Raw genomic sequence first — 53,273 nt, forward strand, 5'->3', positions numbered from 1 at the left:
CGCGCTGGCCGCGCGGGGTGTCGGTGAATTGGTGTTCGTTGGCGTTCATGGTGTGTCTCGGTATGTTTGATGACTGGTCGGATCTGGATGCGCTTGCGTCTCAAGCGGCGACGTTCGTCGGCAAGATGCCCCGCACCGCCTCGGGCCAGCCCGCGCCGGCGTCGCCCTGCACCACCCATTGCTTCATCGCCTCGATGTCGGGCGCCAGATAACGGTCGGATTCCACAAAGGCCACGCGGCTGCGGATGCGTGCCAGTTCCTGCTCCACCAGCGGCGACGACTTCAGCGGCCGATGGAATTCGATGCCCTGCGCGGCGGCCATGGCCTCGATGCCGACGATCACGGCCGTGTTGGCGGCCATGTCGCCCAGGCGGCGTGCGCCGTAGGTGGCCATCGACACATGGTCTTCCTGGTTGGCCGACGTAGGCAGGCTGTCCACACTGGACGGATGCGCCAGCGACTTGTTCTCGGACGCCAGCGCCGCCGCCGTGACCTGGGCAATCATGAAGCCCGAGTTCAGGCCGCCGTCGCGCACCAGGAACGGCGGCAGGCCGGACAGTCCAGTGTCCAGCAGCAGCGCCAGGCGGCGTTCGGAAATGGCGCCGATCTCGGCGATGGCCAGCGCGATGATGTCGGCCGCGAAGGCCACCGGCTCGGCGTGGAAGTTGCCGCCGGACACCACGTCGCCCTGTTCGGAAAACACCAGCGGGTTGTCGGACGCGGCGTTGGCCTCGATGCGCAGGACGCGCGCGGCGTGGGCCAGGTTGTCCAGGCACGCGCCCATCACCTGCGGCTGGCAGCGGATCGAATACGGGTCCTGCACACGCCCGCAGGCCTTGTGCGAATCGACGATCTCGCTGCCGTCGAGCATCGCGCGCACGGCGCCGGCCACGGCAATCTGGCCCGCCTGCCCGCGCGCGTCATGAATGCGGGCATCGAACGGCTTGACCGATCCCTTGATGGCTTCCAGCGACAGCGCCCCTGCCACCAGCCCTGCCGCGAAGGCATCCTCGGCGGCAAACAGCCCGGCCAGCGCCAGCGCCGTGGACACCTGCGTGCCGTTCAGCAGCGCCAGCCCTTCCTTCGGCCCCAGCGTGAAGACGTCCAGCCCGGCATGGGCCAGCCCTTGCGCGGCCGGCACGCGGCGCCCGTCGATCATCACATCGCCCACGCCAATCAACGTGCAGGACATGTGCGCCAGCGGCGCCAGATCGCCCGAGGCACCGACCGATCCCTTGGCGGGGATGCACGGCGACACGCCGTGGTTGGTCAGCGCCAGCAGCGCCTCGATCAGTTCCGGACGCACGCCCGAATGACCGCGCGCCAGGCTGACGGCCTTGATCGCCAGGATCAGCCGCACCGTATCGGCCGGCAGGTCGGCGCCGGTACCCACGCTGTGCGACAGCACCAGGTTGCGCTGCAGTTCGGCCAGCTTGTCGTGGGCGATGCGCGATTGCGCCAGCTTGCCGAAGCCGGTGTTGATGCCGTAGACCACGGCGTCGGCGTCGATGATGTCCTGCACCGTGGCCTGCGCGGCGCGCACGCCGGCCCAGGCCGATTCGGCCATCGCCAGCCTCACTTCGCCACGATAGATGCGGCGCAGGTCGTCCAGCGACACGTGGCCAGGGTTCAGGGTCAGGAGGGAGCGGGAATCGTTGGTCATCTGCGTACGTCTTTGTTGTATGAGCCTGTCTATACAGGTTAGTCGAAAAATAAACCCGATGGCCAGCTTTTGACTGACCGCGGGAATCTGTTCTAGCCGAAGGCGGGATTGCCGTCGGCGCGAAACCGGCTGCCCAGCCGATACCGGTTGCCCGGGTGCAGGCAGCGAACGAATGTGACTGGCACGCCATGCGTCCAGGTGCGGCGTGTCAGCAGCAGGCACGGTTGCGTGGGCGGCATCTCCAGATGCGCGGCCTGCTCGGCCGTGGCGGCAATGGCATCGACCACATGCTCCACCTGGTCATACGGCACGTTGCGCAGCAGGTATTCGCCGGGCTGCGTATCGGCAAAATTCTGGGTGATGAAATCGGGCGCCACGCGCGGATTCACGTAGCGGTCCTCCAGCTGCACCGGCAGGCCGTCTTCGCGATGGATGCAGATCGAGTGGTACACCGATTCGCCGGTGCGCAGTTCCAGCGCGGCGGCCACCTCGATCGACGCCGACACGCGCTCCACCAGGATCACGTCGCAGGCGTAGTCATGGCCGCGCATGCGGATCTCGTCCTGCAGGTTGACCACCGACAGCAGCGTGGATTGCGGCTTGTGTTCGGCCACGAACGTGCCCACGCCGGCAACGCGCACCACCCTGCCCTGTTCCGACAACTCGCGCAACGCCCGGTTGACCGTCATGCGCGACACCGAGAAGCGGTTCACCAGTTCCTGCTCGGACGGCACGCGGTCGCCGGGCTGCCACGCGCCGCTCTGGATCTGGCGCGCGATGTACTCCTTCACCTGCTGATATAGCGCGGCCGGAGCGTTGGACGGGGGAGGTGCCGGGTTGGCGGACGGATTCATGACCTGTTGCGGAATGCCGGATTGCCGGTTCAGTGCTCGGCCGATGCCATGGCTTCGGCGCGAATCTCCTCGGTGAGCCGCGCCTTGAGCACGGAAAACTCGGGCGATGTCTTGATCGTGTAATGGCGCGGATGGGCAAAGTCCACCGCGATCTCGCTCTTGATCCGACCGGGCCGCGCGGAAAACACCGCCACGCGGTTGGCCATGAAAATGGCCTCGTCGATATCGTGCGTGACGAATAATACCGTCTTGCGATGCGACTCCCAGATGCCGAGCAGCAGCTCCTGCATCAGCACGCGCGTCTGGTTGTCCAGCGCGCCGAACGGCTCGTCCAGCAACAGGATCTTCGGATCGTTGGCCAGCGCCCGCGCAATCGCCGTGCGCTGCTGCATGCCGCCCGACAGCTGCTTCGGATAATGCTGCTCGAAGCCGCGCAGTCCCACGCGGGCGATAAAGAAATCGCTACGTTCCTTCTGCTCGGCCGGGCTCATGCCGCGCTCGCGCAGCCCGAAGCGCACGTTCTGCTCGATCGTCAGCCACGGAAACAGCGTGTACGACTGGAACACCATGCCGCGGTCGGCGCCCGGGCCGGCCACCGGCTGGCCGTCCAGCAGCACGCGGCCGCCGCTGGGTGTGTCGAGCCCGGCCACGATGCGCAGCAGCGTGGATTTGCCGCAGCCCGACGGGCCCAGGATCGTCACGAAATCGTTGTCGCGCACTTCGAAGTCGACAGGCAGCAACGCCTGCGTGCTGCCGCCGCGCGGATTCTCGAAAGTACGGGATACCTGCTGGATCGACAGCGCGCTCATTTGATCGAACTCCACGGAAACAGGCGCTGGTTGGCCAGCTTGAAGACCAGGTCGGACACCAGCCCGATGCAGCCGATGACGATGATGCCGAAGATGATCTGCCCGGTGTTCAGCAGCGCCTGGCTGTCGGTAATCATGTGGCCGATGCCCGAGGACGAGCCGATCAGCTCGGCCACGATCACGTACGTCCACGCCCAGCCCAGTACCAGCCGCAGCGTCTCGGCAATCTCGGGCGCCGCGCCCGGGATCAGCACGCGGCGCACGATGCCGCGCGGCGTGGCGCCCAGCGTGTAGGCGGCCTCCACCAGGTCCTTGCGCGCGCCGCCCACCGTGACCGCCACCATCAGCACGATCTGGAAAAACGAGCCGATGAAGATCACCAGCAGCTTCTGCGTCTCGCCGATGCCGGCCCACAGGATCAGCAGCGGAATGAACGCCGACGCCGGCAGGTAGCGGCAGAACGACACGAACGGCTCGAAGAACGCCTCGGCCGCCTTGTAGGACCCCATGAAAATGCCCAGCGGCACGGCCAGCACGGCGGCCAGCACGAAGCCGCCAACCACGCGCCAGACGGTCATGCCGATATCGCCGATGAAGCCGTACTGCGTGAACAGCAGCCAGCCCTCGTGCGCCATCGTCACCGGATCAGCCAGGAACGTGCGCGGCACGAAGCCGCCCAGCGTCACCACGGCCCAGACGCCAAAAAATGCAACGAAGAACGACAGGCCAAGGATCCAGCGGGCCCGCGCCGACACTGGCACCAGCGGCGACAGCCACGGATGGCGCGCACGCGGCACACGGTCCGCCGGCTGGGCGGCGATGGGCGCGGGCGGGCGCGCGGCGGCGGGAGCTTGCACGGACGACGACATCGCGGACTCCGGCTTACTTGAGGTATCGGGCGTCATAGAGCGCCGTCACGTCGGGCACCTGGCGGATCACGCCGATGTCCTTGAGCACGTCGGCCGCTTCCTTGCTGAAGCTGGCCAGTTCGCCCGAGAAGAACTTCTGGTTGGCCGCCTTGTCCTGCCAGCGCAGGTAGGCCGACGACTTGGCAAACTGCTCGCCGGTCTGCTTGACCGCCGCGCCCATGATGTCGTTGGATTTCTCCGGCTCCTTGCGGATCATCTCCAGCGCCTCGAAATAGCTGTCGACCAGCGCCTGGGCGGCCTTGGGATTGTCCTTGAGCCATTTCGGCGCACAGCCCAGCGTGTCGGTCACCATCGGGTAGTCGAGCGTGGTGGCCAGGATCTTTCCGCGGTCCGGATTGGCGCGCACGGTGGACAGATAGGGCTCGTACGTCATGGCGCCGTCGTTCTGGCCCGCCACGAACGCCTGCGCGGCCGCCTGCGGCGACAGCGTGGTCAGCTTCACGTCCTTGAGCGTCATCCCGTTCTTCTTCAGCATCCACGCCAGCCCGAAGTACGGCGCGGTGCCCGGCGCATCGACGCCGATGGTCTTGCCCTTGAGGTCCGCAAACGTCTTCACATCGCTGCGCACGGCCAGGCCGTCGGCGCCGTACGACTTGTCGAGCTGGACGATCTGGGTGATGGGCACGCCGTTGGCGTTCCAGGCCACGTGGGTCTCCACGGTGGTGGCCGCGCACTGGATGGCCCCGGAGGCCAGCGCCAGATGGCGGTCCTTCTGCGGAATCATCTTGATGTCCACATCCACGCCGTGCTTCTTGAAGATGCCCGCCTTGTCGGCCAGCGTCAGCGGCGCGAAACCGGTCCAGCCGCTCATGCCGATGGTGACCGGCGTGTTCTGGGCATAAGCGGGCGCGGCCAGGGCTGCGGCGGCAAGGGTGGACGCAACTGCGGCAAAACGGAACGGCAAGGGCAGCTTCATGCTGTCGGCTCCATCAGTCGTGGGGTGAACGCAATCTATCAATGCTGTATATACAAGTCAAACCCGGGGTTTACCTGAGTCGTCAACCAAGTGCGCCAGGCTGAATCCGCCAGCAGACGCGCCATGGCGGTGCATGCGCATGTTGCGGCGCACCGAACACAATCACCAGGGATGGGATCCAAGCCCGCCATGCACCGTTCTTGTATAGACAGGAAGAAACGCGGAAACGCTACGCAATCGCCATGCCCGCCGGCGGAGGGCCGGCGGCGGCCCCCTGCGGGCCGGCTCTAGCGATCAAAGAAGGAAGTGACGGTGGGATAACGCAGCCGCAGGCGCAGTTCGCGCTTGAGCCGGCGGTTGTCGAGCCGGCGCGATTCGCTCATGAAGCTCAGGAGCGTGGGGTCGATGGTGTCCCGCGCCTGCTGGCGGGTGATGCGCGGCGGGCGGGGCAGGCCCTTGCGGTCTGCCACGAGGTCGAAATAGTCGGCCATGCGCAGTTCGGTGTCGTCGCTGGCATGCACCACGCGCTGCGGACGGCCGCGCCACAGCGCGGCGATCATCGCCCGCGCCAGGTCGTCGGCGTGGATATGGCTGGTGTAGACGTCGTCCTGGGACGCCAGCGCGGGCGTGCCCTTGTGCAGGCGCGCCACGGGCAGCCGGTCTTCGGCATAGATGCCGGGAATGCGCACGATGCCGGTCCGCCAGCCGGCGTCGCGGCCAAACGCGCGCACCGCCGCTTCAGCCGCCACGCGCCGCCGGGCCCGTGCAGTCTGCGGACGCACCGCATGAAATTCCTGCACGCGCGCGCCGCCGCGGTCGCCGTAGACGCCGGTGGTGCTGGCGTAGATGAAGGCCTCCGGGGCACGGTGGCGCGCGGACGCCTCAAACGCGCGGTGCCAGCCCCGCTCGGGTAGAATGGCGGCCTCGCTGACGCCCGGCCGCAGGGCGCGCGTGCGACGCCAGCTGGTGCGCCGCAGCGCACCCAGCAACGCCTGCGTGCGTGGATCGCCATCGCCGTGACCGGGCGGCGGCGCCAGGTCGATGACCCGTCCGGCCAGCCGCGACAGCCTTGCCAGCGTGGCCGGCTGGTCCAGATTGGCCACCAGCGGTATCGCGCCGGCCTCGCGCAGTTCTGCCTGGCGCGATGGTTGCGACGTTACGGCGAACACGCGCATGCGCGTGGCCAGCACTCGCAGGATGCGGGTGCCAACATCGCCGCAGCCAACGATCAGCAGGCGCGGACGGCCCAGCCGCCGATGCCGAACGCCCCGTGGGGAAGACAACGCCGCTTGCGGCGACAGAATTTGGTTCATAGACCCGATTATGGCTTATCAAGTTACCGTCATGCCGAGTGGCCACAAGTTCGAAGTGGCCGCCGACGAAACCATCCTGGGCGCCGCGCTGCGCCATAGCATCGGCCTGCCCTACGGCTGCAAGAACGGCGCCTGCGGGTCGTGCAAGGGCCGCGTGGTCGAAGGCACGATCAACCAGGGCGACCACGCCGCATCGGCGCTGACCGCCCAGGAAAAGACCGAGGGCCGCGCGCTGTTCTGCTGCGCCAATGCCACGTCGGACATCACGATCGAATGCCGCGAGGTGCATGGCGCCGGCGACATCCCCATCAAGAAGATCCCGTGCCGCGTGGCCGCCATGGAGCGCCTGGCCGACGACGTGATCTCGGTCAGGCTGCAGCTGCCCGCCACCGAGCGCATGCAGTTCCTGGCCGGCCAGTACGTGGAATTCCTGCTGCGCGACGGCAAGCGCCGCAGCTATTCGATCGCCACGCCGCCGCACGAGGAAGGCCCGATCGAACTGCATATCCGCCACATGCCCGGCGGCGCGTTCACCGACTACGTGTTCGGCGCCAGGGAAGGCATGCCGGCCATGAAGGAACGCGACATCCTGCGCTTCGAGGGCCCGCTGGGCAGCTTCTTCCTGCGCGAGGATTCGGACAAGCCCATCATCCTGCTGGCCTCGGGCACGGGCTTCGCGCCGATCAAGGCCATCGTCGAGCACGCCGCCTACACCGGCATCACGCGCCCGATGACGCTGTACTGGGGCGGCCGCCGTCCGTCCGACCTGTACATGCACGCGCTGTGCGAGCAGTGGGCGCGCGACCTGCCGAACTTCAAGTACGTGCCGGTGGTCTCCGACGCGCAGGCCGGCGACAACTGGGCAGGCCGTACCGGCTTTGTCCACCAGGCCGTGATGGCCGACCATCCGGACCTGTCGGGCCACGAGGTCTACGCCTGCGGCGCGCCGGTCATGGTCAACGCCGCGCGCACCGATTTCTCGGCCCAGTGCCGTCTGCACGAGGACGCGTTCTTCGCGGACTCGTTCACGTCCGAGGCCGATCTGCACGCGGCCGGCACCGCCTGACCGGCCCCGCCGCCGTTCCGTCGACACAACAATGCCACCCGGGTCTGCCAAATTTCGCTTTGACACCCGGGCGCATGCGTCTTATATTGGCCGCCATGAACTCCGCCATGATCCGACGCCGCGCACGTACGTTGCTCCCCTCCGGGGTGCCGCGCGGCTGACCGTAGACAGCGTTTGTTCAGGTCAACAAGCCACGGGCAGCCCCCGTGGCTTTTTGCTTTTCTCCGTCCCTCTTTTCATGCCGATCCCAGGAGTCCGCCATGGCATTTGCTGAGTTTCCCGTCCAATCGCTGATGTACATCACCAACCGCCCCGAACTGGTCTTCACCGAAGGCAAGGGTTCGTGGCTGACGGACCATAACGGCAAGCGCTATCTGGATTTCGTGCAGGGCTGGGCGGTCAACGCGCTGGGCCACTCGAACGAGGGCATGATCCAGGCGCTGGAACAGCAAGCCCGCAAGCTGCTGAACCCAAGCCCGGCCTTCTACAACGAGCCGATGCTGAAGCTCGCGCAGCAGCTGACCGACAACAGCTGCTTCGACAAGGTGTTCTTCGCCAACAGCGGCGCCGAAGCCAACGAAGGCGCGATCAAGCTGGCGCGCAAATGGGGCCGCAAGCACAAGAACGGCGCGTTCGAGATCATCACGATGGACCACAGCTTCCATGGCCGCACGCTGGCGACCATGAGCGCGTCGGGCAAGGCCGGCTGGGACACCATCTTCGCGCCGCAGGTGCCGGGCTTCCCGAAGGCCAACCTGAACGACCTGGCTTCGGTGGAAAAGCTGATCACCGACAAGACCGTCGGCATCATGCTGGAACCGGTGCAGGGCGAAGGCGGCGTGATTCCGGCCAGCCGCGAGTTCATGCAGGGCCTGCGCGCGCTGGCCGACAAGCACAAGCTGCTGCTGATCGTCGATGAAGTGCAGACCGGCTGCGGCCGTTGCGGCACGCTGTTCGCGTACGAACTGTCGGGCGTGGAGCCGGACATCATGACGCTGGGCAAGGGCATTGGAGGCGGCGTACCGCTGTCGGCGCTGCTGTGCAAGGCCGACGTGGCCAGCTTCGAGGCCGGCGACCAGGGCGGCACGTACAACGGCAACCCGCTGATGACGGCGGTGGGCAGCTCGGTGATCTCGCAGCTGACCGCGCCGGGCTTCCTGGACGACGTGAAGGCCAAGGGCGAATACCTGCGCGAGCAGCTGCTGGCCCTGTCGGCCGAGTTCGGCCTGGGCGGCGAACGCGGCGAAGGCCTGCTGCGCGCGCTGGTGCTGGGCAAGGACATCGGCCCGCAGATCGTCGAAGAAGCGCGCGAGATGAATCCGACCGGCCTGCTGCTCAACGCGCCGCGCCCGAACCTGCTGCGCTTCATGCCGGCCCTGAACGTGACGCGTGAAGAGATCGACCAGATGATCGGCATGCTGCGCGATCTGCTGAAGAAGCTGGCGTAAGCAAAAAAGCCTCGCGAAAGCGAGGCTTTTTCGTTTGAAGCAGCAGGTGTTTGCTTTCCTCTCCCACGACGTGGGAGAGGAGCTGGGGAGAGGGTAATGCGGTTCTGCTTGCAGTCTGTTGCAATTTGAACCGCCGGGCCCTCTCCCCCGCCCCCCTCTCCCGCGCGCGGGAGAGGGGAAACAACCTTACTCGCCCAGATACGCGGCGCGCACCTTCGGATCGTCCAGCATCTGCTTGGCGTCGCCGCTCATCGTGATCAGGCCCGACTCCATCACATAGCCGCGGTGCGCGGCCTGCAGCGCCAAGCGCGCGTTCTGCTCCACCAGCAGCACGGTCACGCCCTGCCCCGACACGGTACGCACCACCTCGAAGATCTTCTCGACCATGATCGGCGACAGACCCATCGACGGTTCGTCCAGCAGCAGCAGCTTGGGCTGGCTCATCAGCGCACGCGCCATGGCCAGCATCTGCTGCTCGCCGCCGGACATCGTGCCGGCCAGCTGGTTGGCACGCTCCTTCAGGCGCGGGAACGTCTCGAACATGCGATCGATGTCGGCCTTGATGCCGGCCTCGTCGTTGCGCGTGTACGCGCCCATCTGCAGGTTCTCGGTGATCGTCATGCGCGCGAACACGCCGCGGCCTTCCGGCACCATCGCCAGGCCCTGCTTGAGCAGCGTGTAGCTGGGCACGCCCTTGATGGACTTGCCCATGTACTCCACGTCGCCGCCGGCCCAGCCCTGCAGGCCGGTGATGGCCTTCATGGTCGTGGTCTTGCCGGCGCCGTTGGCGCCGATCAGCGTCACGAGTTCGCCGTCCTGGATCTCCAGATCGACACCCTTGACGGCCTGGATGCCGCCATAGGCCACCTTCAGGCCCGCAATCTTCAGAATCGTTTGTGGCATTGCTTCTCTCCCGCCTTAGTGCGCCGACGCGCCGAGGTAGGCCTCGATCACGGCAGGATTGCTCTGGACTTCATGCGGCAGGCCCTGCGCGATGACCTTGCCGTAGTCCAGCACGGTCAGGCGGTTGCACAGGCCCATCACCAGTTTCACGTCGTGCTCGATCAGCAGGATGGTCTTGCCATCGTTCTTGATCTTTTCCAGCAGGCCGCGCAGTTCCACCTTCTCGGTGGCGTTCATGCCGGCCGCGGGCTCGTCCAGCGCCAGCAGCTTGGGCTCGGTGGCCAGCGCCCGGGCGATCTCCAGACGGCGCTGGTGGCCGTACGACAGGTTTTTCGACGTGAAATTGGCGTATTTGCCAATGCCCACGTAGTCCAGCAGGTCGTGCGCCATGTCCTCGATGCCCTCTTCCTCCCGGCGCACCGAAGGCGGACGGAACACCGCGCCGAACAGGCCGGCCTTGGTCCGCACATGGCGGCCCACCATCACGTTTTCCAGCGCGGTCATGTCGCCGAACAGGCGGATGTTCTGGAACGTCCGCGCGATGCCGGTCTTGGCCACCTCGTGCACGGCGGTCGGCTGGTACGGCTTGCCGCCCAGCACGAACTCGCCCGAATCGGGCGTGTACAGGCCCGTGATCACGTTGAAGAACGTGGTCTTGCCGGCGCCGTTCGGGCCGATCAGGCCGTAGATTTCACCGGGCTTGATCTGCAGGCCCACATCGGACAGCGCCTGCAGGCCGCCGAAACGCTTGTTGACCCCCTGTACGGACAGGAGGAATTCGGAATTGCTCATGTTGTCCTCCTGCTCAGAAACGGCCCACGTTGCCCGCGCGGCGCACCACCGGGCGGTCTTCCTTGCGCGGCGACGGCCAGATGCCCGCCGGGCGATACAGCATCACCGCCACCAGGGCCAGGCCGAACAGCAGCTGACGCAGCACCTCGGCGTCGACGATCACGTGCCCGAACAGGCCGGTCTGGATCGGTTCCGCCACCACGCGCAGCAGTTCCTGGAAGCCCACCAGCAGGATGCCGCCCAGGATCACGCCCGGGATATGGCCCATGCCGCCCAGCACGACGATGGCCAGGATGTAGATCGATTCCCACAGCGTGAACGATTCCGGCGAGACAAAGCCCTGGAACGCGCCGAACACCGCACCCGAGGCGCCGCCGAACGACGCACCCATGGCAAAGGCCAGCAGCTTCATGTTGCGGGTGTTGATCCCCATCGCCTTGGCCGCGATCTCGTCTTCACGGATGGCCACCCAGGCCCGGCCGATCCGCGAGTTCTGCAGGCGCAGGCAGATGAACACGATCACGATGACCAGGAACACCAGCAGGTAGTAGTACATGAAGACCGGCGTGAACTTGAACCCGAAGATCTCGTGCGATTTCGAGAAGTCGAAGCCGAAGATATGCACCGGGTCCACCGCCGTGATGCCCTTGGGGCCGTTGGTGATGTTCACCGGACGGTCCAGGTTGTTCATGAAGATCCGGATGATCTCGCCGAAGCCCAGGGTCACGATGGCCAGGTAGTCGCCACGCAGCTTCAGCGTCGGCGCCCCCAGCAGCACCCCGAACGTGGCCGCGATCAGCACCGCGCATGGCAGCACCAGCCACATCGTCAGGTGCAGGCCGTTCGGGAACAGCTGGTGGATCCACTCGAACTGGTTGGCCAGGTGCGGCGAACCGAGCAGCGCCATGCTGTAGGCCCCCACCGCGTAGAACGCGATGTAGCCCAGGTCAAGCAGGCCGGCAAAGCCCACCACGATGTTCAGGCCCAGCGCCAGCATGATGTAGAGCAGCGCGAAGTCGAGCACGCGCACCCAGTAGTTGCCGCCAAAGGTCTGGACGAAGAACGGTGCGCACAGTGCCACCACCAGGAAGGCCAGCAAGGCCGCCAGGGTCTTGGCCGGGACACGCGACGGTGCCGCCACGGCCGTGGATGGAATCGGAGTATTCATGGATTCTCTCCCCTCAAGCCCGGTCGGCCACGCGTTCGCCCATGATGCCGGACGGACGGAACACGAGTACGGTAATCAGCACGATGAAGGCAAACACGTCCTGGTAGTTCGAGCCGAACACGCCATTGGTCAGGTCGCCGATGTAGCCGGCGCCCAGCGCCTCGATCAGCCCCAGCAGCATCCCGCCCACCATGGCGCCCGCCAGGTTGCCGATGCCGCCCAGCACGGCGGCGGTGAACGCCTTCAGGCCAGGGATGAAGCCCATGTAGAAGTGGGCGTTGCCGTAGTTGGTGGCCATCATCACGCCTGCCAGCGCCGCCAGCGTGGCGCCGATCATGAACGTGGCCGAAATCACGAAGTTGGGGTTCACGCCCATCAGGCCCGCCACCTTCTGGTTCTCGGCGGTGGCGCGCATGGCGCGGCCGAGCTTGGTGCGGTTGACCAGGGCCAGCAGGCCTGCCATGACCATCACGGCCAGGCCGATGATGACCATTTCCTTGCCGGTGATGGTGGCGCCGGTGGAGCCGATGTCGATCGGGTCCGAAGGCAGCAGCTGCGGGAACGTCAGCGGGTTACGCGACCAGATCAGCATCCCCATGGTCTGGAGGATGATCGAGACACCGATCGCGGTAATCAGCGGGGCCAGGCGCGGCGCATTGCGCAACGGCCGGTAGGCCACGCGTTCAATCGTATAGGCAAGCACTGCACAGACGGGCATGGCGATCAGCGTGGCGATCACCAGCGTCAGCCATTCGGGCAGGCCGGGGGCGAATTTCTGCAGCCCCATGATTGCCGACAAAGCGGTCAGCGCGCCAATCATCAGGACGTCGCCGTGAGCGAAGTTGATGATGCCCAGAATGCCGTAGACCATGGTGTAGCCCAGTGCGATCAGCGCATAGATGCTGCCGAGCACCAGACCGTTCACGATCTGCTGGATAAAGATATCCATGAAAACTCCTGCTTCAGCCCCGCTCCGGCCGGCATGGTGTGGATGCCGCGGAAGGGACGGTAATGTTGGATAGGTCGGGTAGGTTGGTAATCAGTTTTGCTGGTGTGCTGCCCGCCCTGTTCCACCCATGGTAAGGATGCTCATAACACGTTGGCGAGACTAAAAAGAACGGCACCGCAAGGTACTCACGGTGCCGTTCGTCTGGGACGGTAAGCCCCGGATTACATCTTCACGACGTCGAGGACGGACTTCTTCTTGTCCTTGTACTCGTACAGCGTGATGGTGCCTTCCTTCATGTCGCCCTTCTCGTCGAAGGCGATGTTGCCGATCACGCCCTTGTAGTTCGTCTTGGGCATTTCGGCCAGGATGGCAGCCGGTTCGGTCGAGTTGGCACGCTTCATCGCATCCACGATCACCATGACGGCGTCATAGGTGAACGGTGCGTAGATCTGCACTGGCGAGTTGAAACGGGTTTGGTAACGCTTCTCGAAATCGGCGCCCGTTTCCATCTTCGACAGGGCCAGGCCGGCTTCCGAGCAGATGATGTTGGTCACTGCGTCGCCAGCCAGTTCGGCCACCTTGTCGGTACACACGCCGTCGCCGCCAACGATCTTGGACGTGATGCCCAGTTCCTTGGCCTGCTTGGCGAACGGGCCGCCGGTGGCGTCCATGCCGCCGTACATGATCACGTCCGGCTTCTTGCCCTTGATCTTGGTCAGAATCGCCTTGAAGTCGGTGGCCTTGTCGTTGGTGGCTTCACGTGCCACCACGTTCACGCCGGCGGCCTTGGCGGTCTTCTCGAACTCGTCGGCCAGACCCTTGCCGTAGGCGGTGGCGTCGTCGACGATCGCCACGCTCTTGGCGTGCAGGCTCTTGGCGGCGTAGTTGGCCAGTGCCGGGCCCTGCTGGGCGTCGGTGGCCACCACGCGGTACGTGGTCTTGAAGCCCTGCTTCGTGTAGTCGGGGTTGGTCGACGACGGCGAGATCTGCGTGATGCCGGCGTCGCTGTAGATCTTCGAGGCCGGAATCGACACGCCCGAATTCAGGTGACCCACCACGGCCACGACCTTGGCATCCACCAGCTTCTGGGCCACGGCAGTACCGGTCTTCGGATCGGCGGCGTCGTCTTCGCCCACCAGCTCCAGCTTGATCTTCTTGCCGCCGATCTCCAGACCGGTCTTGTTCACTTCCTCGACGGCCAGGCGCGCGCCGTTTTCGTTGTCCTTGCCAAGGTGGGCAATGCCGCCCGTCAGCGGAGCGGCGTGGCCGATCTTGACGACGGTTTCACCGCCACCGGCAGCGGCAGGCGCCGCGGCGGCCGCCGGAGCAGATGCTGCCGCATCGGCCGGCTTTTCTTCCTTCTTGCCACATGCAGCGACCAGCGCCACAGCGGCCGCGATCGGCAGAATCTTGGCAAACGTGAATTGCATGAGTGATCTCCTAGGATTCACAAAAACAGGGAAATAACTACGCCTCCCGGACGTATTCCCTGGACCGCCTTTGTTTAGTTTCAATTTGAAACGCGCGCATTGTATCCCCTTTCTTTGCGGATGCAATACGCGACGCAACAACCTGAACCATTTACCCGCCAAATGAGCTAGGGAATTTCCCCAATGCACAGATTGGGGCAATCTCCGCCCACTCGGCAGACCCGTCTCCTTCCCTTTCAAGAATCATGCCTGCAGCGCCTGAGGCGCCGCACAGCGCACGAATTAAGCCGTCCCGGCGCCACCCATAATGCCTTGCTATTAATTAGGCATTTCATTCCATTTACCGGACGCCTGCTCTAATGTGCAGAATGTAGCGCCGCACCATAATAGGGAAAACCCCATTCCCCGGGATTACCCTGATATTGTCTGCGTGTTCGTACAGGTACCGCCGGGATAATCACGTCAAATAAGGCATTGCGCCGCGCAAGGCGTATTGCAATGTATTGAGAAAGATACTGCTGGACGCACCGGGGCGGTGCAACGCGTGGCAACGGGATTCGGAAAGGGGCGCCATAACGGGGGCCGCGATCGAAGCGGGATGCCCTTGAAACGCAAACGCCGCTGGCGGCTGGCCAGCGGCGTTCGGAAAAGTCAGGAAGCGGGCGGGGTCGTCAGGACTGAACCGACACGCTCGCCAGACCGCGCGGCAGCGGGAACGACATGTTCTCTTCCACGCCCTCCAGGGCCCGCACGCTCTTGACGCCGAACGTGCGCAGGCGCTCGACGATGGCCTGGGCCAGCGCCTCGGGCGCCGATGCGCCGGCGGTCAGGCCGATCCGGCGCTTGCCAGCCACCCACTCGGGCTTGAGCTGCTCGGGGTCGTCCACCATGTAGGCCGGCACGCCAAGGCGGTCGGCCAGTTCGCGCAGGCGGTTCGAGTTCGAGCTGTTCGGGCTGCCCACCACGATCACCACTTCCACCTGCGGCACCATGAACTTCACGGCGTCCTGGCGGTTCTGCGTGGCATAGCAGATGTCCTGCTTCTTCGGCTCGCGGATCTCCGGGAAGCGCGACTTGAGCGCGGCCACGATTTCGGCCGTCTCGTCCACCGACAGCGTGGTCTGCGTGACGTAGGCCAGTTGCGCCGGGTTGGCAACCGCAAGGCGGTTCACATCTTCCACCGACTCCACCAGCAGCATGCCCTGCTCGGACTGGCCCATCGTGCCTTCCACCTCGGGATGCCCCTTGTGGCCGATCATGATGATCTCGCAGCCTTCGGCGCGCATCTTGCCCACTTCGACGTGGACCTTGGTCACCAGAGGGCAGGTGGCATCGAACACCGTGAGGCCACGGCGCGTGGCATCGGCGCGCACTTCCTTCGACACGCCGTGCGCGCTGAAGATGACGGTCGAACCGGCTGGCACTTCGTCCAGTTCGTCGATGAAGATCGCGCCCTTCTTGCGCAGGTCGGCCACCACGTAGGCGTTGTGCACGATCTCGTGACGCACGTAGATCGGTGCGCCAAAGCGCGACAGTGCGCGTTCGACGATTTCGATGGCGCGGTCCACGCCGGCGCAGAAGCCGCGCGGCTGCGCCATCAGGATTTCGGCGTCGGCAGAGGTAGTGAGTTCGGTCATGCTGCGTTCCATCGCCACGGCGGACATCAGAGAATTCCGATCAGCTGGACGTCGAACAGGATCGTCTGTCCGGCCAGCGGGTGGTTGAAATCGAAGAGCGCCGCGGTGTCGCCGTATTCCTTCAGCACGCCGGCGTACTTGCCGCCGCCGGGCGCGTTGAATTCGACGAGATCGCCGGGCGTGTATTCCTCTTCGAACGAGCTGTTCTCGCGCAGCGTGGCCAGCGAGACCCACTGCAGCAGTTCAGGATTGCGCGGGCCGAACGCGTGTTCGGCATCGAGGCGGTACGTCATGCGGTCGCCCTCGGGCATGCCCAGCAGCGCCTGCTCCAGCGTCGGGGCAAGCTGGCCCTGGCCCAGCAGCAGCGTGGCGGGCTTTTCCTCGAACGTGCTCACCACTTCGGTGCCGTTTTCGAGGGCGATACTGTAATGAAGCGTCAGGAAGGAATCGGCCTGGACGGTCTTGCGCGCGGACGCGCCACCAGCGGCGGCCTGCGCCGAAGAAGTTTGCAAAGTCATGGGAGTCAACCGGTCAACAGCCGCCATTGTATGCGACTGGACCGTCCGCCGCCGGATACGGCCGCGCCCCCGTGTCGGAAATCGACGAAGCTGCCCCGCCGTCGCCGCGCTGGACAGGGCGCCCCGGCCCCATTACAGTGTGGCCCCGCACCACTGTCGTCCGTGGTGCGTCCAGAGCAGGACCGGCTTCCGGGCGTCACGCCACGTGACGCAGGCGGCACGGCGCAACAGCCCCCTTCCGAATCTGCCGGAAGGCATTGATTCGCCGCTCGAATCCGGTCTATAATGTTCGTTTCGCTGAAGTACCAATCCGCTGCAGTCCGGGCCCGTGCGCCTTTTGTTGATCTGTTGCGAACATTGTCCACGAATAAGATTTAGGAGTGCTTCATGGCACGCGTCTGTCAAGTGACCGGGAAAGCGCCGATGGTCGGCAACAACGTTTCCCACGCAAACAACAAGACCAAGCGCCGTTTTCTGCCCAATCTGCAGAACCGCCGCTTCTTCGTTGAATCGGAAAACCGCTGGGTGAGCCTGCGCGTCTCGAACGCCGGTCTGCGCCTGATCGACAAGAAAGGCATCGACGCCGTGCTCGCAGACCTGCGCGCACGCGGCGAAGTCTAATAAGGAGTAAATCATGGCCAGCAAAGGCGGACGCGACAAGATCAAGCTGGAATCGACCGCAGGTACCGGTCATTTCTATACGACCACCAAGAACAAGCGCACCATGCCGGAAAAGATGGAGATCTCGAAGTTCGATCCCATCGCCCGCAAGCACGTGCCTTACAAGGAAACCAAGATCAAGTAATTGATCCCTGGTCTTCAGCCGAAAGCCCCGCCCTCGCGGGGCTTTTTGCTTTGGGGCGTCCGATTCGATTGCCACGGGCTGGCGCGCTGCGGGCGTTGTGGCGTCAACGTACCCACACCCCGCCAACCCTTGTCGGACAAGGGAAAGATGTCAGTTTCGCGGCAAGCCGGTGTAGACTTGCCAGCTTTCCCCATCACGCTTTCGCCCCCGAAGCGATCCCCCTGCACCATGAACTTCGATGTCGCGATTGTCGGCAGCGGTCTGGCCGGCCTTACCGTCGCGCTGCAGCTGGCCGACACCCACCGGGTTGTCATCCTCAGCAAGCGCGCCATGACAACGGGGGCCAGCGACTGGGCGCAGGGCGGCATTGCCGCAGTGCTCGATTCCGGTGACAGCCACGACGAGCATACGCAGGACACGCTCGTTGCCGGTGCCGGTCTCTGCGACGAGGAAGCCACGCGCTTCATCGTGGAGCATGGGCGCGAGGCAATCCAGTGGCTGATCGATCGCGGCGTGCCGTTCACGCGCGACGATCAGGCCGAACTGGGCTTCCACCTCACGCGCGAAGGCGGCCATAGCCGCCGCCGGATCATCCATGCGGCCGACGCCACGGGCCACGCGGTGGTCACCACGCTGGCCGAGCAGGCGCGCAAGCATCCGAACATCACGATCCTGGAAGACCAGTTCGCGGTCGACCTGATCACGTCGGCCAAGCTGGGGCTGCCGGGCAACCGCTGCTACGGCCTCTACGTCCTGGATGTGGCCACGGACGAGGTGCGCACCATCACGGCCACGCACACGGTGCTGGCGGCCGGCGGCGCGGGCAAGGTCTATCTCTATACGACCAATCCCGACACGGCCACCGGCGACGGCATCGCCATGGCCTGGCGCGCGGGCTGCCGCGTGGCGAACATGGAATTCATCCAGTTCCACCCGACCTGCCTCTATCACCCTTACGCCAAGTCGTTTCTGATCTCCGAAGCGGTGCGCGGCGAAGGCGGCCTGCTGAAGCTGCCCGACGGGACCCGTTTCATGCCCGAGCACGACGAGCGGGCCGAACTGGCGCCGCGCGACGTGGTGGCCCGCGCCATCGACTTCGAAATGAAAAAGCGCGGCATCGACTGCGTCTATCTCGACATCACGCACCAGCCCGAGTCGTTCCTGAAGGAGCACTTTCCCACCATCCACGCACGCTGCCTGGAACTGGGCATCGACATCGCGCGCGAGCCGATTCCCGTCGTGCCGGCCGCGCACTACACCTGCGGCGGCGTGGTCACGGACACGGCGGGCCGCACCGATATCGGCAACCTGTATGCGGTCGGCGAGACCGGCTGCACGGGCCTGCATGGTGCCAACCGCCTGGCATCCAATTCGCTGCTCGAATGCATGGTGATCGGCCAGGCCGCCGCCTCGGACATCGCGTCACAGGGCAAGTCCGGCGCACCCGATATCACGCTGCCGGCCTGGGATGAAAGCCGGGTCTCGGATGCGGACGAGGAAGTGGTGGTGTCGCACAACTGGGATGAGCTGCGCCGCATGATGTGGAATTACGTGGGCATCGTGCGCACCGACAAGCGTCTGGAGCGCGCCCAGCACCGCATCGGCCTGCTGCGCGAGGAGATTGCCGAGTACTACGCGAACTTCCGCGTCACCCGCGACCTGCTGGAGCTGCGCAACCTCGTGGAAGTGGCATCGCTGATCGTCGATGGCGCGTACTCGCGCCACGAGAGCCGCGGGCTGCACTACAGCCGCGACTATCCGGAAACACTGCCGAAGGCGCTGCCCACGGTGCTGCAGCCGGAAACGGGCCGGGCGGCCCGCCACCGTCAGCATCGGAGCTGATCAAGCGCTGATGCCCCGCCCTTAGCCGACGATGCGCAGCGAGTAGTCGGTCGCGCGCACATCCTTGGTGAGCGCGCCCACCGAGATGCGGTCGACGCCGGTCTCGGCAAAACGGCGGATCGTCTCGTAGTTCACGCCACCGGAGACTTCCAGCAGCGCACGGTCGTGATTCAGCGCCACGGCCTCGCGCATCATCTCCAGCGTGAAGTTGTCGATCAGCACCGACTTCGCGCCCGCTGCCAGGGCTTCTTCAAGTTCGGCAATCGATTCCACTTCGATCTGGATCGACGCTTCGGTACGCAGCGCCAGCGCAGCCTCCATCGCCGCCGTGATGCTGCCCGCCGCGGCAATGTGGTTTTCCTTGATCAGGATGCCGTCGTACAGCGCCAGGCGCTGATTCTCTCCGCCACCCACCTTCACCGCGTACTTCTGCGCCAGCCGCAGGCCCGGCAGCGTCTTGCGCGTATCGAGCACGCGCGCGCGCGTATCGGCGATCAGATCGGCGTAGCGCCGCGTGGCCGTCGCCACGCCCGACAGCAACTGCAGGAAGTTCAGCGACGGACGCTCGGCGGTCAGCAGCGCACGGGCCGGGCCCGCGATCTCGCAGACCACGTCGTCGGGCGCCATGCGCGCACCCTCTTCCTTGCGCCACGTCACCTGCAGGCGCTCGTCCACGGCCTTCATGCACGCCTCGAACCATGGGCGCCCGCACAGCACGGCGGCTTCGCGCACGATCACCCGCGCATGCACCGGCTTGTCGGCCGGCACCAGCAGGCCGGTCAGGTCGCCGGTGCCCACGTCCTCGGCAATGGCGGTGCGAACATTGGCTTCCAGCGCCGCCTTGAGCGCCGGGCCGTAACTGTCGAATACCGGATTCACGCTCATGCCGGGCCCACCCCCTGGAACAGCGCGGCCGCCTTGGCCAGGTCTGCGGCAGGACGCACATTGGTCTTCTGGTGCGCGGCGAAATCGAGCATGCGGTCGATGCAGGTGACGGCACGCCGGCCGATATCGGCGTCGACGTGAATTTCATTGCGACCGGTCTCTAGCACTTCGGCCAGATTGGTCAGTGCGTTCATGGCCATCCACGGGCAGTGCGCGCAGCTCTTGCAGGTGGCGCTGTTGCCGGCCGTGGGCGCCTCGATGAACATCTTGCCCGGTGCGGCCATGCGCATCTTGTGCAGGATGCCGTTGTCGGTCGCCACGATGAACTCGTTGGCATCGAGTTGCTTGGCAGCGGCAATCAGCTGGCTGGTGGAACCCACCACATCGGCCTGCTCCACCACGTTCGCGGGCGACTCCGGATGCACCAGGATCTTCGCATTCGGATGCTCACGGCGCAAAAGGTCGAGTTCGATGCCCTTGAACTCGTCATGCACCAGGCAGGAGCCCTGCCACAACAGCATGTCGGCCCCCGTCTGCTTCTGGATATAACTGCCCAGGTGCTTGTCCGGCGCCCACAGAATCTTCTCGCCGCGCGCGTGCAGATGCTCGACGATCTTCAGGCCGATGCTGGACGTCACCATCCAGTCGGCGCGCGCCTTCACGGCGGCACTGGTGTTTGCGTAGACCACCACGGTCCGGTCCGGATGCGCGTCGCAGAACGCGGTAAATTCTTCGGCCGGGCAGCCGAGGTCGAGCGAACAGGTCGCGTCGAGGTCCGGCATCAGGATAGTCTTTTCGGGGCTCAGGATCTTGGCCGTCTCGCCCATGAAGCGCACGCCGGCCACGACCAGCGTCTGTGCCGCGTGATCGCGGCCGAAACGCGCCATTTCCAGCGAATCGGACACACAGCCGCCGGTTTCCTCGGCCAGGTCCTGCAGGTCCGCATCGACGTAGTAATGCGCCACCAGCACCGCGTTGCGGTCCTTGAGCAGCTTGCGGATACGGTCCTTGAGGGCGCCGCGCTCATCCGGCGTCAGTGCCGGAGGCACCTTGGCCCAGGCATGGGCCACGCAGCTGCCGCCGGCAGCGTTGTCGGCATCCGCCAGGTTCGGCTTTACGAACTCGACGGTCTTGATCGATTGTGGGGTCATCTGTGCAGTACTCCTCGGGGCACCCGTCGGCCGCCGCGCTCGAGCGCGCGATCTATGCCGCGAACATGGGGGAGTGTAGCCAAAAGAAAAGCCCCGCCTGAGGCGGGGCTTTTAGCCATGACGGGCGCGTCGGCGATTGTATCAGGCGTACCGGCGCAGGCGCAGCGAAAACTCCTGCAGTGCCTGGATGCCGCTGGCTTCGGCGCGATGGCACCAGGCCTGCAGCTGGGCCAGCAGTTGCTCGCGCGTCATGTTCGAGCGGCCCCAGATCACGGCCAGCTCGCGGCGCATTTCCACGTAGGTGTGCAGCATCTTGTTCTGCTCGGTAATGTTGGCCAGTTGCTGGCGCTGCGGCGCCCCCAGCTTCACTTCCTCGCGGTGGAACCACTTGCGGGCCGGCTTGTAGCGCTTGTACTCGGGCGAATTGCCTTCCTTGTGCTTGCGCAGTTCGGCCTTGTACGCGGTCTTCAGCGCCTTGGCGTAGCGGGCCATCACGTCGTAGCGGTTGGCGATGATCGCTTCCAGCGTGTTGTGGTCCACCGGACGCGCCTCAACCAGTCGAGCCTTGGGCGGGGTCTTCTTGACCTTGGCCAGGCCCACCGACTGCATCGCGCGGATGTACCACCAGCCCACGTCAATCTCGTACCACTTGATCGAGAACTTGGCCGACGTCGGGTACGTGTGGTGGTTGTTGTGCAGCTCTTCGCCACCGATGATGAAGCCCCACGGCGACACGTTCGTCGATGCGTCCTCGCAATCGTAGTTGCGATAACCCCACCAGTGGCCGAGGCCGTTGATGATGCCGGCGGCGTGGATCGGGATCCACAGCATCTGCACGGCCCACACGCTCATGCCGACCACGCCGAACAGCGCCAGGTCGATGATCAGCATCAGGCCCACGCCCTGCCAGCCGAAGCGCGAATACACATTGCGCTCGACCCAGTCATCGGGCGTGCCGTGACCGAACTTCGCGATGGTTTCCTTGTTCTTGGCCTCGGCGCGATACAGCTCGGCGCCTTCCAGCAGCACCTTGCGGATGCCGCGGGTCTGCGGGCTGTGCGGATCGTCCTCGGTCTCGCACTTGGCGTGGTGCTTGCGGTGGATGGCAGTCCATTCCTTGGTCACCATGCCCGTGGTCAGCCAGAGCCAGAAGCGGAAGAAATGCTGGGCAATGGGATGCAGGTCCAGCGACCGGTGCGCCATGCAGCGGTGCAGGAAGATCGTGACACCGGCAATCGTGATGTGCGTCACCACGAGCGTGTAGATCACGATCTCCCACCAGGACCAGTTGGCGAGGCCGTTGGCGGCCCAGTCAAGAATTGTGTCGAACAAACTATGTTCTCCGTCGTAAAACGAGTGTTTGCAGCGCGGCACCACCGTGCGGCGCACCTGTCGCGCAGAAAAAAGACTGCAAATTTATCGATTGCGATAGCTTTCTGGCGCGGGCTGTATCCCTGAGGGGAGCCTGGCCGAGGCACGAACCGCTGCAATCTGGCGGTTGTCTGGTGTGGGGCTGCGGGCATCCGTATACCCCGCGACAACCCGGCATTCTACCGGATCGGCGCGAGAGGGACATCCGCTTTTTCCCCGACTTCGATACCCGCAAGCGCCCTTGGTTCCGCAGGTGATCCGCGAATAACTTACTCGGCGTTGGCTGCGGTGGCGGGCAAGACACCTGGAGAGGGATTCAGCACGCGCAATTCGCGCTGCGGGAACGGTATGGACACGCCATGTTGCTGGAAAGTTCGCCAGATCGCGCGGTTCATCGCCGATTGCACGCCCAGTTTGCCGTTCTGCGGATCGGCGATGTAGACGGCGGCTTCGTACTCGATGCCGCTGTCGGCAAACGCTACCAGGAAGGCGGCGGGTGCCGGCGTAGCCAGCACACGTGGAATATCGCGCACACATTCCTGCAGCAGCCCGATCACCGTTTCCGGGTCCGAGCTGTAGTCGGCCTGCACCCGGACCGCCACCCGCACATTGGTGCCCGAGAACGAATGGTTCTGCACCGACTGCGCCACCAGCTGCTCGTTGGGCAGCAGCGTCTCGCCGTCGCCGTTGCGCAGCACCGTATAGCGCGTGCGGATCTGCGACACGATCCCGGTGTACTTGTCCACGGTGATCTGGTCGCCGAGTGCGATCGAGCGGTCCAGCAGGATGATGAAGCCCGAGATGTAGTTGCTGGCGATCTTTTGCAGCCCCAGGCCCAGGCCGACGCCCAGCGCGCCGCCGAACACGGACAGCACGGTCAGGTCGATGCCCACCAGCGACAGGCTCACCAGCAGCGACACCAGCAGCAGCAGCGCCTTGGTGATCCGTGTCAGCACCACCTTGAGATTGGCGTCCAGCGACTGGGCGCGCATGAGGCGGTCTTCCAGCCACGAGCCGAACCACATCGCCACCAGCACCGTGAGCAGGATCCAGACCACGCCCATCAAGGCGTCGGCAATACTGATCGGGTGCTTGCCGCCCACCGAGAACCGCACGGCCTCCATCCACCGCACCACATCTGGCAGCAGACCCACCACATACAGCGCCATGCCGATCCACACCAGCGTGGTCAGCACCTTCTCCACCAGGACCAGCATGCCGTGGAGCTGTCCGTTGGCGGACATGACGCGGCGCAGGATGTAGAAGGTGAAATACAGGCCCGTGATGCCGAACAACGGCACCAGCGCCAGTCGCAGCACGCTGATCGAGGCGAACGGCGCCAGCGCGTAGCGGGCCACCAGCACCAGCAGCCACGCGAACAGCGGGAACATGGCCCGCTCCAGGCTGACGGCCGCCAGGCGCAGCGCGAAGCTTGAGGTCTCGTGCCGGGCTTCGAGCCGCTTGACCACGTGGCGCGCCAGCGGCCACGCCACCAGCAGGCAGGCGGCCAGAATGCCGATCTGCCAGAAGAACCCCTGCCCGCCTGCATCGTGGATCAGGTCGTCGAGCATCTTGCCCATGACCGAATGCGAGCGGGTCAGCGCCGCGAGCGTATCCGGGTTCATCGTGCCGCCTTATGCATGGTGTCGCGCATCTCCCGCTTCAGCCTGTCAGCGCGTGCGTTCCAGCACGGCCGCGAAGAAGCCGTCGGTCTGGTGGATGTGCGGATAGAGCGCCAACATGCCGCCTTCTGCCGGCAAATCAGGCACCGTGATCTTCTGCTCGGCGAATACCTCCGCGGCCGGCACCAGGCGGAAGTTCTCGTTTTTGGCGAGAAAATCCCGGACGATCGCTTCGTTTTCGGCCTCGAGCACGCTGCAAGTGGCGTACACGACACGGCCACCGCCCTTTACCAGCTTGGCGGCTGCTTCCAGAATCGCCGATTGCTTGGCCGTCAGCTCAAGCACCGATTCCGGCGTCTGACGCCACTTCAGGTCCGGATTGCGGCGCAGGGTACCCAGGCCGCTGCACGGTGCATCGACCAGCACGCGGTCGATCTTGCCAGCCAGACGCTTGACCTTGGCATCGCGCTCGGAGTCGATCAGCACCGGATGGACGTTGGACAAACCGCTACGCGCCAGGCGCGGCTTCAGGTTGGCCAGGCGCTTTTCCGACACATCGAATGCATAGAGGCGGCCCGTCGACCGCATGGCCACGCCCAGCGCCAGCGTCTTGCCGCCCGCACCAGCGCAAAAGTCGACGACCATTTCGCCCCGCTTCGGTGCCAGCAGGTGGCACAGCAGCTGGCTGCCTTCATCCTGCACTTCGACGCCGCCGTTGATGAACAGCGGCAACTGGTTCAAGGCGGGCTTGCCCTTCAGGCGGATGCCGGCCGGGGCCATCGGCGCCGGTTCGGCAGCGATGCCAGCGGCCTCCAGTTCGGCCAGCGCCTCCTCGCGCGACAGCTTGGCGGTGTTGACGCGCAGGTCCAGCGGCGCGGGGCGCAGCCAGGCATCGCCCATCGCGGCCGTGAACGCTTCGCCATGATGCGCCACGAGGTCGTCGTACAGCCATTCGGGCAGGTTGGCACGCACGCGGGGCGCCAGGCTCGATCGCTCGATCGTGGTCAGGCGGTCCAGCCACTCGGCTTCGTCCGGATACAGGAACGGGGTCAGCGTATCGCGGCCCAGCGTGGCGGCCAGGCCCAGCAGGCCAAGGCGGCGCGTGGCCGCGCCGGTACCACTCTCGGCAAACTGGCCAAATTCGACGCGTCGGCGCAACACTGCGAAAACTGCTTCAGCGATGATTCCGCGGTCACGATGACCAAGTTTGCTATTTTCACGGAAGTAATGGCTCACCACGGCATCCGCCGGTCGCGCGAACAGCAGCACCTTGCCGATCAGGCGGTCGATGTGCTGCAGATGAAATGCCTGCAGCGCGCCCGGCGTGCGCGGGGCGTGATTGGCCTGGCCGCCTTGCGATTTGCGGATCGGGCTGGCCTTGCCTTTGCTGCCGCGCGAACGCTGACGGTTGTCGCGGGAGGTCGTGTTTTCTTGTTGGCGACTCATGGCTGTTTTCCTGCCACTGCGGGCGAGATGGCCATGAACCATTGGGGTTCGGCCGGTTGAACTTGAACTACGCCGTCCTGCACATGCAGGCGGTTTTCGACAAACCAGCGCACGGCGCGTGGATAAATGACATGTTCGCTATCGAGCAATCGATCCGCCAGCGAATCGGGCGTATCGCCAGGCAGAACATCGAGCGCGGCCTGCACCACGATCGGGCCGTGATCGAGCTCGGGCGTGACGAAATGCACGGTCGCGCCATGCAGCTTGACGCCCGCCTCCAGCGCCTGCCGGTGCGTATGCATGCCCGGAAAGCTGGGCAGCAGCGAGGGATGGATATTCAGCATCCGGCCCGCGTAATGCTCGACGAAGTCGTCGGTCAGGATGCGCATGAAGCCGGCCAGCACCACGAGGTCGGGCTGGTACGCGTCGATGGCGTCACGCATCGCCGCGTCGAAACTGGAACGATCGGGAAACTGCTTGTGGTCCACCACGCCTGTGGCGATACCGTGCGCGGCGGCAAACTCCAGGCCCGAGGCATCGGGCCGGTTCGACAGCACTGCGGCCACGCGCGCCGGCCACCGCTCGGCTGCGCAGGCCCGGACAATGGCTTCCATATTGGAGCCGCGCCCGGAAATCAATATGACAATATTTTTCATCGCCGCGATTCTACCAAGCTGTGGTGCAAACGCTTGCAATCCGTGCTCAATAGGTACTTAATTACCGCGAAACGCGCCTCCCACAACGCTTTTGGGCACGCCTGCAAGAAGAAATACCCAAGTGCCACCGATTGTGACGCGCACCCCGCTCTGTTAGAGTGGGTCCTACGTCCACGCGCCACTTCCTCGGAAAACGGTGACAACAAGGACGAAACGGGAAATTAGACGGGAATACGCATGTCGAACGCTGCACCGACTTTGTTGGTGGTCGATGATCATCCTATGGCTCTTTCCGGCACCACCGCCTTCCTGGCGGAGGTGATGCCCGACGTCGCTGTCCACGCTGCCGGGAGCGCCAAGGAGGCTCTCCACTCGCTGAACCAGGGACTTCGTCCCGATATCGTGCTGCTCGATATCTGGCTGAATGACGGCACGGGCTTCGATGCCATGCAGGCGTTCAAGACCGTGATTCCGGGCGCACGCTTCATATTCATGTCCGCCGAGGCCACGCCCGAGATCGTGGGCCGTGCGCGTGCACTGTCCGCATGCGGCTTCGTCGGCAAGCATCTCGATGCCAATGCCTTTACGGCCGCCGTTCGCAAGGTACTGGCCGGCGATACGAGCTTTCCGTCGGACGAAGCCCTGTCCGGCCGTTCGCAGTCGTTCGGCCCGGCGCACGGCATCCCCGTCACCCCGGCCGAACTGGGCCTGACGCCGCGCCAGGGCTCGGTGCTGGCACTGGTGCTGGAAGGCCTGCCGAACAAGGTCATCGCACGCAAGCTGGGGCTGACCGAGAACACGGTCAAGGAACACGTCTCGGCCATCCTGCAGCGCCTGGGCGTGCGGACGCGCATGCAGGTGATGTCGCGCATGGAGCGCTTCCGCCTGCGCCAGTAAGCGCCCTGCGCCGCTAGCCACAATAAAGAAACGCCGCCTCTGGGATCCAGGGCGGCGTTTTTGTTCGGGTGATGCCCTTGGACGCGCGGTTGGACAAACGGCGACGGCTTCAGCCCGCCTGCAGCCAGCGACGCAGCAGCATGCGCAGATTGGCCGGATCCACCGGCTTGGGCAGCACGAAATAGCCGGCATCCTCGGCGGCCAGCAGCGCCGCCGATTTGAGGTCGCCAGTGAGCAAGGCGCTGCGTGCCTGCGGCTGCGTGGTCTGCCAGCGTTCCAGCAGGTCCAGGCCGTTTTCGTTGCCCGGCAGGCGCAAGTCGCAGAAGATGATGTCCGGCTTCAGGCCCTTGGCAAACAGCGCATCGGCTTCCTGCCCGTGTGCGGCACAGGCTACGCGGATGCCCCATGCTTCCATCAGTGCGATCCACGCCTTGCGGATCTGGCTGTCGTCGTCCACCACCAGCACCGTGCCGCGCAGGCGGTCCTGCCGCGCTTCCTCGGCCTGCGCGTTGGCACGCATCGCCCGGACGTTGTCCACGGTCTCGGCCGGCACCGGCGCCAGCGCGAACCAGAACACCGAACCCTTGCCCGGCACCGAACGCACGCCATAGGTGCCGCGCATCAATCGCACGCATTCCTTGAAGATGGCCAGCCCCAGCCCCAGGCCCTGCGACGGATCGCGCTGGGGGTTATGCACCTGGTAGTACGGCGAGAAGATCTCGGGCAGGTGCTCGGGTGTGATACCCGCGCCGGTATCCCAGACTTCCACCCGCACATGCTTGCGGCGCTGGCGCGCGGTGACCAGGATGCCACCGCGTTTGGTATAGCGCAGCGCGTTCTGCACCAGGTTGAACAACGCGCGCCGCAGCAGCACCGGCTCGGCCATCGCGTAAAGTTCGTCGGGGACGCGCGGCGTCAGCGTCAGGCCGCTTTCGCGGGCATCGGCGGCAAACTGGCTCATGACGTCGTGGATCAACGAGTGCAGCTCGCATGGCTCCATCGTGGGCAGTACCTTGCGCCCTTCGAGCTTGGACAGGTCCAGCAGCGAGCGGAACAGCAGGTCGATGGTCTGCGTGCCGGCGGCAACCTGCTCCACCAGCGGATGCAGCGCGCTGGACTGGTTGCGCGCGCGCAACGCCTCGACCAGCATCACCAGCGCATGGACGGGCTGGCGCAGGTCATGGCTGGCGGCGGCCAGGAAGCGCGATTTTTCCTCGCTGGCGTGGAGTGCCCGCTCCTTTTCCTCCTGGAACTGCTTGGCCAGGCGACGGCTTTCCGATTCGAGCTGGATGGCGCGCACCAGCGTGTGCTGCAGGTTCAGCGAATGACGCGCCAGCATCAGCGCATAGACCACCAGCAGCAACTGCACGTAGCCACCGTGGGCCGGAAAGGCGATCTCGGCCAGCAGGATATTGGGCACCAGGATCGGCACGCCGGCGAAAACAAGGTTTGAAGGGATTGGCGACTGGGACGTGGCACCGCCCGCCAGCACCCCCAGCGTCAGCAGGTACAGCACGCTGGAAAACACCACCGAGCCTGTATACAAATGCAGCAGCGCCGAGCTTCCCCAGGTCAGGCCTGTCAGGAAGGCAATCGCGCGCATGTTGTTCCACCACTTGCGCGTGTGCGCCGAACGGCTCATTTTGCCGCTGTCGCGCTGGTATCCGAGGTAGAACCAGCTGCCGCCGGCCGTCAGCAGCAGCATGATCGCGCACCAGACCAGGAGGGCGACGTGGCTGGCTTCGTTCCAGAATGCCCATGCGGTCAGGCCCGGCAGGAGCACGGAAGAGGCAATGGCGGTGGGGGAAACGCGATGGACCGTGGCCAGCAGCTTGGCCCGCGTCTCGGTATCCAGTTGCGGCCCGGGGGGCGGCAATATCTTGTTAAGCAGCGCGTTCAAGTGTGGCCTGGCATGTAAGGCGACGACATTCCGCTGCGACAGACCGGAGTTCGGCGACTGTTGCAGGAATCGCGCGGTTCTTGTTCTGAATTGGGCATATCATGCCGCCTTTTGCGGCGCTGCGCCATCGCGGAGTGGCGGATAGGCCCACAAATTCGCCATTTGTGGGCAGCTTGCCTACAACGGCGCAAGGCCGTTGCCGCCAAAACAGGCAATCCGGCGGCACGCGGTGCCATTCGCCTTATAATGCTCGCTTTCCCTGAAAAGCTCGTCCGCCGTCCTCGTGAAAGTCTTCCGCGGCCTGCCCAACGCCGAAAGCCGGGCGCCCTGCGCGCTCACCATCGGCAATTTCGACGGTGTGCATCGCGGCCACCAGTCGCTGCTCGCGCGCGCCCGTGCGGCCGCCGACGCGCGCGGCCTGCCGCTGTGCGTCATGACGTTCGAGCCGCACCCGCGCGAATTCTTTGCGCCCGAGCACGCCCCTACCCGCATTGCCCTGCTGCGCGACAAGCTCGATGCCTTGCGCCGCAACGGTGTGGACCGCGTGGTGGTGGAACACTTCAACGCCCATTTTGCCGCCCAGTCGCCGCAGCAGTTCGTCGAGAACGTGCTCTGGCACGGCCTGCATGCGCGCTGGGTACTGGTGGGCGACGATTTCCGCTTTGGCGCCAAGCGCGCCGGCGACTTCGGCTACCTGCAGCAGGCCGGCCGCCAGTTTGGCTTCGATGTGGAGCAGATGGGCTCGGTCTCCGAAGGCGGCATCCGCATTTCGAGTTCGGCCGTGCGCCAGGCGCTGGCCGATGGCGACCTGGAACACGCGCGTCGCCTGCTGGGCCACGGCTATGCCATCAGCGGCCACGTGATCCATGGCCGCAAGCTGGGCCGCAACCTGGGCTTTCCGACCCTGAACCTGCGGATCACGCACAAGCGCCCGGCCGTGAACGGCATTTTCGTGGTGCAGGTACACGGCATTGCCGACCACCCGCTGCCGGGCGTGGCCAGCATCGGCGTTCGGCCCACCGTGGAAGACGCGGGCCGCGTGCTGCTGGAAGTGCATCTGTTCGACTTCAACGCCAACCTCTACGGCAAGCTGGTGCGCGTGGAATTCATGAAGAAGCTGCGCGACGAAGAGCGTTTTCACACGCTCGAGGCGCTGACCGAGGCCATCGCCAAGGACGCCCGGGAAGCCCGTGCGTTCTTCGGCCTGGAGGCCGCCAATCCGGCCGGCGACCGGCGCGACTTCGCCACCTCCGCCACCGACCGAATTAGCTAGCGGCCGGCGGCGCGCCCCATGCACGCGCACCGCCGGGACCCGCCCTGCCTTGCCCCGAAATGACACGCGCGCGGCGGTCATCCCCCGGTCCGCGCCCAAACGAATTGCCCCGAGAATCAACCATGTCCGACGACAAACGCGCCAAGCCTGAAAAAAGCAAGTATCCGGTCAACCTGCTGGATACCCCGTTCCCGATGCGCGGCGACCTGCCGAAGCGCGAGCCGCTGTGGGTCAAGCAATGGCAGGACAAGCAGCTCTACAAGAAGATCCGCGCCGCGCGCAAGGGTGCGAAGAAGTTCGTGCTGCACGACGGCCCCCCGTACGCCAACGGCGACATCCACATCGGCCACGCGGTGAACAAGGTCCTCAAGGACATGATCATCAAGGCGCGCGGCCTGACCGGCCTGGACGCCGTCTACGTGCCGGGCTGGGATTGCCACGGCATGCCGATCGAGATCCAGATCGAGAAGCAGTTCGGCAAGGGCCTGCCGGTGCAGGAAGTCCAGGCCAAGGCACGCGCCTACGCCACCGAGCAGATCGCCCGCCAGAAGAAGGACTTCGAACGTCTGGGCGTGCTGGGCGACTGGGACAATCCGTACCTGACCATGAACTTCAGCAACGAAGCCGACGAGCTGCGCGCGCTGGGCAAGATCATGGAAAAAGGCTACGTGTTCCGCGGCCTGAAGCCGGTGAACTGGTGCTTCGACTGCGGTTCGGCACTGGCCGAGGCCGAAGTCGAGTACAAGGACAAGGTCGACCTGTCGATCGACGTGGGCTTCCCCTTCGCGGAGACCGACAAGATCGCCCACGCCTTCCACGTGCCGCTGGCCCAGCTCGAAGGCAAGCCGGGCTGGATCGTGATCTGGACCACCACGCCGTGGACGATCCCGTCGAACCAGGCGCTGAACATGCACCCGGAAGTGGAATACGCGCTGGTCGAAACCCCGCGCGGCTTCCTGATCCTGGCAAAGGATCGCGTCGAGGAACAGCTGAAGACCTACGCGCTGGAAGGCACGATCGTCGCCACGGCTCGTGGTGACGCGCTGACGGAGGTGCGCTTCCACCATCCGCTGGGCAGGATGGACGCGGGCTACGCGCGCACGTCGCCGGTGTACCTGGGCGACTACGTGACCACCGACACGGGCACCGGCATCGTCCACTCGGCCCCGGCCTACGGCGTGGAGGATTTCCAGTCGTGCAAGGCGCACGGCATGCCGGATTCGGAAATCATCAGCCCCGTGATGGGCGATGGCGTCTATGCCAGCACGCTGCCGCTGTTCGGCGGCCTGTCGATCTGGGATGCCAACCCGAAAATCGTCGAAGTACTACGTGAGTCGGGCAACCTGTTCAACTCGCACAAATACGAGCACAGCTATATGCACTGCTGGCGTCACAAGACGCCGATCATCTACCGCGCCACGTCGCAGTGGTTCGCGGGCATGGACGTGGACCCGGCCGACAACGGCCCGACGCTGCGCGAGAGCGCGCTGGCCGGCATCGAGGCCACCGAGTTCTACCCCTCGTGGGGCAAGCAGCGCCTGCACAACATGATCGCCAACCGCCCGGACTGGACGCTGTCGCGCCAGCGCCAATGGGGCGTGCCGATGGCCTTCTTCCTCCACAAGGAAACCGGCGCGCTGCATCCGCGTACGCCCGAGCTGCTGGAGGAAGTGGCCAGGCGCGTGGAACAGCACGGCATCGAGGCCTGGCAGTCGCTGGACCCGAAGGACCTGCTCGGCGACGAAGCCGCGCTCTATGAGAAGAACCGCGACACGCTGGACGTCTGGTTCGACTCGGGCACCACGCACTGGACCGTGATCCGCGGCTCGCATCGCGACGAACTCTACGATCCGTCGGCCGACACACCCGATGGCCGCCTGGCCGACCTCTACCTGGAAGGCTCGGACCAGCACCGCGGCTGGTTCCATTCGTCGCTGCTGACCGCCTCGATGCTGTACGGCAAGCCGCCCTACAAGGCGTTGCTGACGCACGGCTTCACGGTGGACGGCGAAGGCCGCAAGATGTCGAAGTCGGTGGGCAACACGGTGGCGCCGCAGGACATCTCGAACAAGATGGGCGCGGAAATCATCCGCCTGTGGGTGGCTTCTACCGACTACTCGGGCGAGCTGTCGATCTCCGAGGAAATCCTCAAGCGCGTGGTGGAAGGCTACCGCCGCATCCGCAACACGCTGCGCTTCCTGCTGGCCAACCTGACCGACTACGACCACGCGAAGCATGCGCTGCCGGCGTCTGACTGGCTGGAAATCGACCGCTACGCGGTGGCCCTGACCGACCGCCTGCAGAAGGAAGTGCTTTCGCACTACCAGGCCTATGAATTCCACCCGGTGGTGGCCAAGCTGCAGACGTTCTGCTCGGAAGACCTGGGCGGCTTCTATCTCGATGTGCTGAAGGACCGCCTGTACACGACGGCCCCCGATTCGCAGGCGCGCCGCGCCGCGCAGAACGCGCTGTACCACATCACGCAGGCGATGCTGCACTGGATGGCGCCGTTCCTGTCGTTCACGGCCGAGGAAGCCTGGCAGGTGTTCGCGCATGGCACCGAGCATACCGACACGATCTTCACGAGCACGTACTACGACCTGCCGCCGGTCAGCGAAGCCGACGACCTGCTGCAGAAGTGGCACGAGATCCGCGCGGTGCGCGCCGAAGTCACGCGCCAGCTGGAAGCGGTGCGGGTGGAAGGCGACATCGGTTCGTCGCTGCAGGCCGAGGTCACGATCGCCGCGGGCCGTCCGGTGCTGGCCGCGCTGCAGAGCCTGTCCGACGACCTGCGCTTCGTGCTGCTGACGTCGGCGGCCAAGGTTACGCCGGCGCCGGAAGGCGGCGACCTGCTGGTGACGGTCATGCCGTCGCAGCACGCCAAGTGCGAACGTTGCTGGCACTATCGCGCCGACGTGGGCCACAACCCCGCGCATCCCACCCTTTGCGGCCGCTGCGACAGCAACCTGTTCGGCGCCGGTGAACACAGGAGCCACGCCTGATGGCATCGTCCTCGACCCGTTCGTCGCGTTCGTCCTCGCCGCGCAGCAAGAGCAAACCCAGCGGCAAGCCGAGCGCCAACGTCACGCCGTGGCTATGGATGGCATTTGCGCTGCTGGTAGTGATGATCGACCAGTTCTTCAAGGTCGTCATCACCCGGTCCTTCCAGTACGCGGAATCGCGCCCGGTTACCAGCTTCTTCAACCTGGTGCTGGTCTACAACAAGGGCGCGGCCTTCAGCTTCCTGGCTGACGCGGGCGGCTGGCAACGCTGGTTCTTCACGGTGCTGGGCGTGGCGGTGGGCGGCTTCATCGTCTGGCTGCTGTATCGCCATACGGGCCAGAAGATGTTCTGCCTGGCCGTATCGCTGATCCTGGGCGGCGCCGTGGGCAACGTGGTGGACCGCGTGATCCATGGCCATGTGATCGATTTCCTGGATTTCCACTGGCGCAACACGCATTTCCCGGCCTTCAACGTGGCCGATTGCGCGATCACGCTGGGAGCGATCCTGCTGATCGTGGACGAGCTCAGGCGCGTGCGGCGTCACTGAGGGCTCGTCGTACTTTCCTTTCCCGCCTGCGGGAGAGGGGTTCGGGAAGAGGGCTCGGAGGCTCTGCTTGCCACTCGCTGCAGTTTGAGCCGCCCGCCCCTCTCCCCCGGCCCCGCTCCCACAAGTGGGAGAGGGGCGCAAACCTGTCGCATCCTCCCAGCGCACCCCCTCACCCGGCGGTATCATGCACAGATTCCCGTTCCCTGAAGAGCCTTCCCCATGGATTTGCGCGGCAAGCACATTGTCCTTGGCCTGACCGGCGGCATCGCCTGCTACAAGTCGGCCGAGCTGGTACGGCTGCTGACCAAGGCCGGTGCCACCGTGCAGGTGGCCATGACCGAAGCGGCGACGCATTTCATCACCCCGGTTACGATGCAGGCGCTGTCCGGGCGCCCGGTGTTCCTGTCGCAATGGGACGCGCGCATCGACAACAACATGGCGCATATCGACCTCTCGCGCGAGGCCGACGCCATCCTCATCGCCCCCGCTTCCACCGACTTCCTGGCCAAGGTGGCCAACGGTCTCTGTGACGACCTGCTGACCACGCTGTGCATCGCGCGCGAGTGCCCGCTGCTGGTGGCACCGGCCATGAACCGCCAGATGTGGGCCGCCGCGCCGACGCAACGCAATGCCGCCCGGTTGCGGGCCGATGGCGTGACGATCCTGGGCCCCGGCACCGGCGACCAGGCCTGCGGGGAAATCGGCGACGGCCGGATGCTGGAGCCCGAGGAACTGGTGGAAGACCTGATCGCGTTCTTCCAGCCCAAGCCGCTGCAGGGCAAGCGGGTGCTGATCACCGCCGGCCCGACATTCGAGGCCATCGACCCGGTGCGCGGCATCACCAACCTGTCGTCGGGCAAGATGGGCTTCTCGATCGCCCGCGCGGCCCGCGAAGCCGGCGCCGAGGTGCTGCTGGTGGCCGGCCCCACATCGCTGCCCACGCCGCGCGGCGTGGCGCGGACCGATATCCGCAGCGCCCAGCAGATGCACGACGCGGTCATGGCGCAACTGCGCGATGTCGATGTGTTCGTCGCCGTGGCCGCCGTGGCAGACTGGCGCCCGGCCGAGATAGCCCAGCAGAAGCTGAAGAAGGCCAACGATACCGACACGCCGACGCTGCAGTTCGTGCAGAACCCCGACATCCTGGCCGCCGTGGCGGCGCGCGCCGATGCGCCCTACTGCGTGGGATTCGCGGCCGAAAGCGAGAACCTGGAGCAGTACGGCGAGCAGAAGCGCCAGCGCAAGGGCGTGCCGCTGCTGGTGGGCAATATCGGCCACCACACCTTCGGCCTCGACGACAACGAGATCGTGCTGTTCGACGCCAGGGGCATGACGCGCCTGCCGCGTGCCGACAAGCTGTCGCTGGCCCGCGAGCTGGTGGCCGCCATCGGCCAGCGCCTGCCGCACAAGTCCGTGTAACACCGCCGTACCCAAAGCCATGAGCGATACCCGTCCCAAGATGCGCCTGTCCGTGCTGGACCAGAGCCCGGTCATCCACGGCCATACGGCCCGCGACGCCATCGCGGCCACCGTCGACCTGGCTCAGATGGCCGACAGCCTCGGCTTCACCCGCTACTGGTGTGCCGAGCACCACGGCCTGCAAGGCGTGTGCAACCCGGCCCCCGAGGTCATGCTGGCGCGGCTGGGCAGCGTGACCAGCCGCATCCGGTTGGGGTCGGGGGGCGTAATGCTGCCCTACTACAGCCCGTTCAAGGTGGCCGAGCAGTTCCGCATGCTCGAGGCGCTGTTTCCGAACCGGATCGACCTTGGCGTGGGCCGTGCCCCGGGCGGCGACATGCGCACCGCGCAGGCCGTGGCCATGGGCCAGTACAACCGCGGCGACCAGTTCCCGCAGCAGGTGCAGGACCTGGCGTTCCTGCTGCGCGGCGAGGTACCGCCCGACCATCTGGCCGAAGGCGTGCTGCTGCAGCCAGCCATCGATACCCGGCCCGAGATCTGGGTGCTGGGTTCCAGCGATTTCGGCGGCGCATTGGCCGCACGGCTGGGGCTGCGATTCGCCTTCGCGCATTTCATCAACGCCCATGGCGGCGACATGGTGGCGCAGCAATACCGCGAGGATTTCGAGGTCGGGTACGAAGACAAGCCATACAGCGCGGCTGCGGTGTTCGTGATCTGCGCCGATACGGAGGCCGAGGCCTCCGCGCTGGAGCGCGCCGTCGATATCCGCCGGCTGCAGATGGCCTATGGCGTCAATGCGCCGATCCCGTCGCTGGCGCAGGCCGCCGATTTCACCCCCACCGAGCGCGACCGCCTGATCATCGAACGCGAGCGGCCCCGCACGATTTGCGGCACGCCCGCACAGGTGGCCGAACGCATGCTGGCGCTGAAGGACCGTTTCGCGGCCGACGAACTGGTGGTGCTCAGCGTGACGGCCTCCTACCAGGCGCGCATGCGCACGTACGAACTGCTGGCCGAAGCCTTCGACCTGCAAGGCTGATCGCGGCCGGCGCCGGAAGCGGGCGGGCCACGTGGCAAACCGAAGTGGCGGATCAGCGAAGGCGGCGCGGTATCATGCCGCCTTTGTCCCCTCGTACGAATCCAAATCCATGACCGTAGCCGCGAATCCGACTGTCGAGATCAAGGTGCTCGACGCCCGCCTGAACGACTGGGGCCTGCCTGCCTACCAGAGCGACATGGCCGCCGCCATCGACCTGCACGCCTGCGTGGACGGCCCGGTGACCATCGAACCCGGCACGCCGGCGCAACTGGTACCGGCCGGCTTCGCGGTGCATATGGCCAACCCGTTCATGTGCGCGACCATCGTGCCGCGCTCGGGCCTGGGCCACAAGAAGGGCCTGGTCCTGGGTAATTCGATCGGCGTGATCGATGCCGACTACCAGGGCCAGATCATGGTGAGCGTATGGAACCGCAACGCGCCCGGCACCGAGCCGATCGTGATCCAGCCCGGCGAACGCATCGCCCAGATGATGTTCGTGCCGGTACTGCGTCCGGTGTTTACGACGGTGGAAGCGTTCTCGGAAGATTCCGCGCGCGGTGCCGGCGGCTTCGGCTCGACCGGCGTGGCCCACGCGAAGGCGTAGGCCGGGCCGTAGGTTTCTCCCCTCTCCCACGCAATGGGAGAGGACAACCTCATTGTCTCAGCGCTGCTCGAAGATCAGCGCCACGCCGTTGGCCTGCCCCGCCGGGATCAGCGCGATCGACGGCGACAGGTCGGTGGCCTGCACCCCATTGGCCCGCCAGTGCGCGCGGGCTTTCTCCAGATCGTCGGTGGCAAGCCGGATCGCGGCATAGCCTGTGGCGCCATGCCGGAGCCCCGGCACATCGGCAGCATCGGCCAGCGCCTGCGGCGCCGTGACCACGAACGATGCGCCATCGATATCGAGCATCGCCGTTTCGCCACTGGCGTGCGCAATCGTCGCGCCGGTCAGCGTGGCATAGGCTTCGGCCGTGGGCGCCACCCGATCCGCTTCCACCACCAGGTACGTCGCCGCAATCGCCGTTGCGCCATTCGCGTGCGTCAGCCATTCCGGCCGCCAGAGCAGTTCCGGCGTGCGGTGCTCGCAAACGAAATAGCGGGCGCCCGGGGCGTGGTCCAGCGCCGTCACGCGGAACGTGGCCGGATGCTCCGAACCATCGTCCAGACGCACTGGGCGAGAGAATTCGATCGGGTCCGAAGGATGAAAGCCGGCAGCACGCAGCCGGTCGGCCGTGGCAAACGCATCGCGGCTCTTGCACGACATGGCTGCGCAACCGCCGCCGCGCTGCTGGGCATCCCAGTAATACTGGCGGCTCGGGCTGGGCGCCGTCACGTGCAGTAATTCCAGGTAGTCGCGCGCCAGCATGATGCAGTGGTTCTGCGATCCCAGCGTGTGATAGCCGCGCGGCGTCAGCGTGAAACCCAGGGCGCGCCAGCGGTCGGCGGCAGCGTCCAGGTCTGCGCAGACGATGACGGCGTGGTCGAACGGTTCGGGCAACGTCGGCATGGGATCAGTCGAACTGGATGTTGGCCTTGCGGGCCACGGCCTGCCACTTGTCGTGCTCGTGACGTACCAGGTTGCCCAGGTCGGCCGGCGATCCCACGGCGATTTCGAACCCCTGCGCGGTCAGCGCTTCCACCACGCGGGGCTGCTTGATCGATGCGCCCAGCGCGTCGTGCAGGCGCATCACGGTGTCCTGCTGCATCTGGGCCGGTCCGAAAACGCCAATCCACGAATAGGCTTCGAAACCCTTGTAGCCCTGCTCGGCCACGGTGGGCACCTGCGGCATCTGCTTGATGCGGCTGGTCCCGGTGACGCCCAGCACCTTGATCGTCTTGGCCGCCACGTGGGCCTGTACGGCCGCGTAGCTGCTGAAGAACAGGTCCACCTCGCCCGCCAGCACGGCCTGCACGGCCGGGCCGCCGCCCTTGTAGGGCACGTGAAGGAAATGCACGCCGGCTTCAGTGGCCAGGGCTTCGGCAGCCAGCTGGTTCAGGCTGCCAATCCCCGACGAGGCAAAGCGAACCGCATTCGGGTTCGCCTTCGCCAGCTCAATCAGCTCACGCACGTTCGATGCCGATAGCGCGGGGTTAGCGGCGATAACGAGCGGGAAGCGCACGAGTTGGGTGATTGGCGTGAAATCCTTGAAGGTGTCGTAGGGCAGGTTCTTGTACGCGAACGGGTTGATGGCGTGCGTATCGAACGCCATCAACAGCGTGTTGCCGTCCGGCTTGGCGCGGGCCACGGTGCTGCTGGCAATCAGGCCGCCGGCGCCGGGCTTGTTATCGACCACCACGGTCTGTCCCAGGATCGTCTTCAATCCCGGTTGCAGCTGTCGGGCCACGATATCCACGCTGCCCCCGGGCGGGAACGGCAGGACCATCGAAATCGGCCGGCTGGTTGCCGAAGGCTCGGCAGCGTGGGTAACCTGGGCCAGGCCCGCGAGCGACGCCATGGGCATGGCGCTCATCGGCAGGGACTTGAGCAGCAGGCGGCGCAGCCGCATGCGGTCGGGAGAAGACATCAGAGACTCGGGCTGGGCGGCCAGATGGCCGCGGAATCAGGAAAAGGCGGCGTGCCGCCAGCGGCGTATTTTGCCCGATGATCGCGCAACTTGCAGGATGCCCCTTCGCTGATCGCCCAGAAATGGAACAATCGCCCCCCGATTCGCCGGAAATCGGACAAAAAAATGGCCGGGAGGAACCCGGCCATTCTTGCGTTGCGGCGTGGTGCGAGCGGGGGCGCGCTCAGACTTCCGCGCGCTGCTCGCTTTCCGGTGCCTCGGGCGGCTCCGGATCGGCTTCGGAGAACGTCAGCTTGATCTGATCCTCTTCGTCCAGGTCCACGGCCACCTTGCCACCGGTGACCAGCTTGCCGAACAGCAGTTCGTCCGCGAGTGCCTTGCGGATCATGTCCTGGATCAGACGCTGCATCGGCCGCGCACCCATGAGCGGATCGAAGCCCTTCTTGGCCAGGTACTTGCGCAGCTTTTCCGAGAAGCTGGCTTCCACCTTCTTCTCGTGCAACTGCTCTTCCAGTTGCATCAGGAACTTGTCCACCACGCGCAGGATGATTTCCTCGTCCAGCGCACGGAAGCTGATGGTCGCATCCAAACGGTTGCGGAACTCCGGCGTGAACATGCGCTTGATGTCGGCCATCTCGTCGCCCTGCTCGCGCGCCGTAGTGAAGCCGATCGTGGCACGGTTCATCGTCTCGGCCCCGGCGTTCGTGGTCATGATGATGATCACGTTGCGGAAGTCTGCACGACGGCCGTTGTTGTCGGTCAGCGAACCGTGGTCCATCACCTGCAGCAGGATATTGAAAATATCCGGATGTGCCTTCTCGATCTCATCGAGCAGCAGCACGCAGTGCGGCTTCTTGGTGACGGCCTCGGTCAGCAGGCCACCCTGGTCAAACCCGACATAGCCCGGCGGCGCGCCGATCAGGCGGCTGACCGCGTGGCGCTCCATGTATTCGGACATGTCGAAGCGCAGCAGTTCGATGCCCATGATGAACGCGAGCTGCTTGGCCACTTCGGTCTTGCCCACGCCTGTGGGGCCCGAGAACAGGAACGAGCCGATCGGCTTGTCGGTCTTGCCCAGGCCGGCGCGCGACATCTTGATCGCCGATGCCAGCGCCTCGATGGCCGGATCCTGGCCGAACACCACCGACTTCAGGTCGCGTTCCAGCGTCTGCAGCTTGCTGCGGTCGTCCTGGTTCACGCTCTGCGGCGGGATGCGGGCGATGCGCGACACGATGTCCTCGATCTCGCCCTTGCCAATGGTCTTTTTCTGCTTCGACTTCGGCAAAATGCGCTGCGCGGCACCTGCCTCATCGATCACATCGATCGCCTTGTCAGGCAGATGACGATCGGTGATGAAGCGGGCCGACAGTTCAGCCGCCGCGGTCAGCGCCGAGGCCGCGTACTTGACGCCATGGTGCTCCTCGAAGCGCGACTTCAGTCCGCGCAGGATCTGCACGGTCTGGTCCACCGAAGGCTCGACCACGTCGATCTTCTGGAAACGACGCGACAGCGCCGCATCCTTCTCGAAAATGCCGCGATATTCCGTGAACGTGGTGGCACCGACGCACTTGAGCTGGCCCGACGACAGCGCCGGCTTGAGCAGGTTGCTGGCATCCAGCGTGCCGCCCGACGCGGCGCCTGCGCCGATCAGCGTATGGATTTCGTCGATGAACAGGATCGCGTGCGGATTATCCTTGAGCGACTTCAGCACGCCCTTGAGGCGCTGTTCGAAATCGCCGCGGTACTTGGTGCCGGCCAGCAGCGCGCCCATGTCGAGCGAGTACACGGTCGCCTTTTCCAGGATATCCGGCACTTCGTTCTTGGTGATGCGCCAGGCCAGGCCTTCCGCAATGGCGGTCTTGCCCACGCCGGCTTCGCCCACCAGCAGCGGGTTGTTCTTGCGCCGGCGGCACAGCACCTGCACCACGCGCTCCACCTCGCTGTCGCGGCCGATCAGCGGATCGATCTTGCCGGCCTTGGCCAGCGCGTTCAGGTTCTGGGTGTACTGCTCGAGCGGGCTTTCCTTGCCGTCACCGCCCTCGCCTTCGGGGTTGCCCTCGCCGTGCTTGGCCGGTTCGGCCTGGTCCTTGCGGATGCCGTGGCTGATGAAGTTGACCACGTCCAGGCGCGTCACGCCCTGCTGCTGCAGGTAGTACACCGCGTGGGAGTCCTTTTCGCCGAAGATGGCCACCAGCACGTTCGCGCCGGTCACCTCCTTCTTGCCATTCGACGTCGACTGCACGTGCATGATGGCGCGCTGGATCACACGCTGGAAGCCCAGTGTGGGCTGCGTGTCCACTTCATCGGTGCCCGGTACGACAGGCGTGTTGTCTGCGATGAAATTCTTCAGACTGGTGCGCAAGTCCTCGATATTGGCCGCGCAGGCGCGCAGCACTTCAGCTGCTGTGGGGTTGTCGAGCAACGCCTGTAGCAGGTGTTCCACGGTAATGAACTCGTGGCGTGCCTGGCGAGCCTCGACAAAGGCCATGTGCAGACTTACTTCCAATTCTTGCGCAATCATGCTTCCTCCATCACGCACTGCAGGGGGTGGCCCGCCTGCCGCGCATGGGTTGATACAAGCTCGACCTTGGTCGCCGCAATATCCCGCGTGTAGATACCACAAACGCCTTTACCTTCCCGGTGGACGGTGAGCATGATCTGCGTCGCCGTTTCCCGGTCCCTGCTGAAATACTGCTGCAGGATCATCACGACAAACTCCATCGGAGTGTAGTCGTCATTGAGCAGGAGCACCTTGTACATCGCCGGCGGCTTGAGCTGCTGCTCTTTCCGCTCGATGACTGTGCCTGCTTCGCGTTGGGGGGTGTTCGCCAGCCGTGTCGCCATGGCTTTTATTCTAACCCTTACTCACAAGTCTGCAATTTGGGGAACTGGCCCGGTATTCAAGGGCAGCCCTTCGGAAAAATCCTAGCGTGGGCAACCGCACAAAGGGCGCCCGGCGCACGTTCACGGTGCATGGTACGCGCCCCCCGACCCTTGCCGGGGCATCGGGCAAGCCGCCAGGCGGCGTTTTCAAAAATCCATGCACCACGGCGACAAAGGTACCATCTGGCGCCGTTTCAATCCCGCCACACCCCACGCCCAGTGGGGAATCTGCCAGCTTGACAGTATGTAGGTTTGCCAGAAAAATCGTTTGCACATCGGGGCCTGGACAGCGAGCCGAAGCAAAAATGTCCAGACCGGATGTATCCGTGAGCAGGGAGGCCCACGACCGGCGTAGGTCAGCCATTTGCGGCTCGTTTCCGGAGGCGGTTTCGTTTCCGGACGGGCGCGGCGGCTGGCCACGCAAACTTCATTTGCGCGGCGCTTTACGCAGCCGGTCCGTCAGGAGCGGCAGGCTGGGCCCGCCAGGGTGGTTTTCAGCTGGCCATTGGTTTCCCCGCTTGAAATCAGCTTTTTCGTTGGGGGAGTTTATGGCAAGCGGTATCGTCAAATGGTTCAATGACGCCAAGGGTTTCGGATTTATCAAGCCGGACGATGGCGAGGAAGAACTGTTTGCGCACTTTTCGGCAATCCAGATGGCGGGCTTCAAGACGCTGAAGGAAGGCCAGCGCGTTTCGTTCGAGGTGGTGCAAGGCCCGAAGGGCAAGCAAGCCACGAACATCCAGGACGCCGCCCAGTAAAGTGCGCCGCGGCCGAATGCGCCATACAGAGCGGCGTCGGCCAATGCGGATGTGAAGGGGGGAAACTTCCTTCGGAACGGGATCCTGTGCCACGGCTGGCAATGCCAGCCCGGGGCACGCACCAAGCGCGTACGCCAAGCATCCGGAAAAAACGCCCGGCCCATGTGAACCATGTGCCGGGCGTTTCTGTTTCTGCGATGCCCGCTGCGGTTCCTGGTGCCGGAACGGCGTTCCGCAAATCCCAAGGTGCCGGCGCCGCGCCACTGGCATCTCCGCACCGCCCTTGACCGACAACCGGTCGACTCCCGAGGCCCGACGCGTTCCGCGCCCCGGGCGCTGACCTCGTCGAGCGGGGGTAGTGGCGCACCGTCAAGGAAACTTCCCAGGGTCGCCTCGCTTTCGTAGGAGCGCCATTTCGGCGTCGATGGTGGCTTCGTAGACTGGCCCGAGCCATCCCGCGCATGTTGCGCGCGGACACTCTCGACCATCGGAGTTTCGCCAAATGACACACACGCTACGGGCAGCTGCGTTCTGCGGCGCCATCGTCTTGGGGTCAGCCAGCGCAATCGCCACCCCACCGCCGCCTGGCCACGATCCTCACGCCTGGTCCTACGAAGGCGCGACGGACCCATCTCACTGGGGGGAACTGGACCCGGGATTCTTCCGGTGCGCCACGGGCGAGCGGCAGTCGCCGGTCGATATCCATGGCGCGACTCCGGCGCACCTGCCGCCGCTCGCGTTTCACTATCGGCCTACGCGGGCAAAGGTCGTCAATACCGGACATACGATCGAAGTGCGGCCCGCCGGCGATGAAACGCTGACGACGGCAACGGGCACCTATCGACTGGCGCAATTCCACTTTCACACGCCCAGCGAGACCCGCTTCAACGGCAAGGCCTATCCGCTGTCCGCGCACTTCGTCCACCAGGACGACCAGGGGCGCGTCGTGGCCGTGGTCGCTGTCATGTTCAGGATGGGCAAACCCAACCCGCAGCTGGCCACGCTGTTTCGTACGTTGCCTGGCCAGGGCGCCCAGCCCGTGCCGATGCCCGGCCGGGTCAACATCGCCGGCTTGCTGCCCAAATCGCACAATTACTACACGTTTTCCGGCAGCCTGACGACGCCGCCCTGCACCGAGGATGTCCGGTGGTATGTGATGAAGCAGCCGCTGACGATCTCGCCGCAACAACTGGCCGCGTTTCGTAGCCGCTATCCGATGAATGCACGGCCGCTCCAGCCGCTGGATGGGCGGGAGATTCAGTCGGGCAACTGAGCGCAGCGGACATGAAAACGCCCCGGCCACCTCACGGTGCCGGGGCGCTTGCCGTCGGGGTCGGCCAGCCTTACATGTTGTCGATCATCACCTGGCCAAACCCCGAGCACGACACCTGCGTCGCGCCTTCCAGCAGCCGCGCGAAGTCGTAGGTCACCTTCTTCGACTGGATCGATTTTTCCATCGACGCGATGATCAGGTCGGCGGCTTCGGTCCAGCCGATATGCCGCAGCATCATTTCTGCGGACAGGATTTCCGAACCCGGATTCACGTAGTCCTTGCCGGCGTATTTCGGCGCCGTGCCATGGGTGGCTTCGAACATCGCCACCTCGTCTGACATGTTGGCGCCGGGCGCGATGCCGATGCCGCCCACCTGGGCCGCCAGCGCGTCCGAGATGTAGTCGCCGTTCAGGTTCAGCGTGGCGATCACCGAATATTCGGCCGGGCGCAGCAGCACCTGCTGCAAAAACGCATCGGCGATGACGTCCTTGATCACGATGTCGCGGCCGGTCTTCGGGTTCTTGAACCGGCACCACGGGCCACCATCCACCAGTTCGGCACCGAATTCCTGCTGCGCCAGCTCGTAGCCCCAGTCACGGAAGCCACCCTCGGTGAACTTCATGATGTTGCCCTTGTGCACCAGCGTGACCGACGGCTTGTCGTTGTCGATCGCATACTGGATTGCCTTGCGCACCAGCCGCTGCGTACCCTGTTTCGATACCGGCTTCACGCCGACGGCCGACGTGTCCGGGAAACGGATCTTCTTGACGCCCATTTCGTCCTGCAGGAAGGCGATCAGCTTCTTCGCCCCCTCGCTGCCGGCCTCCCATTCGATGCCGGCGTAGATGTCTTCCGAATTCTCGCGGAAGATCACCATATTGGTCTTTTCGGGCTCGCGCACCGGCGACGGCACCCCCTTGAAATAGCGAACCGGGCGCAGGCACACATAAAGATCGAGCTGCTGGCGCAACGCCACGTTCAGGGACCGGATACCGCCGCCGACTGGCGTGGTCAGCGGGCCCTTGATCGACACCACGTATTCCTTGACCACGTCGAGCGTCTCGGCGGGCAGCCACACGTCCGGGCCGTAGATGCGCGTGGACTTCTCGCCGGCGAAGACCTCCATCCACGCGATCCTGCGCTGGCCGCCGTAGGCCTTGGCCACGGCGGCGTCCACCACCTTCAGCATCACCGGGGTGATATCGACGCCCGTGCCGTCGCCTTCGATATACGGAATGATCGGGTTGTCGGGCACGTTCAGCGAGAAATCGGCGTTGACCGTGATCTTCTCGCCTGCCGGCACTTTGATGTGCTGATACATGTTCGTCTCCAACTGCGGATGGGGTGATGGCTGGCACCAGGCCGCAAGCCTGGCGACGCGATTGTGTTGTGCGAGGCATTGTAACGGGCGTTTCGCCACCGTCGCGTGACACAGGCCAACGGCATCCGCGCCTGGCTGCCCGCCGCATCGCATATCAGTCTTATATAAGACATAAGACTATCCGTATATTATGCATAAAGCGATAGCACGCGCCAACCTTTGCGCGACGGCTAGGGCGGCACTGATGGATAATGCGCGCCCATGACCCTGATCGCCCTCAACAAGCCCTTCCAGATGATGAGCCAGTTCTCCGCGCATCCGTCGCGGGCGACGCTGGCCGATTGCGTCGACGTGCCCGGCGTCTATCCGGCCGGACGCCTTGACGCGGACAGTGAAGGCCTGCTGCTGCTGACCGACGACGGCGCGCTGCAGACGCGCATCGCCGATCCGAAGCACAAGCTGGCCAAAACCTATCTGGCGCAGGTGGAAGGCGTGCCCGACGATGCCGCGCTGGCCCGCCTGCGCGCGGGGGTGGATCTTGGCGATTTCACGACGCTGCCAGCGGCCGTGCGCGTGGTCGACTCCCCTGCCTGGCTGTGGGATCGCGACCCGCCGATCCGGTATCGGGCAGCCATTCCCACCACTTGGGTCGAGTTGCAGATTCGGGAAGGCAAGAACCGCCAGGTGCGCCGTATGACGGCTGCGGTCGGCTATCCCACGCTGCGGCTGATTCGCGCGGCTATCGGCAACCTGTCACTGCCCGATCTGGGCCTGATGCCGGCGCAATGGTGCGCCGTGGATGTCCACGCACTGGGACTTCTATCCCGGGCGTCACATGTCCGCGACGCAATACATGTGCGCAAGCGCTAGTAAAACGCAGTTACAAATAGTGATAAAGCTGACGTCAACGGCAAAAGATGGCGTCTCGTTGTTGCGAATGACACGTCTACGCGCGTCGAACCCTCCAAATACTGGATACATCTCTGAGGTACTCGCAATGAAAAAACTGATCGCTGCCCTGGTTGTTGGCCTGTTCGCCACTGGCGCTTTCGCCCAGGCTTCGGCTCCCGCTGCTGACGCTGCGCCGGCCGCCAAGGAAGCCGCGAAGCCCGCGAAGTCCACCCACCACAAGCATTCGTCGACCAAGCACCACGCCAAGAAGGCGGAAGCTTCGGCACCGGCCGCCCAGTAAGGCGACCCCGCGCGGGCACGCGTCCGCGCGACTGTAGAAAGGCAGGCGCCCATGCGACCTGCCTTTTTTCATGTCCGGCGCTTTTCGGCACGGCCGGCATGGCTGCGCTATGCTCTCGCCTGCAGCAAGACCCCCAACGACAAGATTCGCCATGCATCCCGTGTTCAAAACCCTGATGGCCGTGGGCGCCGCCGCGCTGACGAGCCTGGCCCAGGCGCAGTCCGCGCTGCCCGTCATCCCGTTGACCGCCGGCATGTATGCCATCCAGGCCGAAGTAGCGGCATCTTCCGAAGCCCGCGAGCGCGGGTTGATGTTCCGCAAGTCGATGCCCGCCAACGCCGGCATGCTGTTCGTGTTCGAGGAAAAGGCCGGGCACTGCTTCTGGATGCGCAACACGGACCTGCCTCTTTCCATCGCCTTCCTGGCCGATGACGGCAGCATCGTGAACATCGAGGACATGAAGCCCCAGACCGAGGACAACCACTGCCCGCGCGCCGCCGTGCGCTACGCGCTGGAGATGAACAAGGGCTGGTTTGCGCAGAAGGGCATCAAGCCCGGCGCAAAGATCGGCGGCCTGCCGCAAGCGCGGCAGGGGCAGTAGCGTTTCCTGGTCGGATCGTGTTGCTTAGTCGCGGAAGTTGTTGAAGTCCAGCGGTGCCTCGCTGACGTCCTTGCGCAGCAGCGCGATCACCGACTGCAGGTCGTCGCGCTTGGTACCCGTCACGCGCACGGCGTCGCCCTGGATGCTGGCCTGCACCTTGATCTTGCTGTCCTTGATCATGCGCACGATTTTCTTCGACAGGTCGCCGGTCACGCCCTTCTTGATCGTGATGACCTGCTTGACCTTGTCGCCGCTGATCTTCTCGACCTTGCCGTAGTCCAGGAAGCGCACGTCCACGTTGCGCTTGGCCATCTTGTTGATCATCACGTCCTTGACCTGGCCGAGCTTGAAGTCGTCATCGGCAAACGCGGTCAGTTCGCCTTCCTTCTGCTCGACGCGGGCGTCGGATCCCTTGAAGTCGAAACGCGTGGAGATTTCCTTGTTGGCCTGCTCCACGGCGTTCTTCACTTCCACCATATTGGCTTCACACACTACGTCAAACGACGGCATATCGATTCTCCTGGTCTTGCGTGGCCCGCCGTTTGCCCCGGCGGGCGGTTCATGCGGTTACGTATAATCTTGGCCTGCCCCGGTCCGGGGTGCTTTCCCCGTCCTTCATGGCAGATTTTTACGAATTTTATCCCCTGCGCACCCACAATACATTCGGCTTCGATGCGCGTGCGCGGCTGGCGGCGCATATTCGCAGCGAATCTGACCTGGTGTCGGCCCTGTCCGACCCGCGCGCGGCCGGGATGCCGGTGGTGGTGCTCGGGGGCGGCAGCAACGTCGTGCTGACCGGCGATCTCGATGCCTGCGTGCTGCTGATGGAAATCCCGGGCTACGACATCGCCGAGGACACCACCGAAGGCCGCGCCGACTGGCTCGTGACGGCCGGCGCCGGTGAAAACTGGCACGGGCTGGTGAGCCGCACGGTTGCCGACGGCATGCCGGGCCTTGAAAACCTGGCCCTGATTCCGGGCACGGCCGGCGCCGCCCCGATCCAGAACATCGGCGCCTATGGCGTGGAACTGCGCGACCGGTTTGCACGGCTGCGGGCCTACGATCGCCAGGCGCGCGAATTCGTCACGCTCGATCTGGACGCCTGCGGATTCGGCTACCGCGACAGCCTGTTCAAGCGCGAAGGCCGCGACCGCTACATCATCACGGCCGTGACGCTGCGCCTGCCGAAGACCTGGGAGCCGGTGCTCAACTACGGCGAACTGGCGCGTGAACTGCAACACATTGCATCACCCGGCGCCGCACAGGTGCGGGATGCCGTCATCGCCATCCGCTCGCGCAAGCTGCCCGATCCGGCACAAATCGGCAACGCGGGCTCGTTCTTCAAGAATCCGGTGGTGGAAGCGTTGCAGCGCGATGCGTTGCTGGCCGAGCATCCGGCGCTGGTCAGCTATCCCCAGCCCGACGGCCGCTACAAGCTGGCAGCGGGCTGGCTGATCGACCAGTGCGGCTTCAAGGGCCTGGACGACGGCCCCGTAGGCGTCTACGGCAAGCAGGCGCTGGTGCTGGTACATCACGGCGGCGGCACGGGCGCCGCGCTGCTGAAGCTGGCGGACCGCATCGCCGATACGGTCCAGGCGCGCTTCGGCGTCAGGATCGAGCCGGAACCGGTGATTCTCTGAGCGGCGGCACGACAGCCGGCATCACTGGAAATGGCAGACGTAGTCCAGCGTGTCGGTCACTTCGATGTCGAAGCTGCTGTTGCCCGGCACGTCGAACTGCTGGCCCGCGCCGTAGGTCTTCCATTCTTCCGAGCCGGCCAGGCGCACGCGGCAGCTGCCCGCGTTGATTTCCATGACTTCCGGCGCGCCCGTGCTGAACGTCAGCGCGGACGGGAAGATCACGCCCAGCGTCTTGCGCGTGCCGTCGGCAAACAGCACCGTGTGGCTCACGCACTTGCCATCGAAATACAGGTTGGCCTTCTTGACGACCGACACATTGTCGAACTGGCTCATCTCAATCTCCTCGGATCTTGCGGTTCGTAAAGACGTAAAAAAGGGAGCCATCGCGGCCCCCCTTTCATTGGCTCCGGCGCCGGCTCAATAGCGGCCGCAGAGCAGGTATTCCATCAGCGCCTTCTGGACGTGCAGGCGGTTCTCGGCTTCTTCCCAGACCACGCTGCGCGGGCCGTCGATGACGGCGGCTTCCACTTCCTCGCCACGGTGCGCCGGCAGGCAGTGCATGAACAGCGCGTCGTCAGCGGCGCGGTCCATCATCGCCGTGGTCACCATCCAGTCCTTGAACGCGCGCTTGCGCGCTTCGTTCTCGGCCTCGAAGCCCATGCTGGTCCACACGTCGGTGGTCACCAGGTGCGCGCCCTGGCAGGCTTCCAGCGGATTGGCGAACACCTTCACGCGCGGCGCGGCCGATGCCGGCACCATCGCCGGGTCGAGCTGGTAGCCCGGGGGCGCCGAGAACGTGAACGTGAAGTCGAGCCGCTCGGCCGCCTGGATCCAGGTGTACGCCATGTTGTTGGCGTCGCCGATCCACGCCACGGTCTTGCCGGCAATGCTGCCGCGCTGCTCGATATACGTGAAGATATCGGCCAGCACCTGGCAGGGGTGGTATTCGTTGGTCAGCCCGTTGATCACCGGCACGCGCGAATGCGCGGCAAAGCGGTCGATGATGTCCTGGCCGTAGGTGCGGATCATGATGATGTCGACCATGCGCGAGATCACCTGTGCGGCATCCTCGATCGGCTCGCCACGGCCCAGCTGCGAATCACGCGTGTTCAGGAACACGGCATGGCCACCCAGCTGGTGGACACCGGCCTCGAACGACAGGCGCGTACGCGTGGAATTCTTTTCGAAGATCATGGCCAGCGTGCGGTCGTGCAGCGGGTGCCATGTCTCGTAGTTCTTGAACTTCGCCTTCAGGATCCTCGCGCGGTCCAGCAGGTACGCGTACTCGTCGGCACCGAGATCGCTGAACTGGAGGTAATGCTTGATCGGGGTTGGGCTCATAAAACAAAGAAAGCGGCTCGCTTTGGACACGCAGCCCGATTGCGCGGAAGGGCAATCTTTCAAGGCCGGAGCGTGTCGCGGAGCCGCCTTTCGCGTCGCTTACGCAATGTAATTGCAAAGATCATAAGGGATTATTCCAGCTTTGGCGAGCCCGCTCCGTTAACCTCCGGAGGCGGCACTGGCGCCGCACTGGCGGCCACTGACAGGTTTCCGACAGGATTCAGCCTTATGCGCAGGTCTTATATAAGATATAATACTCGCTGATTCACGCGGGGCCCGGCATACCCATGCCAACAGCCCGCCGCCGGCATCAAAAGTGCCCCCGCCGACACCACCGCCCCGCTGGTCATGTCCGGATGCGCGCGAACCAATCGCCCGCCGGATGCGTCAAACGGTGCGCCCGTTGAAGCGGGTTTACCGTCGAGTCACCAAGCAGATCCCCGCAGTCCCATGACCACCCCCCAAGTCCGCGAATATTTCATCCAAGGCGTTACGAAGGAAGGCAAGACCTTCCGCCCCAGCGACTGGGCCGAGCGGCTGTGCGGCGTGATGGCGCAATTCCGTCCCGAAGGCGATACCGGCGATCCCCGCCTGACGTACTCGCCGTATGTGCGTCCGGTGATCGTGGCTGGCGTCAAAAACGTGGTGGTCGATACCCGGCTGCGCGACATCGAGCCGAAGGCGCTCGATTTCGTCCTGAACTTCGCGCGCGACAACAACCTCCAGGTCGTGGAAGCCTGCTCGGTCGAGCACTGACACCGAAGGCGACGCACCCGAATGAATAAACCCGGCCGGCGCCGGGTTTTTTGTTGACCGGTCGCGCACGCGACCGAAGGCAGGGACAGCGACGCGCCAGAAAACAAAAAGCCCGTCCGGAGACGGGCTTTTCTTTCTGCAGGCCACCGGGGTGGCCCAGGCAGACTTAGGCGGCCATGCCCTTGATGGCGGCCGACAGGCGCGACTTGTGACGTGCGGCCTTGTTCTTGTGCACGATCTTCTTGTCAGCAATGCTGTCGATGATCGTTTGCGACTGCTTGAAGATTTCAGCAGCAGCAGCCTTGTCGCCGGCGTCGATCGCCTTGCGAACTGCCTTGACGGCGGTGCGCAGACGCGAGCGCAGGCTGGAATTGTGGGCGTTCGCGGCGACGGCTTGGCGCGCGCGCTTGCGAGCTTGTGCGGAATTTGCCATGTATCTCTTCCTGAATTCAGAATGCGCGCCCGGGGCGACGCAATAGTTTGGGACGCAACAATTAAGTCACATCTTGCGACCCGGGATGTTTCGACAAACGAATCCTGGACGCGACTGTCCTTGCGAATCGGCGATTATACACACATGCCCGCGGCACAGGCAAGGGTGATTCGTATACCCATGCTGACGGTCGCCCCGCAACGGCCGATCCGTATAATAAGCGCCACATCCGGCGCCGCCTGGCCGCAGACCGTGGCGCCGCGGCAACTTTTGGGGCCAAACGGGCGTCTGAACCGCGTTCCGCCCTGGCTGCGCAGCCGCCGGCCGGCCTGAAGCTTTCCCCGACTACCACCTTGAACCTTCTCAAAGCCCTTGCCACCATCAGTGGCCTGACGATGCTGTCACGCATCACGGGCCTGATGCGCGAAATCCTGATTGCCCGGGCCTTCGGCGCTTCGGACATGACCGACGCCTTCAACGTGGCGTTCCGCATCCCCAACATGCTGCGCCGCATCTTCGGCGAGGGGGCTTTCTCGCAGGCCTTCGTGCCGATCCTGAACGAATACCACGGCAAGCGCGGCGACGCCGAGACGCATCTGCTGATCGACGCCGTGGCCACGGTGATGGCGTGGGTGCTGGCCGCCGTTTCGCTGGTGGGCGTGATTGCCGCGCCGATCGTCATGACCGTGGTGGCCACGGGCTTCCGTGGCGACGCCGACACCTACGACTCGGCGGTGTTCATGACGCGCGTGATGTTCCCGTACATCGGCCTGATCTCGATGGTGGCACTGGCCTCCGGCATCCTGAACAGCTGGCGCAACTTCGCGGTGCCCGCCTTCACGCCCGTGCTGCTCAATCTCTGCCTGATCGTGGCCGCGGTCTGGGTGGGCCCCCACTTGACGCAACCGATCTACGCGCAGGCGTGGGGCGTGCTCATCGGCGGCGTGCTGCAGCTGGCCATCCAGGTGCCCGCCATGCGCCGTCTGGGCGTGCTGCCGCGGATTTCGCTGAACCTGCGCCAGGCCTGGGCCAATCCCGGCGTGCGGCGCGTGGTCAAGCAGATGGCGCCAGCCCTGCTGGCCGTGTCGGTGGCCCAGATCAGCCTGATCATCAATACGAATATCGCATCGCGCCTGGGCGCCGGGGCCGTGTCGTACATCACCTATGCAGACCGTCTGATGGAGTTCCCGACGGCGCTGCTGGGCGTGGCGCTGGGCACCATCCTGCTGCCAAGCCTGTCGCGCGCCAACGCCAACGACAACCGCGAGGAATACTCGGGCCTGCTCGACTGGGGCCTGCGGCTGACGTTCCTGCTCGCCCTGCCCTGCGCGGCCGGGCTGATGCTGTTCGGCACGCCGCTGACATCCGTGCTGTTCAACTATGGCCGCTTCGACGCCCATGCGGTGGAGATGACGCGTCAGGCGCTGGGCACGTATGGCGTGGGCCTGCTGGCACTGATTCTCATCAAGATCCTGACGCCGGGCTTCTATGCGCGGCAGGACATCCGCACCCCGGTCAAGATCGCGATCCTGGTGCTGGTCATCACCCAGTTGTCGAACTTCGTGTTCGTGCCCGTGCTGGGCCATGCCGGCCTGCCGCTGTCGATCAGCTTCGGCGCCACGGTCAATGCGCTGCTGCTGTTCTTCGGGTTGCGCCGGCGCGGTTTCTACCATCCGGCGCCGGGCTGGGGCATGTTCCTGCTGCGGCTGGCGGCGGCCATGCTGATCCTGTCGGGCATGCTGCTGTGGTTCTCCCGCAATTTCGACTGGGTGGCGATGGGTGCCACGCCGTGGCTGCGCATCGCGCTGATGGCGGCCTGCCTGGTACTTGCGGCGGCGGTCTACTTCGGTACACTGTGGCTCATGGGCCTGCGCTACGCAGCCTTCCGGCGCCGCGCCGGCTAGTAGGAAGCGCTAAAGAGCATGAGGCATGGGATCCACTTGACACCCAAGGTCGGCGAGGCGTTTAAGCAGGCGGCGGATGGTCTTGTTGACGTCGTGACGGTTGAAGTGATCGGAACCAAGGTCGGCGTACTCAACGCCATCGCGAAGCATATGGTAGGCAGCGGTAAGCATGGAGGCGGCGACCGCGAGGATTGCCTTCTTGCCACCGCGGCGGGCCTTGATGCGCAGGAATTGGGCGTGCAGATAGCTGGTTTTAACGCGTACAGCAGCCCAGGCCGCCGTCACCAAGGCAGTTTTGAGCCAGGTCCCACTCTTTCGCACGCGCGTGCTGCGGCGCTTGCCGGCGCTCTCATCGTTACGCGGGCACAGCCCTGCCCAGGACACCAGGTGGCCAG

At 65.0% G+C, this 53,273-nt stretch carries 51 protein-coding genes (1 of these 51 running past the window's edge); 20 read left to right on the forward strand and 31 right to left on the reverse strand.

Annotated features, from left to right (window positions below):
• From hutU to BLQ58_RS20800, 7 genes are all read right to left on the reverse strand, one after another.
• Positions 1–49: the start of a urocanate hydratase gene (gene hutU / locus BLQ58_RS20770; RefSeq protein WP_092601724.1), read on the reverse strand. The gene continues 1,655 nt to the left of window position 1, outside the view; 49 of the gene's 1,704 nt are visible here — the first part of the coding sequence; its start codon is at positions 47–49; the stop codon falls past the left edge of the window.
• Positions 50–100: 51 nt separating this feature from the next.
• The gene (gene hutH, locus BLQ58_RS20775; RefSeq protein ID WP_092601726.1) at positions 101–1,663 is read right to left on the reverse strand and encodes a histidine ammonia-lyase; all 1,563 of its coding nucleotides are present in this window, start codon (positions 1,661–1,663) and stop codon (positions 101–103) included.
• Between the two features lie 92 nt (positions 1,664–1,755).
• Positions 1,756–2,517, reverse strand: a complete 762-nt coding sequence (hutC, locus tag BLQ58_RS20780; protein ID WP_092601728.1) for a histidine utilization repressor — start codon at positions 2,515–2,517, stop codon at positions 1,756–1,758.
• Between the two features lie 29 nt (positions 2,518–2,546).
• Entirely contained in the window at positions 2,547–3,326 is a 780-nt protein-coding gene (locus tag BLQ58_RS20785; protein WP_092601730.1) for an ABC transporter ATP-binding protein, read from the reverse strand.
• The gene (locus BLQ58_RS20790; RefSeq protein ID WP_092601732.1) at positions 3,323–4,195 is read right to left on the reverse strand and encodes an ABC transporter permease; all 873 of its coding nucleotides are present in this window, start codon (positions 4,193–4,195) and stop codon (positions 3,323–3,325) included. Before BLQ58_RS20790 ends, BLQ58_RS20785 begins: the two co-directional genes overlap by 4 nt.
• Positions 4,196–4,208: 13 nt before the next feature.
• On the reverse strand, positions 4,209–5,171 hold the full coding sequence (locus BLQ58_RS20795; RefSeq protein ID WP_092601734.1) for an ABC transporter substrate-binding protein: 963 nt from the start codon (positions 5,169–5,171) through the stop codon (positions 4,209–4,211).
• 287 nt (positions 5,172–5,458) lie between these two features.
• Positions 5,459–6,484 (reverse strand): NAD-dependent epimerase/dehydratase family protein, encoded by a 1,026-nt coding sequence (locus tag BLQ58_RS20800; RefSeq protein ID WP_092601736.1) that lies wholly within the window; start codon positions 6,482–6,484, stop codon positions 5,459–5,461.
• A 10-nt stretch (positions 6,485–6,494) separates the two neighbouring features.
• On the opposite strand from BLQ58_RS20800, the gene BLQ58_RS20805 reads away from it, so the two are divergent.
• Complete coding sequence (locus tag BLQ58_RS20805) at positions 6,495–7,550, forward strand: CDP-6-deoxy-delta-3,4-glucoseen reductase (RefSeq protein WP_092601738.1); 1,056 nt, start codon at positions 6,495–6,497, stop codon at positions 7,548–7,550.
• A gap of 260 nt (positions 7,551–7,810) precedes the next feature.
• Positions 7,811–8,998: an acetylornithine transaminase gene (locus BLQ58_RS20810; RefSeq protein ID WP_092601740.1), complete on the forward strand. Its 1,188-nt coding sequence runs from the start codon at positions 7,811–7,813 to the stop codon at positions 8,996–8,998.
• 186 nt (positions 8,999–9,184) lie between these two features.
• Here BLQ58_RS20810 and BLQ58_RS20815 read toward each other — a convergent pair whose 3' ends face one another.
• The 7 genes from BLQ58_RS20815 to BLQ58_RS20845 all read right to left on the reverse strand — a co-directional run bounded on the left by BLQ58_RS20815 (position 9,185) and on the right by BLQ58_RS20845 (position 16,395).
• On the reverse strand, positions 9,185–9,901 hold the full coding sequence (locus tag BLQ58_RS20815; protein WP_092601742.1) for an ABC transporter ATP-binding protein: 717 nt from the start codon (positions 9,899–9,901) through the stop codon (positions 9,185–9,187).
• A 15-nt stretch (positions 9,902–9,916) separates the two neighbouring features.
• Positions 9,917–10,693, reverse strand: a complete 777-nt coding sequence (locus BLQ58_RS20820; RefSeq protein WP_092601744.1) for an ABC transporter ATP-binding protein — start codon at positions 10,691–10,693, stop codon at positions 9,917–9,919.
• A gap of 13 nt (positions 10,694–10,706) precedes the next feature.
• The gene (locus tag BLQ58_RS20825; RefSeq protein ID WP_092601746.1) at positions 10,707–11,861 is read right to left on the reverse strand and encodes an ABC transporter permease subunit; all 1,155 of its coding nucleotides are present in this window, start codon (positions 11,859–11,861) and stop codon (positions 10,707–10,709) included.
• A 13-nt stretch (positions 11,862–11,874) separates the two neighbouring features.
• Positions 11,875–12,810: a branched-chain amino acid ABC transporter permease gene (locus BLQ58_RS20830; protein WP_092601748.1), complete on the reverse strand. Its 936-nt coding sequence runs from the start codon at positions 12,808–12,810 to the stop codon at positions 11,875–11,877.
• Positions 12,811–13,031: 221 nt separating this feature from the next.
• Entirely contained in the window at positions 13,032–14,240 is a 1,209-nt protein-coding gene (locus BLQ58_RS20835; RefSeq protein WP_029051223.1) for a branched-chain amino acid ABC transporter substrate-binding protein, read from the reverse strand.
• 671 nt (positions 14,241–14,911) lie between these two features.
• Positions 14,912–15,877, reverse strand: a complete 966-nt coding sequence (gene ispH / locus BLQ58_RS20840; RefSeq protein WP_029051224.1) for a 4-hydroxy-3-methylbut-2-enyl diphosphate reductase — start codon at positions 15,875–15,877, stop codon at positions 14,912–14,914.
• Positions 15,878–15,903: 26 nt separating this feature from the next.
• Positions 15,904–16,395, reverse strand: coding sequence for an FKBP-type peptidyl-prolyl cis-trans isomerase (locus BLQ58_RS20845; RefSeq protein ID WP_029051225.1), 492 nt, complete (start codon positions 16,393–16,395; stop codon positions 15,904–15,906).
• Positions 16,396–16,782: 387 nt separating this feature from the next.
• On the opposite strand from BLQ58_RS20845, the gene rpmB reads away from it, so the two are divergent.
• The 3 genes from rpmB (at position 16,783) to nadB (ending at position 19,042) form a co-directional block, all read left to right on the forward strand.
• Entirely contained in the window at positions 16,783–17,016 is a 234-nt protein-coding gene (gene rpmB, locus BLQ58_RS20850) for a 50S ribosomal protein L28 (RefSeq protein ID WP_008644908.1), read from the forward strand.
• Positions 17,017–17,029: 13 nt separating this feature from the next.
• Entirely contained in the window at positions 17,030–17,200 is a 171-nt protein-coding gene (gene rpmG, locus BLQ58_RS20855) for a 50S ribosomal protein L33 (protein ID WP_029051226.1), read from the forward strand.
• 228 nt (positions 17,201–17,428) lie between these two features.
• Positions 17,429–19,042, forward strand: a complete 1,614-nt coding sequence (gene nadB / locus BLQ58_RS20860) for an L-aspartate oxidase (protein WP_029051227.1) — start codon at positions 17,429–17,431, stop codon at positions 19,040–19,042.
• A gap of 21 nt (positions 19,043–19,063) precedes the next feature.
• Here the strand turns inward: nadB and nadC are convergent, their stop codons facing one another.
• From nadC to purN, 6 genes are all read right to left on the reverse strand, one after another.
• Entirely contained in the window at positions 19,064–19,927 is an 864-nt protein-coding gene (gene nadC, locus BLQ58_RS20865; RefSeq protein WP_092601750.1) for a carboxylating nicotinate-nucleotide diphosphorylase, read from the reverse strand.
• Positions 19,924–21,078, reverse strand: coding sequence for a quinolinate synthase NadA (gene nadA / locus BLQ58_RS20870; protein ID WP_029051229.1), 1,155 nt, complete (start codon positions 21,076–21,078; stop codon positions 19,924–19,926). Before nadA ends, nadC begins: the two co-directional genes overlap by 4 nt.
• A 141-nt stretch (positions 21,079–21,219) precedes the next feature.
• A complete protein-coding gene (locus BLQ58_RS20875; protein ID WP_029051230.1) occupies positions 21,220–22,410 on the reverse strand; it encodes a DesA family fatty acid desaturase in 1,191 nt (396 codons plus the stop codon).
• A gap of 308 nt (positions 22,411–22,718) precedes the next feature.
• Complete coding sequence (locus BLQ58_RS20880) at positions 22,719–24,074, reverse strand: mechanosensitive ion channel family protein (RefSeq protein WP_029051231.1); 1,356 nt, start codon at positions 24,072–24,074, stop codon at positions 22,719–22,721.
• A 45-nt stretch (positions 24,075–24,119) separates the two neighbouring features.
• Positions 24,120–25,517, reverse strand: coding sequence for an RsmB/NOP family class I SAM-dependent RNA methyltransferase (locus BLQ58_RS20885; protein WP_029051232.1), 1,398 nt, complete (start codon positions 25,515–25,517; stop codon positions 24,120–24,122).
• Positions 25,514–26,173: a phosphoribosylglycinamide formyltransferase gene (gene purN, locus BLQ58_RS20890; RefSeq protein ID WP_029051233.1), complete on the reverse strand. Its 660-nt coding sequence runs from the start codon at positions 26,171–26,173 to the stop codon at positions 25,514–25,516. Before purN ends, BLQ58_RS20885 begins: the two co-directional genes overlap by 4 nt.
• Positions 26,174–26,410: 237 nt before the next feature.
• Between purN and BLQ58_RS20895 the strand changes: the two genes are divergently transcribed.
• The gene (locus tag BLQ58_RS20895; protein ID WP_029051234.1) at positions 26,411–27,070 is read left to right on the forward strand and encodes a response regulator; all 660 of its coding nucleotides are present in this window, start codon (positions 26,411–26,413) and stop codon (positions 27,068–27,070) included.
• Between the two features lie 109 nt (positions 27,071–27,179).
• On the opposite strand, the gene BLQ58_RS20900 is transcribed toward BLQ58_RS20895, so the two are convergent.
• Positions 27,180–28,970: an ATP-binding response regulator gene (locus BLQ58_RS20900; RefSeq protein ID WP_029051235.1), complete on the reverse strand. Its 1,791-nt coding sequence runs from the start codon at positions 28,968–28,970 to the stop codon at positions 27,180–27,182.
• Between the two features lie 283 nt (positions 28,971–29,253).
• Between BLQ58_RS20900 and BLQ58_RS20905 the strand changes: the two genes are divergently transcribed.
• The 6 genes from BLQ58_RS20905 (at position 29,254) to dut (ending at position 36,855) form a co-directional block, all read left to right on the forward strand.
• Positions 29,254–30,243 carry a bifunctional riboflavin kinase/FAD synthetase gene (locus BLQ58_RS20905; protein WP_029051236.1) on the forward strand — a complete coding sequence of 330 codons (990 nt, stop codon included), beginning with the start codon at positions 29,254–29,256 and terminating at the stop codon, positions 30,241–30,243.
• A gap of 122 nt (positions 30,244–30,365) precedes the next feature.
• Positions 30,366–33,245, forward strand: coding sequence for an isoleucine--tRNA ligase (gene ileS / locus BLQ58_RS20910; protein WP_029051237.1), 2,880 nt, complete (start codon positions 30,366–30,368; stop codon positions 33,243–33,245).
• Positions 33,245–33,793 (forward strand): signal peptidase II, encoded by a 549-nt coding sequence (gene lspA, locus BLQ58_RS20915; protein ID WP_029051238.1) that lies wholly within the window; start codon positions 33,245–33,247, stop codon positions 33,791–33,793. Before ileS ends, lspA begins: the two co-directional genes overlap by 1 nt.
• A 219-nt stretch (positions 33,794–34,012) precedes the next feature.
• Entirely contained in the window at positions 34,013–35,212 is a 1,200-nt protein-coding gene (gene coaBC, locus BLQ58_RS20920; protein WP_092601752.1) for a bifunctional phosphopantothenoylcysteine decarboxylase/phosphopantothenate--cysteine ligase CoaBC, read from the forward strand.
• 19 nt (positions 35,213–35,231) lie between these two features.
• A complete protein-coding gene (locus BLQ58_RS20925; RefSeq protein WP_092601754.1) occupies positions 35,232–36,251 on the forward strand; it encodes an LLM class flavin-dependent oxidoreductase in 1,020 nt (339 codons plus the stop codon).
• A 109-nt stretch (positions 36,252–36,360) separates the two neighbouring features.
• Positions 36,361–36,855, forward strand: coding sequence for a dUTP diphosphatase (gene dut / locus BLQ58_RS20930; RefSeq protein ID WP_092601756.1), 495 nt, complete (start codon positions 36,361–36,363; stop codon positions 36,853–36,855).
• 57 nt (positions 36,856–36,912) lie between these two features.
• On the opposite strand, the gene BLQ58_RS20935 is transcribed toward dut, so the two are convergent.
• The 4 genes from BLQ58_RS20935 to clpS all read right to left on the reverse strand — a co-directional run bounded on the left by BLQ58_RS20935 (position 36,913) and on the right by clpS (position 41,620).
• Positions 36,913–37,758, reverse strand: coding sequence for a VOC family protein (locus tag BLQ58_RS20935; RefSeq protein WP_092601759.1), 846 nt, complete (start codon positions 37,756–37,758; stop codon positions 36,913–36,915).
• A gap of 4 nt (positions 37,759–37,762) precedes the next feature.
• Positions 37,763–38,776: a Bug family tripartite tricarboxylate transporter substrate binding protein gene (locus BLQ58_RS20940; RefSeq protein WP_175459960.1), complete on the reverse strand. Its 1,014-nt coding sequence runs from the start codon at positions 38,774–38,776 to the stop codon at positions 37,763–37,765.
• 223 nt (positions 38,777–38,999) lie between these two features.
• Positions 39,000–41,297 (reverse strand): ATP-dependent Clp protease ATP-binding subunit ClpA, encoded by a 2,298-nt coding sequence (gene clpA / locus BLQ58_RS20945; RefSeq protein WP_092601763.1) that lies wholly within the window; start codon positions 41,295–41,297, stop codon positions 39,000–39,002.
• The gene (clpS, locus tag BLQ58_RS20950; RefSeq protein ID WP_049815983.1) at positions 41,294–41,620 is read right to left on the reverse strand and encodes an ATP-dependent Clp protease adapter ClpS; all 327 of its coding nucleotides are present in this window, start codon (positions 41,618–41,620) and stop codon (positions 41,294–41,296) included. Before clpS ends, clpA begins: the two co-directional genes overlap by 4 nt.
• Positions 41,621–42,207: 587 nt before the next feature.
• On the opposite strand from clpS, the gene BLQ58_RS20955 reads away from it, so the two are divergent.
• Together BLQ58_RS20955 and BLQ58_RS20960 are read left to right on the forward strand one after the other, a co-directional pair.
• A complete protein-coding gene (locus BLQ58_RS20955; protein ID WP_029051623.1) occupies positions 42,208–42,417 on the forward strand; it encodes a cold-shock protein in 210 nt (69 codons plus the stop codon).
• Between the two features lie 502 nt (positions 42,418–42,919).
• On the forward strand, positions 42,920–43,690 hold the full coding sequence (locus BLQ58_RS20960) for a carbonic anhydrase (protein ID WP_029051624.1): 771 nt from the start codon (positions 42,920–42,922) through the stop codon (positions 43,688–43,690).
• Positions 43,691–43,760: 70 nt separating this feature from the next.
• Here the strand turns inward: BLQ58_RS20960 and icd are convergent, their stop codons facing one another.
• On the reverse strand, positions 43,761–45,011 hold the full coding sequence (gene icd, locus BLQ58_RS20965; RefSeq protein ID WP_092601765.1) for an NADP-dependent isocitrate dehydrogenase: 1,251 nt from the start codon (positions 45,009–45,011) through the stop codon (positions 43,761–43,763).
• 261 nt (positions 45,012–45,272) lie between these two features.
• On the opposite strand from icd, the gene BLQ58_RS20970 reads away from it, so the two are divergent.
• From BLQ58_RS20970 to BLQ58_RS20980, 3 genes are all read left to right on the forward strand, one after another.
• A complete protein-coding gene (locus tag BLQ58_RS20970; protein ID WP_092601767.1) occupies positions 45,273–45,881 on the forward strand; it encodes a pseudouridine synthase in 609 nt (202 codons plus the stop codon).
• A gap of 127 nt (positions 45,882–46,008) precedes the next feature.
• Entirely contained in the window at positions 46,009–46,203 is a 195-nt protein-coding gene (locus BLQ58_RS20975; RefSeq protein ID WP_066732106.1) for a hypothetical protein, read from the forward strand.
• Positions 46,204–46,354: 151 nt separating this feature from the next.
• The gene (locus BLQ58_RS20980) at positions 46,355–46,804 is read left to right on the forward strand and encodes a DUF192 domain-containing protein (RefSeq protein ID WP_092601769.1); all 450 of its coding nucleotides are present in this window, start codon (positions 46,355–46,357) and stop codon (positions 46,802–46,804) included.
• A 24-nt stretch (positions 46,805–46,828) separates the two neighbouring features.
• Here the strand turns inward: BLQ58_RS20980 and BLQ58_RS20985 are convergent, their stop codons facing one another.
• Entirely contained in the window at positions 46,829–47,314 is a 486-nt protein-coding gene (locus BLQ58_RS20985) for a YajQ family cyclic di-GMP-binding protein (protein WP_092601771.1), read from the reverse strand.
• A 107-nt stretch (positions 47,315–47,421) separates the two neighbouring features.
• Between BLQ58_RS20985 and murB the strand changes: the two genes are divergently transcribed.
• Positions 47,422–48,444 (forward strand): UDP-N-acetylmuramate dehydrogenase, encoded by a 1,023-nt coding sequence (murB, locus tag BLQ58_RS20990; protein ID WP_092601773.1) that lies wholly within the window; start codon positions 47,422–47,424, stop codon positions 48,442–48,444.
• 21 nt (positions 48,445–48,465) lie between these two features.
• Here murB and BLQ58_RS20995 read toward each other — a convergent pair whose 3' ends face one another.
• Together BLQ58_RS20995 and argF are read right to left on the reverse strand one after the other, a co-directional pair.
• Entirely contained in the window at positions 48,466–48,777 is a 312-nt protein-coding gene (locus tag BLQ58_RS20995) for a pyrimidine/purine nucleoside phosphorylase (protein ID WP_092601775.1), read from the reverse strand.
• Positions 48,778–48,861: 84 nt separating this feature from the next.
• Positions 48,862–49,785, reverse strand: coding sequence for an ornithine carbamoyltransferase (gene argF / locus BLQ58_RS21000; RefSeq protein ID WP_092601777.1), 924 nt, complete (start codon positions 49,783–49,785; stop codon positions 48,862–48,864).
• A gap of 450 nt (positions 49,786–50,235) precedes the next feature.
• Between argF and BLQ58_RS21005 the strand changes: the two genes are divergently transcribed.
• Positions 50,236–50,541, forward strand: a complete 306-nt coding sequence (locus tag BLQ58_RS21005) for a DUF3579 domain-containing protein (protein ID WP_092601779.1) — start codon at positions 50,236–50,238, stop codon at positions 50,539–50,541.
• A 166-nt stretch (positions 50,542–50,707) separates the two neighbouring features.
• Here the strand turns inward: BLQ58_RS21005 and rpsT are convergent, their stop codons facing one another.
• Positions 50,708–50,974 (reverse strand): 30S ribosomal protein S20, encoded by a 267-nt coding sequence (gene rpsT, locus BLQ58_RS21010; RefSeq protein WP_066732116.1) that lies wholly within the window; start codon positions 50,972–50,974, stop codon positions 50,708–50,710.
• Between the two features lie 353 nt (positions 50,975–51,327).
• Between rpsT and murJ the strand changes: the two genes are divergently transcribed.
• Positions 51,328–52,878, forward strand: coding sequence for a murein biosynthesis integral membrane protein MurJ (gene murJ / locus BLQ58_RS21015; RefSeq protein WP_092601781.1), 1,551 nt, complete (start codon positions 51,328–51,330; stop codon positions 52,876–52,878).
• Positions 52,879–52,887: 9 nt separating this feature from the next.
• Here the strand turns inward: murJ and BLQ58_RS21020 are convergent.
• A partial coding sequence (locus BLQ58_RS21020; RefSeq protein ID WP_139186144.1) for a transposase occupies positions 52,888–53,273 on the reverse strand: 386 nt, incomplete at its 5' end.

It is taken from the genome of Ralstonia sp. 25mfcol4.1 (assembly GCF_900104095.1).
Classification (GTDB): Bacteria; Pseudomonadota; Gammaproteobacteria; order Burkholderiales; family Burkholderiaceae; genus Cupriavidus.

Bases quoted from the DNA above. Each gene is read 5' to 3' on its own strand.
- nadC (WP_092601750.1), bottom strand. From the start codon at position 19,927: ATGAGCGTGAATCCGGTATTCGACAGTTACGGCCCGGCGCTCAAGGCG.
- ileS (WP_029051237.1), top strand. From the start codon at position 30,366: ATGTCCGACGACAAACGCGCCAAGCCTGAAAAAAGCAAGTATCCGGTC.
- icd (WP_092601765.1), bottom strand. From the start codon at position 45,011: ATGTATCAGCACATCAAAGTGCCGGCAGGCGAGAAGATCACGGTCAAC.
- BLQ58_RS20795 (WP_092601734.1), bottom strand. From the start codon at position 5,171: ATGAAGCTGCCCTTGCCGTTCCGTTTTGCCGCAGTTGCGTCCACCCTT.
- rpmB (WP_008644908.1), top strand. From the start codon at position 16,783: ATGGCACGCGTCTGTCAAGTGACCGGGAAAGCGCCGATGGTCGGCAAC.
- BLQ58_RS20800 (WP_092601736.1), bottom strand. From the start codon at position 6,484: ATGAACCAAATTCTGTCGCCGCAAGCGGCGTTGTCTTCCCCACGGGGC.
- BLQ58_RS20985 (WP_092601771.1), bottom strand. From the start codon at position 47,314: ATGCCGTCGTTTGACGTAGTGTGTGAAGCCAATATGGTGGAAGTGAAG.
- clpS (WP_049815983.1), bottom strand. From the start codon at position 41,620: ATGGCGACACGGCTGGCGAACACCCCCCAACGCGAAGCAGGCACAGTC.
- BLQ58_RS20845 (WP_029051225.1), bottom strand. From the start codon at position 16,395: ATGACTTTGCAAACTTCTTCGGCGCAGGCCGCCGCTGGTGGCGCGTCC.
- coaBC (WP_092601752.1), top strand. From the start codon at position 34,013: ATGGATTTGCGCGGCAAGCACATTGTCCTTGGCCTGACCGGCGGCATC.
- BLQ58_RS20790 (WP_092601732.1), bottom strand. From the start codon at position 4,195: ATGTCGTCGTCCGTGCAAGCTCCCGCCGCCGCGCGCCCGCCCGCGCCC.
- rpsT (WP_066732116.1), bottom strand. From the start codon at position 50,974: ATGGCAAATTCCGCACAAGCTCGCAAGCGCGCGCGCCAAGCCGTCGCC.
- BLQ58_RS20895 (WP_029051234.1), top strand. From the start codon at position 26,411: ATGTCGAACGCTGCACCGACTTTGTTGGTGGTCGATGATCATCCTATG.
- BLQ58_RS20825 (WP_092601746.1), bottom strand. From the start codon at position 11,861: ATGAATACTCCGATTCCATCCACGGCCGTGGCGGCACCGTCGCGTGTC.
- BLQ58_RS20830 (WP_092601748.1), bottom strand. From the start codon at position 12,810: ATGGATATCTTTATCCAGCAGATCGTGAACGGTCTGGTGCTCGGCAGC.
- nadB (WP_029051227.1), top strand. From the start codon at position 17,429: ATGAACTTCGATGTCGCGATTGTCGGCAGCGGTCTGGCCGGCCTTACC.
- BLQ58_RS20995 (WP_092601775.1), bottom strand. From the start codon at position 48,777: ATGAGCCAGTTCGACAATGTGTCGGTCGTCAAGAAGGCCAACCTGTAT.
- BLQ58_RS20785 (WP_092601730.1), bottom strand. From the start codon at position 3,326: ATGAGCGCGCTGTCGATCCAGCAGGTATCCCGTACTTTCGAGAATCCG.
- clpA (WP_092601763.1), bottom strand. From the start codon at position 41,297: ATGATTGCGCAAGAATTGGAAGTAAGTCTGCACATGGCCTTTGTCGAG.
- BLQ58_RS20955 (WP_029051623.1), top strand. From the start codon at position 42,208: ATGGCAAGCGGTATCGTCAAATGGTTCAATGACGCCAAGGGTTTCGGA.
- ispH (WP_029051224.1), bottom strand. From the start codon at position 15,877: ATGACCGAACTCACTACCTCTGCCGACGCCGAAATCCTGATGGCGCAG.
- nadA (WP_029051229.1), bottom strand. From the start codon at position 21,078: ATGACCCCACAATCGATCAAGACCGTCGAGTTCGTAAAGCCGAACCTG.
- dut (WP_092601756.1), top strand. From the start codon at position 36,361: ATGACCGTAGCCGCGAATCCGACTGTCGAGATCAAGGTGCTCGACGCC.
- BLQ58_RS20925 (WP_092601754.1), top strand. From the start codon at position 35,232: ATGAGCGATACCCGTCCCAAGATGCGCCTGTCCGTGCTGGACCAGAGC.
- BLQ58_RS20810 (WP_092601740.1), top strand. From the start codon at position 7,811: ATGGCATTTGCTGAGTTTCCCGTCCAATCGCTGATGTACATCACCAAC.
- BLQ58_RS20975 (WP_066732106.1), top strand. From the start codon at position 46,009: ATGAAAAAACTGATCGCTGCCCTGGTTGTTGGCCTGTTCGCCACTGGC.
- lspA (WP_029051238.1), top strand. From the start codon at position 33,245: ATGGCATCGTCCTCGACCCGTTCGTCGCGTTCGTCCTCGCCGCGCAGC.
- BLQ58_RS20820 (WP_092601744.1), bottom strand. From the start codon at position 10,693: ATGAGCAATTCCGAATTCCTCCTGTCCGTACAGGGGGTCAACAAGCGT.
- purN (WP_029051233.1), bottom strand. From the start codon at position 26,173: ATGAAAAATATTGTCATATTGATTTCCGGGCGCGGCTCCAATATGGAA.
- BLQ58_RS20960 (WP_029051624.1), top strand. From the start codon at position 42,920: ATGACACACACGCTACGGGCAGCTGCGTTCTGCGGCGCCATCGTCTTG.
- BLQ58_RS20835 (WP_029051223.1), bottom strand. From the start codon at position 14,240: ATGCAATTCACGTTTGCCAAGATTCTGCCGATCGCGGCCGCTGTGGCG.
- BLQ58_RS20980 (WP_092601769.1), top strand. From the start codon at position 46,355: ATGCATCCCGTGTTCAAAACCCTGATGGCCGTGGGCGCCGCCGCGCTG.
- BLQ58_RS20940 (WP_175459960.1), bottom strand. From the start codon at position 38,776: ATGTCTTCTCCCGACCGCATGCGGCTGCGCCGCCTGCTGCTCAAGTCC.
- BLQ58_RS20885 (WP_029051232.1), bottom strand. From the start codon at position 25,517: ATGAGTCGCCAACAAGAAAACACGACCTCCCGCGACAACCGTCAGCGT.
- argF (WP_092601777.1), bottom strand. From the start codon at position 49,785: ATGAGCCCAACCCCGATCAAGCATTACCTCCAGTTCAGCGATCTCGGT.
- BLQ58_RS20815 (WP_092601742.1), bottom strand. From the start codon at position 9,901: ATGCCACAAACGATTCTGAAGATTGCGGGCCTGAAGGTGGCCTATGGC.
- BLQ58_RS20805 (WP_092601738.1), top strand. From the start codon at position 6,495: ATGGCTTATCAAGTTACCGTCATGCCGAGTGGCCACAAGTTCGAAGTG.
- hutH (WP_092601726.1), bottom strand. From the start codon at position 1,663: ATGACCAACGATTCCCGCTCCCTCCTGACCCTGAACCCTGGCCACGTG.
- BLQ58_RS21005 (WP_092601779.1), top strand. From the start codon at position 50,236: ATGACCACCCCCCAAGTCCGCGAATATTTCATCCAAGGCGTTACGAAG.
- BLQ58_RS20880 (WP_029051231.1), bottom strand. From the start codon at position 24,074: ATGAACCCGGATACGCTCGCGGCGCTGACCCGCTCGCATTCGGTCATG.
- BLQ58_RS20935 (WP_092601759.1), bottom strand. From the start codon at position 37,758: ATGCCGACGTTGCCCGAACCGTTCGACCACGCCGTCATCGTCTGCGCA.
- hutC (WP_092601728.1), bottom strand. From the start codon at position 2,517: ATGAATCCGTCCGCCAACCCGGCACCTCCCCCGTCCAACGCTCCGGCC.
- murB (WP_092601773.1), top strand. From the start codon at position 47,422: ATGGCAGATTTTTACGAATTTTATCCCCTGCGCACCCACAATACATTC.
- rpmG (WP_029051226.1), top strand. From the start codon at position 17,030: ATGGCCAGCAAAGGCGGACGCGACAAGATCAAGCTGGAATCGACCGCA.
- BLQ58_RS20970 (WP_092601767.1), top strand. From the start codon at position 45,273: ATGACCCTGATCGCCCTCAACAAGCCCTTCCAGATGATGAGCCAGTTC.